Annotated in this window: 53 protein-coding genes (1 of these 53 only partly in view); 23 read left to right on the top strand and 30 right to left on the bottom strand. The window is 61.3% G+C overall.

Annotated elements, in window-relative coordinates; genetic code table 11:
- The 3 genes from PH551_RS07545 to lysS all read left to right on the top strand — a co-directional run.
- Nucleotides 1-547, top strand: the 3' portion of a protein-coding gene (locus PH551_RS07545; RefSeq protein WP_085779527.1) for a TerC family protein. The gene continues 203 nt to the left of window position 1, outside the view; 547 of the gene's 750 nt are visible here — the last part of the coding sequence; the start codon falls outside the window, past its left edge; its stop codon occupies nucleotides 545-547.
- A gap of 243 nt (nucleotides 548-790) precedes the next feature.
- A complete protein-coding gene (gene gltX / locus PH551_RS07540) occupies nucleotides 791-2257 on the top strand; it encodes a glutamate--tRNA ligase (RefSeq protein WP_285192502.1) in 1467 nt (488 codons plus the stop codon).
- A gap of 22 nt (nucleotides 2258-2279) precedes the next feature.
- Nucleotides 2280-3776, top strand: a complete 1497-nt coding sequence (gene lysS, locus PH551_RS07535) for a lysine--tRNA ligase (RefSeq protein ID WP_285192501.1) — start codon at nucleotides 2280-2282, stop codon at nucleotides 3774-3776.
- 64 nt (nucleotides 3777-3840) lie between these two features.
- Here lysS and PH551_RS07530 read toward each other — a convergent pair whose 3' ends face one another.
- The gene (locus PH551_RS07530) at nucleotides 3841-4599 is read right to left on the bottom strand and encodes a hypothetical protein (RefSeq protein ID WP_285192500.1); all 759 of its coding nucleotides are present in this window, start codon (nucleotides 4597-4599) and stop codon (nucleotides 3841-3843) included.
- 179 nt (nucleotides 4600-4778) lie between these two features.
- Between PH551_RS07530 and PH551_RS07525 the strand changes: the two genes are divergently transcribed.
- The 7 genes from PH551_RS07525 (at nucleotide 4779) to PH551_RS07495 (ending at nucleotide 11658) form a co-directional block, all read left to right on the top strand.
- Entirely contained in the window at nucleotides 4779-5687 is a 909-nt protein-coding gene (locus PH551_RS07525) for a LysR family transcriptional regulator (RefSeq protein ID WP_097597185.1), read from the top strand.
- Nucleotides 5688-5805: 118 nt separating this feature from the next.
- Nucleotides 5806-6966 (top strand): ABC transporter substrate-binding protein, encoded by a 1161-nt coding sequence (locus tag PH551_RS07520; protein ID WP_183698620.1) that lies wholly within the window; start codon nucleotides 5806-5808, stop codon nucleotides 6964-6966.
- 208 nt (nucleotides 6967-7174) lie between these two features.
- Nucleotides 7175-8161, top strand: a complete 987-nt coding sequence (locus PH551_RS07515; RefSeq protein WP_285192499.1) for an ABC transporter ATP-binding protein — start codon at nucleotides 7175-7177, stop codon at nucleotides 8159-8161.
- Complete coding sequence (locus PH551_RS07510) at nucleotides 8158-9120, top strand: ABC transporter permease (RefSeq protein ID WP_285192498.1); 963 nt, start codon at nucleotides 8158-8160, stop codon at nucleotides 9118-9120. The genes PH551_RS07515 and PH551_RS07510 overlap by 4 nt, the downstream gene beginning before the upstream one ends.
- Nucleotides 9110-9922: an ABC transporter permease gene (locus PH551_RS07505; protein WP_285192497.1), complete on the top strand. Its 813-nt coding sequence runs from the start codon at nucleotides 9110-9112 to the stop codon at nucleotides 9920-9922. Before PH551_RS07510 ends, PH551_RS07505 begins: the two co-directional genes overlap by 11 nt.
- 13 nt (nucleotides 9923-9935) lie before the next feature.
- Nucleotides 9936-11363: a gamma-aminobutyraldehyde dehydrogenase gene (locus PH551_RS07500; protein ID WP_183698612.1), complete on the top strand. Its 1428-nt coding sequence runs from the start codon at nucleotides 9936-9938 to the stop codon at nucleotides 11361-11363.
- Nucleotides 11364-11484: 121 nt separating this feature from the next.
- Complete coding sequence (locus PH551_RS07495; RefSeq protein ID WP_004678026.1) at nucleotides 11485-11658, top strand: DUF1328 domain-containing protein; 174 nt, start codon at nucleotides 11485-11487, stop codon at nucleotides 11656-11658.
- Between the two features lie 84 nt (nucleotides 11659-11742).
- Here PH551_RS07495 and PH551_RS07490 read toward each other — a convergent pair whose 3' ends face one another.
- The 3 genes from PH551_RS07490 to tal all read right to left on the bottom strand — a co-directional run bounded on the left by PH551_RS07490 (nucleotide 11743) and on the right by tal (nucleotide 14023).
- On the bottom strand, nucleotides 11743-12189 hold the full coding sequence (locus tag PH551_RS07490) for a DoxX family protein (RefSeq protein ID WP_285192496.1): 447 nt from the start codon (nucleotides 12187-12189) through the stop codon (nucleotides 11743-11745).
- Nucleotides 12190-12298: 109 nt separating this feature from the next.
- Nucleotides 12299-12967: a DUF1345 domain-containing protein gene (locus PH551_RS07485; RefSeq protein ID WP_285192495.1), complete on the bottom strand. Its 669-nt coding sequence runs from the start codon at nucleotides 12965-12967 to the stop codon at nucleotides 12299-12301.
- Between the two features lie 90 nt (nucleotides 12968-13057).
- Nucleotides 13058-14023, bottom strand: coding sequence for a transaldolase (gene tal / locus PH551_RS07480; RefSeq protein WP_285192494.1), 966 nt, complete (start codon nucleotides 14021-14023; stop codon nucleotides 13058-13060).
- 426 nt (nucleotides 14024-14449) lie between these two features.
- On the opposite strand from tal, the gene PH551_RS07475 reads away from it, so the two are divergent.
- Nucleotides 14450-15433 carry a sugar-binding transcriptional regulator gene (locus PH551_RS07475; RefSeq protein ID WP_085779540.1) on the top strand — a complete coding sequence of 328 codons (984 nt, stop codon included), beginning with the start codon at nucleotides 14450-14452 and terminating at the stop codon, nucleotides 15431-15433.
- Between the two features lie 63 nt (nucleotides 15434-15496).
- On the opposite strand, the gene PH551_RS07470 is transcribed toward PH551_RS07475, so the two are convergent.
- Nucleotides 15497-16369 (bottom strand): methylated-DNA--[protein]-cysteine S-methyltransferase, encoded by an 873-nt coding sequence (locus PH551_RS07470; protein WP_285192493.1) that lies wholly within the window; start codon nucleotides 16367-16369, stop codon nucleotides 15497-15499.
- A gap of 79 nt (nucleotides 16370-16448) precedes the next feature.
- Nucleotides 16449-16946: a DUF2244 domain-containing protein gene (locus PH551_RS07465; RefSeq protein ID WP_097597175.1), complete on the bottom strand. Its 498-nt coding sequence runs from the start codon at nucleotides 16944-16946 to the stop codon at nucleotides 16449-16451.
- A 22-nt stretch (nucleotides 16947-16968) separates the two neighbouring features.
- On the opposite strand from PH551_RS07465, the gene nth reads away from it, so the two are divergent.
- A complete protein-coding gene (gene nth, locus PH551_RS07460) occupies nucleotides 16969-17742 on the top strand; it encodes an endonuclease III (protein WP_184454905.1) in 774 nt (257 codons plus the stop codon).
- Here nth and PH551_RS07455 read toward each other — a convergent pair.
- Nucleotides 17707-18285, bottom strand: a complete 579-nt coding sequence (locus PH551_RS07455; protein ID WP_285192492.1) for a TetR/AcrR family transcriptional regulator — start codon at nucleotides 18283-18285, stop codon at nucleotides 17707-17709. The genes nth and PH551_RS07455 overlap by 36 nt on opposite strands.
- 76 nt (nucleotides 18286-18361) lie before the next feature.
- On the opposite strand from PH551_RS07455, the gene PH551_RS07450 reads away from it, so the two are divergent.
- On the top strand, nucleotides 18362-18787 hold the full coding sequence (locus tag PH551_RS07450; protein ID WP_285192491.1) for a VOC family protein: 426 nt from the start codon (nucleotides 18362-18364) through the stop codon (nucleotides 18785-18787).
- Nucleotides 18788-18790: 3 nt separating this feature from the next.
- Here PH551_RS07450 and PH551_RS07445 read toward each other — a convergent pair whose 3' ends face one another.
- Nucleotides 18791-19504 (bottom strand): sulfate transporter family protein, encoded by a 714-nt coding sequence (locus tag PH551_RS07445; protein ID WP_285192490.1) that lies wholly within the window; start codon nucleotides 19502-19504, stop codon nucleotides 18791-18793.
- Nucleotides 19505-19738: 234 nt separating this feature from the next.
- Here PH551_RS07445 and PH551_RS07440 point away from each other — a divergent pair, with 234 nt between their 5' ends.
- Nucleotides 19739-20593, top strand: a complete 855-nt coding sequence (locus PH551_RS07440; protein WP_085779547.1) for a MurR/RpiR family transcriptional regulator — start codon at nucleotides 19739-19741, stop codon at nucleotides 20591-20593.
- A gap of 10 nt (nucleotides 20594-20603) precedes the next feature.
- On the opposite strand, the gene PH551_RS07435 is transcribed toward PH551_RS07440, so the two are convergent.
- The 9 genes from PH551_RS07435 to PH551_RS07395 all read right to left on the bottom strand — a co-directional run bounded on the left by PH551_RS07435 (nucleotide 20604) and on the right by PH551_RS07395 (nucleotide 30497).
- On the bottom strand, nucleotides 20604-22187 hold the full coding sequence (locus tag PH551_RS07435) for an FGGY-family carbohydrate kinase (RefSeq protein WP_285192489.1): 1584 nt from the start codon (nucleotides 22185-22187) through the stop codon (nucleotides 20604-20606).
- The gene (locus PH551_RS07430) at nucleotides 22187-22876 is read right to left on the bottom strand and encodes an HAD family hydrolase (protein WP_097597432.1); all 690 of its coding nucleotides are present in this window, start codon (nucleotides 22874-22876) and stop codon (nucleotides 22187-22189) included. The genes PH551_RS07435 and PH551_RS07430 overlap by 1 nt, the downstream gene beginning before the upstream one ends.
- 99 nt (nucleotides 22877-22975) lie before the next feature.
- Nucleotides 22976-24457, bottom strand: a complete 1482-nt coding sequence (locus PH551_RS07425; protein ID WP_285192488.1) for a mannitol dehydrogenase family protein — start codon at nucleotides 24455-24457, stop codon at nucleotides 22976-22978.
- 82 nt (nucleotides 24458-24539) lie between these two features.
- The gene (locus PH551_RS07420; protein ID WP_285192487.1) at nucleotides 24540-25538 is read right to left on the bottom strand and encodes an ABC transporter ATP-binding protein; all 999 of its coding nucleotides are present in this window, start codon (nucleotides 25536-25538) and stop codon (nucleotides 24540-24542) included.
- Nucleotides 25539-25554: 16 nt separating this feature from the next.
- The gene (locus PH551_RS07415) at nucleotides 25555-26385 is read right to left on the bottom strand and encodes a carbohydrate ABC transporter permease (RefSeq protein ID WP_285192486.1); all 831 of its coding nucleotides are present in this window, start codon (nucleotides 26383-26385) and stop codon (nucleotides 25555-25557) included.
- Between the two features lies 1 nt (nucleotide 26386).
- Nucleotides 26387-27259 (bottom strand): carbohydrate ABC transporter permease, encoded by an 873-nt coding sequence (locus tag PH551_RS07410; protein ID WP_285192485.1) that lies wholly within the window; start codon nucleotides 27257-27259, stop codon nucleotides 26387-26389.
- Nucleotides 27260-27393: 134 nt separating this feature from the next.
- A complete protein-coding gene (locus PH551_RS07405; RefSeq protein ID WP_085779553.1) occupies nucleotides 27394-28704 on the bottom strand; it encodes an ABC transporter substrate-binding protein in 1311 nt (436 codons plus the stop codon).
- A gap of 145 nt (nucleotides 28705-28849) precedes the next feature.
- Nucleotides 28850-29803, bottom strand: a complete 954-nt coding sequence (locus tag PH551_RS07400) for a sugar-binding transcriptional regulator (RefSeq protein WP_085779554.1) — start codon at nucleotides 29801-29803, stop codon at nucleotides 28850-28852.
- A 115-nt stretch (nucleotides 29804-29918) separates the two neighbouring features.
- The gene (locus PH551_RS07395; RefSeq protein WP_285192700.1) at nucleotides 29919-30497 is read right to left on the bottom strand and encodes an exopolysaccharide biosynthesis protein; all 579 of its coding nucleotides are present in this window, start codon (nucleotides 30495-30497) and stop codon (nucleotides 29919-29921) included.
- Between the two features lie 307 nt (nucleotides 30498-30804).
- On the opposite strand from PH551_RS07395, the gene PH551_RS07390 reads away from it, so the two are divergent.
- A complete protein-coding gene (locus PH551_RS07390; protein ID WP_285192484.1) occupies nucleotides 30805-31722 on the top strand; it encodes an ROK family protein in 918 nt (305 codons plus the stop codon).
- On the opposite strand, the gene PH551_RS07385 is transcribed toward PH551_RS07390, so the two are convergent.
- From PH551_RS07385 to PH551_RS07340, 10 genes are all read right to left on the bottom strand, one after another.
- Entirely contained in the window at nucleotides 31719-33629 is a 1911-nt protein-coding gene (locus tag PH551_RS07385) for a beta-N-acetylhexosaminidase (RefSeq protein WP_285192483.1), read from the bottom strand. The genes PH551_RS07390 and PH551_RS07385 overlap by 4 nt on opposite strands.
- 180 nt (nucleotides 33630-33809) lie before the next feature.
- A complete protein-coding gene (locus tag PH551_RS07380; RefSeq protein ID WP_285192482.1) occupies nucleotides 33810-36953 on the bottom strand; it encodes an efflux RND transporter permease subunit in 3144 nt (1047 codons plus the stop codon).
- 26 nt (nucleotides 36954-36979) lie between these two features.
- Nucleotides 36980-38119 (bottom strand): efflux RND transporter periplasmic adaptor subunit, encoded by a 1140-nt coding sequence (locus PH551_RS07375; protein ID WP_285192481.1) that lies wholly within the window; start codon nucleotides 38117-38119, stop codon nucleotides 36980-36982.
- Nucleotides 38120-38168: 49 nt separating this feature from the next.
- A complete protein-coding gene (locus tag PH551_RS07370; protein ID WP_085779560.1) occupies nucleotides 38169-38777 on the bottom strand; it encodes a TetR/AcrR family transcriptional regulator in 609 nt (202 codons plus the stop codon).
- 199 nt (nucleotides 38778-38976) lie between these two features.
- Nucleotides 38977-39408: an OsmC family protein gene (locus tag PH551_RS07365; protein ID WP_085779561.1), complete on the bottom strand. Its 432-nt coding sequence runs from the start codon at nucleotides 39406-39408 to the stop codon at nucleotides 38977-38979.
- A 147-nt stretch (nucleotides 39409-39555) separates the two neighbouring features.
- Nucleotides 39556-40335, bottom strand: a complete 780-nt coding sequence (locus tag PH551_RS07360; RefSeq protein WP_285192480.1) for an SDR family oxidoreductase — start codon at nucleotides 40333-40335, stop codon at nucleotides 39556-39558.
- Nucleotides 40336-41226 carry an aldose 1-epimerase gene (locus tag PH551_RS07355; RefSeq protein WP_285192479.1) on the bottom strand — a complete coding sequence of 297 codons (891 nt, stop codon included), beginning with the start codon at nucleotides 41224-41226 and terminating at the stop codon, nucleotides 40336-40338.
- Nucleotides 41223-42173 carry an L-arabinose ABC transporter permease AraH gene (gene araH, locus PH551_RS07350; RefSeq protein ID WP_097597158.1) on the bottom strand — a complete coding sequence of 317 codons (951 nt, stop codon included), beginning with the start codon at nucleotides 42171-42173 and terminating at the stop codon, nucleotides 41223-41225. Before araH ends, PH551_RS07355 begins: the two co-directional genes overlap by 4 nt.
- 17 nt (nucleotides 42174-42190) lie before the next feature.
- The gene (araG, locus tag PH551_RS07345; RefSeq protein WP_285192478.1) at nucleotides 42191-43696 is read right to left on the bottom strand and encodes an L-arabinose ABC transporter ATP-binding protein AraG; all 1506 of its coding nucleotides are present in this window, start codon (nucleotides 43694-43696) and stop codon (nucleotides 42191-42193) included.
- Nucleotides 43697-43765: 69 nt separating this feature from the next.
- Entirely contained in the window at nucleotides 43766-44749 is a 984-nt protein-coding gene (locus tag PH551_RS07340; protein WP_097597157.1) for an arabinose ABC transporter substrate-binding protein, read from the bottom strand.
- Nucleotides 44750-44957: 208 nt separating this feature from the next.
- Between PH551_RS07340 and PH551_RS07335 the strand changes: the two genes are divergently transcribed.
- From PH551_RS07335 to PH551_RS07320, 4 genes are all read left to right on the top strand, one after another.
- Entirely contained in the window at nucleotides 44958-45713 is a 756-nt protein-coding gene (locus tag PH551_RS07335; RefSeq protein ID WP_483315409.1) for a FadR/GntR family transcriptional regulator, read from the top strand.
- 64 nt (nucleotides 45714-45777) lie between these two features.
- Nucleotides 45778-46926 (top strand): galactonate dehydratase, encoded by a 1149-nt coding sequence (gene dgoD / locus PH551_RS07330; RefSeq protein WP_285192476.1) that lies wholly within the window; start codon nucleotides 45778-45780, stop codon nucleotides 46924-46926.
- A 95-nt stretch (nucleotides 46927-47021) separates the two neighbouring features.
- Entirely contained in the window at nucleotides 47022-47417 is a 396-nt protein-coding gene (locus PH551_RS07325; RefSeq protein WP_285192475.1) for a DoxX family protein, read from the top strand.
- Between the two features lie 75 nt (nucleotides 47418-47492).
- A complete protein-coding gene (locus PH551_RS07320; RefSeq protein WP_285192474.1) occupies nucleotides 47493-48272 on the top strand; it encodes an SDR family oxidoreductase in 780 nt (259 codons plus the stop codon).
- A 23-nt stretch (nucleotides 48273-48295) separates the two neighbouring features.
- Here PH551_RS07320 and PH551_RS07315 read toward each other — a convergent pair whose 3' ends face one another.
- Both PH551_RS07315 and PH551_RS07310 read right to left on the bottom strand, forming a co-directional pair.
- On the bottom strand, nucleotides 48296-49513 hold the full coding sequence (locus tag PH551_RS07315) for an adenylate/guanylate cyclase domain-containing protein (protein WP_285192473.1): 1218 nt from the start codon (nucleotides 49511-49513) through the stop codon (nucleotides 48296-48298).
- A 64-nt stretch (nucleotides 49514-49577) separates the two neighbouring features.
- Nucleotides 49578-50603 carry a LacI family DNA-binding transcriptional regulator gene (locus PH551_RS07310; RefSeq protein WP_285192472.1) on the bottom strand — a complete coding sequence of 342 codons (1026 nt, stop codon included), beginning with the start codon at nucleotides 50601-50603 and terminating at the stop codon, nucleotides 49578-49580.
- 92 nt (nucleotides 50604-50695) lie between these two features.
- Here PH551_RS07310 and PH551_RS07305 point away from each other — a divergent pair, with 92 nt between their 5' ends.
- From PH551_RS07305 to PH551_RS07290, 4 genes are all read left to right on the top strand, one after another.
- A complete protein-coding gene (locus tag PH551_RS07305) occupies nucleotides 50696-51880 on the top strand; it encodes a phytanoyl-CoA dioxygenase family protein (RefSeq protein ID WP_285192471.1) in 1185 nt (394 codons plus the stop codon).
- Between the two features lie 153 nt (nucleotides 51881-52033).
- Complete coding sequence (locus tag PH551_RS07300) at nucleotides 52034-52855, top strand: SDR family oxidoreductase (protein WP_285192470.1); 822 nt, start codon at nucleotides 52034-52036, stop codon at nucleotides 52853-52855.
- A gap of 96 nt (nucleotides 52856-52951) precedes the next feature.
- Nucleotides 52952-53863 (top strand): SMP-30/gluconolactonase/LRE family protein, encoded by a 912-nt coding sequence (locus PH551_RS07295; protein WP_285192469.1) that lies wholly within the window; start codon nucleotides 52952-52954, stop codon nucleotides 53861-53863.
- A 280-nt stretch (nucleotides 53864-54143) separates the two neighbouring features.
- Complete coding sequence (locus tag PH551_RS07290) at nucleotides 54144-56390, top strand: glycoside hydrolase family 2 protein (RefSeq protein WP_285192468.1); 2247 nt, start codon at nucleotides 54144-54146, stop codon at nucleotides 56388-56390.
- Nucleotides 56391-56455: 65 nt separating this feature from the next.
- Here PH551_RS07290 and PH551_RS07285 read toward each other — a convergent pair.
- Nucleotides 56456-57075, bottom strand: a 620-nt coding sequence (locus PH551_RS07285) for an ABC transporter ATP-binding protein (RefSeq protein WP_285192467.1), incomplete at its 5' end; no start/stop codon positions are given.

Genomic DNA, 57075 nt, shown 5'->3' with positions numbered 1-57075 from the left:
CGTTGCCTGGATCGTGCAACTGACCGAACCGCTATTTGAAGCCTTCGGCCACGGCTTCTCATGGAAGGACCTGATCCTGATCGCCGGCGGCCTGTTCCTCGTCTGGAAAGCCACCAAGGAAATTCACCACAGCGTCGACCCCGTAGACCATCAGGAAGATTTCATCGCCACGTCGGCAACGACAGGCTTTGCATCGGCGATCGGTCAGATCCTGCTGCTCGACCTGGTCTTCTCCGTCGACAGCATCATCACCGCCGTCGGCATGACGCCGCATCTGCCGATTATGGTGATCGCCGTCATCGCCGCTGTGACCGTCATGCTGGTTGCCGCGACCCCGCTCGCCAACTTCATCGAAAGAAATCCGACGATCGTCATGCTGGCGCTCGCCTTCTTGCTGATGATCGGCACGACGCTGATCGCCGAAGGCATGGGCTTCCACGTGCCGAAGGGCTACGTCTACGCCGCCATGGCCTTCTCGGCGCTGGTCGAGGTGCTGAACATGTTCGCACGCAATGCCCGGAAGCGGAAACGCGAAGGCGCGCACTGAGGCAGATACGGGAGCGTGCGCCGCAACCGGCGCACCTTCTCAGCGTCCGCAAGCCGTTGCGGACGCGGTTTTTCTTGACGCGCCCGGTTGAATATGGCCTAAGGCCAGCCGAACGGACGATCGGCGAATGGTGCGGGCGAATGCCCTTTTTCGGCCGGTTTGCCGATGAAGATATCTGCATCCTTCCGGCCGAACATCGCTTTCCCGTGAAAGCAGTCCGGCATTCATTGACGGGCACATACAATGACAAATTCCGGGACAGCTTCCGGCGTCCGCGTCCGCATCGCTCCCTCGCCGACCGGCGAGCCGCATGTCGGCACCGCTTATATCGCTCTCTTCAACTACCTCTTTGCCAAGAAGCACGGTGGCGAGTTCATCCTGCGCATCGAAGATACCGATGCGACGCGCTCGACCCCGGAATTCGAGACCAAGGTGCTGGACGCGCTGAAATGGTGCGGGCTGGAATGGAAGGAAGGCCCCGATATCGGCGGCCCCTACGGCCCTTATCGCCAGTCCGACCGCAAGCCGATGTACCAGCCCTATGCACAGGCGCTGCTGGACAATGGCCATGCCTTCCGCTGTTTCTGCACGCCTGCGCGGCTGGAGCAGATGCGCGAGGCGCAGCGCGCCGACGGCAAGCCGCCGAAATACGACGGTCTATGCCTGAACCTCACGGCCGAAGAAGTCACCTCGCGCATGGCGGCCGGCGAAAGCACCGTCATCCGCATGAAGATCCCGGCCGAAGGCTCGTGCGACTTTACCGACGGCGTCTACGGCGCCGTCTCCATTCCGTGGGATTCCGTCGACATGCAGGTCCTCATCAAGGCCGACGGCATGCCGACCTATCACATGGCCAATGTTATCGACGATCATCTGATGAAGATCACCCATGTGGCGCGCGGCGAGGAATGGCTGGCGTCGGTGCCTAAGCACATCCTGCTCTATCGCTATTTCGGCTGGGAGCAGCCGGTCTTCATGCATCTGTCGTTGATGCGCAACGCCGACAAGTCGAAGCTGTCGAAGCGCAAGAACCCAACCTCGATCTCCTATTATTCCGCGCTCGGTTATATCCCCGAGGCGCTGATGAACTTCCTCGGCTTGTTCTTCATCCAGATCGCCGAAGGCGAAGAGCTTCTGACGATGGAAGAACTGTCCGAAAAGTTCGATCCGGACAATCTCTCCAAAGCAGGCGCGATCTTCGACATTCAGAAGCTCGACTGGCTGAACGGCCGCTGGATCCGCGAGAAGCTCTCCGAGGAGGAATTCCAGGCGCGTGTACTGACCTGGGCGATGGAGAACGATCGCCTGAAGGCCGGCCTGCGCCTGTCGCAGACGCGCATTTCCAAGCTCGGCGAACTGCCCGATCTAGCAGGCTTCCTGCTGAAATCCGATCTTAGCCTGCAGCCGTCCGATTTCGCCAAGATCAAATCGCCGCCGGAAGAGATCCTAGAGATCCTCAACACCGTCCAGCCCGATCTCGAAAAGATCCTGGAATGGAATGTCGAGACGATCGAGGCGGAGCTGCGCGCCGTCGCCGACCGCATGGGCAAAAAGCTGAAGGTCGTGGTGGCACCGCTCTTCGTCGCCGTCTCCGGCTCGTCGCGTTCGCTGCCGCTCTTCGATTCCATGGCGCTGCTCGGCCGCTCCGTCGTGCGCCAGCGCCTGAAGCTCGCAGCACAGGCGGTCGCCGCCCTCGTCGGCTCGAAATAAGAAAAGTCAGAGGATTTCGACAGTGGCTGACAACAAGACCGAAAACACCCTTTCCTCCGACGCGACCGAGGTGCGCGCCCAGAAGCTCAAGCTGCTGCGCGAGCAGATCGGCGATGTCTATCCGGCGCATTTTCACCGGACGCTGACCAATGCCGAGCTTGGCGCCAAGTATGAATCTCTGGAACCCGACGTCGAGACGCAGGATGTCGTCACCGTCGCCGGCCGCGTCTATTCCTCGCGCAATTCCGGCATGTTCATGGATATCCATGACGCCTCCGGCAAGATCCAGATCTTCAGCCACAAGGACACGACGCCGGCAGAGGCCCGCGCCCTGCTGCCGATGATCGATATCGGCGACATCATCGGTGTCACCGGCATCGTGCGCCGCACCAAGCGCGGCGAGCTGACGATCAACGCGCAGAAAATCGAAATGCTGACGAAGTCCCTGCTGCCGATGCCCGAGAAGTGGCACGGTCTCGCCGATATCGAGCTGCGTTACCGCAAGCGCCATCTCGACATCATGACCAACGAGGATTCGAAGCTGCGCTTCCAGCAGCGCTCGAAGATCGTCTCCGGGATCCGCCGTTTCATGGAGAATGACGGCTTCATGGAAGTCGAGACGCCGATGCTGCATTCCGTCTATGGCGGCGCCACCGCCGAGCCGTTCAAGACGCATCACAACACGCTGAAGCTCGACATGTATCTGCGCATCGCGCCGGAACTGTTCCTGAAGCGTACGCTGGTCTCTGGCCTCACCGACAAGGTCTTCGAAATCAACCGGAACTTCCGCAACGAAGGCGTCTCCACCCGCCACAATCCCGAATTCACCATGATGGAGTGCTACTGGGCCTATGCCGATTACGAGGACATGATGGACCTCGTCGAGCGGCTGTTCGAGACCCTGGCGCTCTCCATTCACGGCACGACGGAATTCGACTTCGTCGACAAGCGCCTCTCCTTCAAGGGCCCGTTCAAGCGTGTGCCGATGCCGGATGCCGTCAAGGAAGCGACCGGCATCGATTTCCTCGCCATCAAGACCGACGAGGAAGCCCGCGCCGCCGCCAAGGCTGCCGGCTTTGCGGTAGAGAAGGACTGGACCTGGGGCGAATGCCTCGCCTTCATCTTCGAGGAAAAGGTGGAAGCGACGCTGATCCAGCCGGCCCACGTCACGCATTTCCCGAAGGACATCTCGCCCTTCGCCAAGGAAGTGCCGGGCGAGCCGCGGCTTGTCGAACGCTTCGAGACCTATTGCAACGCCTGGGAACTCGGCAATGCCTTCTCGGAACTCAACGATCCCGAGGAGCAGCGCCGCCGCATGGTCGAGCAGCTCGAGCAGGCGCATGCCCGCGGCGAAAAGGAAAAGCAGCTGGACGACGAATTCCTGGACGCGATCGATCAGGGCATGCCGCCGGCTGGTGGCCTCGGCATCGGCGTCGACCGTCTGATCATGCTTCTGACCAACGCGCCGTCGATCCGCGACGTCATCCTCTTCCCGGCGCGCCGCAGCAAGGCCGACTGACAGGAAAGATGCAGGTTGAACAAAGCGAAGTGCCGGCCGGCGCTCCGCTTTTTCATATGCCTGTTCAGTGGGTCTTGGCGGCTTCCGCCGGCGGCTCTTCGGCCGGCGCCTCGGCCACTACATCGGCGCCGTCGCTCTCGGCAGCTGGCGCCGGTTCGCTTTCGGCAGCCGGTGCCGCGCCATGTCCCCCGCCCTCGGCCTTCTTGTCCTTCCCCTCAATCTTCTTGCCCGTCGCCTCGCCCTTGGTCGAGGCGACGGCGACCGGATCGACGCAATCCTCCGGATCCTTGAAGCCAGCGCTGATCATGGCGATCTCATCGGCGGGGAGTTCGATACGCTCGCCGAAGAACAATCCGTTTTCGCTGGCCTTGCCGTCGTAGTAGCGCGCCGTATAGCGCTTGTCGTCGAGGCCGGGAACGGTCTTGTCGGGATGCGGGATGAAGACGACATCGGCGCCTATCGCCCGGCCGCGAATATCGGCACGCAGCGTTGGGCCGTTCTCATCAAGCACCACCACCTGTACCAGATCCGGTTTCTGCGCGGCATAGACGGCCTGGGCGACACGGAGCGCGGTCCTGACCCGCGTCATCCCGTCGGTCGGTTCGGTCTTTATGTATTTCCGCACCCAGACATGATCCTGCTTTCTGATCGTCACAAGGTTGACGTCGCTGCATTCGAGCGCGCCGCCACTGGAGACGCCGATCAGCCTGTCCTTGCCGACATACAGCGCCGCGCCGCCGGAAACGCCCGCCAGAAGCGCGACTCCGCCGATGATGATTGCCAATTTCCGGGAAGGCCGGAATATGCGCAGTAAGGCCTTCACGCCAACTGCTCCGCCATCTCAAACTCCAACGCAGGACAGGTGCTGAGAATGCTAGGGAAATGACGTTTCGGAAAGTTTAAGTGGGCGCGCCGTGCTCGCTCCATTTCAGGAAAATCCCAAAAAAGGTCCGAATTTTTCGGCTGCTTGCCACGGCACATTTCGCCATGCTCTAAACACCCATGGCCTTCACGCTTCGCCAGATCCAATATTTCGTGGCCGTCGCCGAACAGGGTTCGGTGACACGAGCCGCGCAGAACCTTTCGATCTCGCAATCCTCGGTGACGGAAGCGCTGAAGGAGCTCGAAACCGATCTCGGCGTCGAACTCTTCGAGCGCCATCCGCGCGGCCTGACGATTACCCACAACGGACATCAGTTCCTCCGTCACGCGACCAAGATTCTCGCCTCCGTCTCCGATGCGCGGACCAGCTTCTCCGGCCAGCAGAGTACCCTCTCCGGCACGTTGAATATCGGCGTCACCTCGCTTGTCGCCGGCTACGTTCTCTCCGATCTGCTGGCGCGATACCGGCGCGCCTGCCCGGGCATCGAAGTCAGCGCCATCGAGGACAATGGCGGCTATCTCGAACATCTGCTGGTCGGCGGCGAACTCGACGTGGCGGTGATGGTGATATCCAATCTGCGCGACCGCATGGCGCTCCAGGCGGAAATCCTCGAAACCTCGCCCTATCGCCTCTGGCTGCCGATGGGCCATCCGCTGGTGTCGGCCGATATCATCTCTGTCGCCGATATCGCCCGCGAACCGCTGATCATGCTGACGGTCGACGAGATCGAGGAGAATACCGGTAAGCTGCTCTCCGCACTCGGCGCCCGCCCGCATGTCGCCTTCCGCACCCGCTCGGTGGAAGCGGTGCGCAGTCTGGTCGCCACAGGCGCCGGCGTGGCGCTGCTTCCCGATCTTGTCTACCGACCCTGGTCGCTCGAAGGCGACCGCATCGAGAGCCGCGACGTCTCCGGCTCGCTGCCGGTCGTCCAGGTGGGGATGGTCTGGCGCAAGGGCTCCAGCCTGCCGCAGGCGGCGCGCGATTTCGTCGGCATCGCCGAAACCATGCGGTCCGGCCGGCTCCGCTGATATCGGAATTTCCGATATCGCCTTTCTGATAAATGAATTTGCGAAACCGGGCTTTTGGCGTCACCTTCTCAACCGGGAACAAATCGCCACAGAAGTGGCACCAAACCGGGAGACGCAGATGACGAATCTCTTGAAATCCTGCACGGCAGCGCTCGCCTGCCTGAGCTTCGCGACACAGGTGGTCGCCGCCGAACCGCTGAAGGCCTTGGGTAAGGGCGAAGGCGCGGTCAGCATCGTCGCCTGGGCCGGCTACATCGAACGGGGCGAAACCGACAAGAATTACGACTGGGTCACCGGCTTCGAAAAGGAAACCGGCTGCAAGGTCTCAGTCAAGACTGCCGCCACATCCGATGAGATGGTGTCGCTGATGAACGAAGGTGGCTTCGATCTCGTCACCGCATCCGGCGACGCGTCGCTTCGCCTCATCGCCGGCAAGCGTGTCCAGCCGATCAATACCGATCTGATCCCGAGCTTCAAGAATGTCGACAAGCGCCTGCAGGACGGCCCATGGTACACGGTCGGCGGCGTGCATTACGGCGTGCCCTATCTCTGGGGGCCGAACGTACTGATGTACAATACCGACGCCTTCAAGGACAAGGCGCCGACCAGCTGGGGTGTCGTCTTCGAGGAGCAGACCCTGCCGGACGGCAAGTCAAACAAGGGCCGCGTCCAGGCCTATGACGGCGCGATCTATATCGCCGATGCGGCCATGTATCTGATGGCCCATAAGCCCGATCTCGGCATCAAGGACCCGTACGAACTGACCGAGGACCAGTACAAGGCCGCCCTCGACCTGTTGCGCGGCCAGCGCAAGCTCGTCTCACGCTACTGGCACGACGCGATGATCCAGATCGACGACTTCAAGAACGAAGGCGTCGTCGCCTCCGGCTCCTGGCCCTTCCAGGTCAACCTGCTCCAGGCCGACAAGCAGAAGATCGCCTCCACCTTTCCGGATGAAGGCGTCACCGGCTGGGCCGACACGACCATGCTGCACGCCGACAGCGAACATCCGAACTGCGCCTATATGTGGATGGAACATTCGCTGCAGGCCAAGGTCCAGGGCGACGCCGCCGCCTGGTTCGGCGCCGTGCCCTCCGTTCCCGCTGCCTGCAAGGGCAACGAGCTGATGGGAGAAACCGGCTGCGCCACCAACGGCTTCGATCACTTCGACAAGATCAAATTCTGGAAAACACCGGTCGCCAAATGTGCAACGCAGAGCGAATGCGTGCCCTATCACCGCTGGGTGTCGGATTACATCGGCGTGATTGGCGGGCGGTAATAGCCAAGTCGGCTTGTGTGGTTGAAGAACCCTCCCCAACCCCTCCCCACAAGGGGAGGGGCTACAAGTGGCACCGCCTCGCTCCTCTTGAACACGGAGTTCTTTGCGAGGGTGCGGCAGATTAAGCCCCTCCCCTGGTGGGGAGGGTTTGGGGCGGGGTCTTTCAAGCCGCGACCGACGCCCTCTATTGAAAGACCCGGAGCCTTCCATGACGTCAGCCGTCCGCTTCCAACAGGTATCGCGCCATTTCGGCCAGGTTCGCGCCGTCGACGGCGTCGATCTCGAAATAGCGCCGGGCGAGTTCTTCGCCATGCTCGGCCCGTCGGGTTCCGGCAAGACGACATGCCTTAGATTGATCGCCGGCTTCGAACAGCCGACAGCAGGCCACATTCAGATCTTCGGCGAGACGGCCGACGGCGTTCCGCCCTATCGGCGCAACGTCAACACCGTATTCCAGGATTACGCGCTCTTCCCGCATCTCAACATCCTCGACAACGTCTCCTACGGGCTGATGGTCAAGGGCGTCGGCAAGGCGGAGCGGATGAAGGCGGCGGGAGAAGCCCTCGAGCTCGTCAAACTGCCGGGTTATGGCGGCCGCCGCCCCGGCCAACTCTCCGGCGGCCAGCGGCAGCGCGTGGCGCTCGCCCGCGCCCTCGTCAACAAGCCGAAGGTGCTGCTGCTCGATGAGCCGCTCGGTGCGCTGGACCTGAAGCTGCGGGAGCAGATGCAGGAGGAATTGAAGAGCCTGCAGCGCGCGCTCGGCATCACCTTTGTCTTCGTCACCCATGATCAGGGCGAGGCGCTGTCCATGGCCGATCGCGTCGCGGTCTTCAACAATGGCAATATCGTCCAGCACGGCACGCCGCAGGATATCTATCGCTGCCCGAAGACCCGTTTCGTCGCCGATTTCGTCGGCTCGTCCAATGTGATCGCGCCTGATCTGATGGCCGCGATCGGCGGCGAGAAACGCTGGGCGAGCCTGCGCCCCGAGGCGATCCGGCTGGCAAGTGACGGCATCGAGGCGAAGGTCGAGCATGCGAGCTTCCTCGGCGCCGCCACCCGTCTCAGCGTCGACCTGCAGGGCAGCCGGCTGCATGTCACGCTGCCGGCAGGCATGCCTGTGCCGGATATCGGCGCCGGCATCCGGCTTGCCTGGCAGCCCGCCGATATCCACTACATGGACGATGCGGCATGACGGCACTCATCATCTCCGACGGCAAGACATCGATCCTTCCGGGACGCAGTGGCGTCTTCGGCCGGCTGTCGGATGCCTTCTGGCGGCACCCGAAGCTTTTGCTGTTCCTGATGCTGACACCGCCCCTGCTCTGGCTCGGCATCATCTATATCGGCTCGCTCATCGCCCTGCTTCTGCAGAGTTTCTTCTCGATCGACGATTTTTCCGGACTGGTGAACTACGAATTCACGCTGTCGACCTACGCCCAGCTTCTGAGCCCGACGAATTTCGACATCATTATCCGCACCGTCTTAATGGCGGCGCTGGTCACCGTCGCTTCCGTACTCATCGCCTTCCCGATCGCCTACTACGCCGCCCGTTATGCGCGGGGCAAATGGAAGGTGCTGTTTTATCTCGGCGTCATGCTGCCGCTCTGGTCGAGTTATCTCGTCAAGATCTACGCCTGGAAGCTGATCCTCGCTAAAGAAGGCATCCTGACGTGGATCTTCGAACAGCTCCATCTCTCCTGGCTTCTCGACGGCGTCCTGAACCTGCCCGTCGTCGGCGGCAATTCGCTTTCGGTCAGCTACCTCGGCACCTTCATCGTCTTCGTCTATATCTGGCTGCCCTACATGATCCTGCCGACTCAGGCGGCCCTCGAGCGTGTGCCCGGCAACCTGATCGAGGCCTCGGCGGATCTCGGCGCCACCCCGCGCCAGACATTCCGCACCGTGCTGCTGCCCCTGGCACTCCCCGGCATCGTCGCCGGTTCGATTTTCACCTTTTCGCTGACCCTCGGCGATTACATCATCCCGCAGATCATCGGCTCTTCCAGGCTGTTCATCGGCCAGGCCGTCTATGCGCAGCAGGGGACGGCTGGCAACGTGCCGCTGGCGGCTGCCTTCTCGGTCGTGCCGATCGTCATCATGGCGCTTTATCTGTCGCTCGCCAAAAGACTGGGGGCCTTCGATGCGCTCTGATCTGAAGACATCGCCGCTGCCCTTGAAGATCGCCGCCGCCGGCGGGCTGCTTTTCCTGCACCTGCCGATCCTGCTGATCTTCGTCTATGCCTTCACGACGGAGGAGAAGAGCTATCAGTGGCCGCCACCCGGCCTGACGCTGCAATGGTTCGCCGTTGCCTGGAACCGGCCCGACGTCTGGTCGGCGCTCGGCCTTTCCGTGCAGGTCGCCGTGATCGCCACCGCGATCGCGCTCGTCCTCGGCACGCTCTGCGCGGCTGCCGTCAGCCAGACGAAGTTCTTCGGCCGCGAGGCGATCTCGCTGCTGGTCATCCTGCCGATTGCGCTTCCCGGCATCATCACCGGCATTGCGCTGCGCTCCGCCTTCAGCCTCTTCGACATCCCGTTCTCGGTCTGGACCATCGTGCTCGGCCACGCCACTTTCTGCGTGGTGGTCGTCTACAACAACGCCGTCGCCCGCTTCCGCCGCACCTCCGGCTCGCTGATCGAAGCTTCGATGGATCTCGGCGCCGACGGCTTCCAGACCTTCCGCCATGTCATCCTGCCGAATATCGGCACCGCCCTGCTTGCCGGCGGCATGCTCGCTTTTGCCCTGTCCTTCGATGAGGTCATCGTCACCACCTTCACCGGCGGCCAGCAATCGACGCTGCCGATCTGGATGCTCGAAGAACTCATCCGCCCGCGCCAGCGCCCCGTCACCAATGTGGTCGCCATGGTCGTGGTGCTCGTCACCTTCCTGCCGATCCTGGCAGCCTATTACCTCACCCGCGACGGCGACCAGATCGCCGGTTCCGGCAAATAACAGGGAGAACATCATGGATACGCAAATGCTGATCGGTTCCCGCTTCGAAAAAGGCACGGAGACGGAAGAGCACATCCTGAACCCGAGGACCGGAGAGACGGTGATCGACCTTCCCGAGGCCTCGCTTTCCCAGGTCGATGCCGCCGTCGATGCCGCCGAAAAAGCCTTCAAGAGCTGGTCGCAGACGACGCCTTCCGAACGCTCGAGTTACCTGCTGAAGATCGCCGACGCTATCGAGAAGGACGCCGCCGGTTTCGCCGCGCTGGAAGCGCTGAACTGCGGCAAGCCGATCAATTCAGTGCTGAACGATGAAATCCCGGCAATCGTCGATTGTTACCGCTTCTTCGCGGGGGCAGTGCGCAACCTGCACGGACCGGCCGCCGGCGAATACTTGCCCGGCCACACCTCGATGATCCGCCGTGATCCGATCGGCATCGTCGGCTCGATCGCGCCGTGGAACTATCCGTTGATGATGATGGCCTGGAAGCTGGCGCCGGCAATCGCGGGCGGCAACACCGTCGTCTTCAAACCCTCGGAACAGACGCCGCTGACAGCGCTGAAGATGGCGAAGCTGCTTTCCGACATCCTTCCCGAAGGCGTCGTCAACGTCATCCTCGGCCGCGGCGAAAGCGTCGGCAATGCGCTGATCAACCACGCCAAAGTCAACATGATCTCGATCACGGGCGATGTCGCCACCGGCAAGAAGGTGCTGCAGGCCGCCGCCAAGACCGTCAAGCGCACTCATCTGGAACTTGGCGGCAAGGCCCCGGTCATCGTCTTCGACGACGCCGATATCGATGCCGTCGTGTCAGGCATCCGCACCTTCGGTTATTACAATGCCGGTCAGGACTGCACCGCGGCCTGCCGCATCTATGCCGACGCCAAGGTCTACGACAATTTCGTTGCCGATCTCTCTTCGGCCGTCTCAAGCATCCGTTTCAATCAGGCCGACGACACCGAAAACGAGATCGGTCCGCTGATCTCCAGGCGCCAGCGTGACCGCGTCGAAAGCTTCGTCGCCCGCGCTTCCGAGCACAAGCACATGGAAATCACCACCGGCGGCAAGGTCTCCGGCGACAAAGGCTTCTTCTTCACGCCGACCGTCATTGCGGGCGCCTTGCAGGACGACGAGATCGTCCGCCGCGAGGTCTTCGGCCCGGTCGTCTCCGTCACCCGCTTCTCCGACGCTGACGATGCCATCGCTTGGGCGAACGACAGCGATTACGGCCTCGCCTCCTCGGTCTGGACCAGGGATATCGGCCGCGGCATGAAGACCGCCGGCCGCCTGCAATATGGCTGCACCTGGATCAACACGCATTTCATGCTGGTCAACGAGATGCCGCATGGAGGCCTCAAGCAGTCGGGTTACGGCAAGGACATGTCCGTCTATGCGCTGGAGGATTATACTGCCGTTCGCCATGTGATGATCAATCACGGCTGACCGGCGAAAACGTCAAGGATATGGAAGCCACGCCGACAGCAGGAACATCGTCCAATTTCGCGCGACGTGGAACAATTTCCCGGTTGCCGCGTCTTTTCAGACAAACGCAAAGGATGATGTCATGCTGAAATGGGCTCTGATATTCTTCGTTATTTCGATCATCGCCGGCTTCTTTGGCTTCTCCGGCGTCTCCGCCGCCACCGCGACCATCGCCCGCGTGCTCTTCGGTATTGCGCTGGTGATCTTCCTGATCTTCCTGGTTCTGGCGCTGATGGCCGGCCAAGCGGTCTTGTAAGCGGTCGCCGCCCAATCCGGAGCAATTCCGCGGCTCGGAAGAGCCGCGGCATGTTCATGGCGCGCAAAAGCCTGCAGCAATTGCCTACAGCATCGCCTTCAGCCAGGGATTAAGGCTGCTAGCCCGCCTTTTCAGCAGATTGTCGACCGATATCGAACCCGCTCCGGAAGCGGCGAGGACGAACATGCCCCCGGCAATCGCCAGGTCCTTCTCGAAATGCAAGAATTCGTTTTGGCTGGCAAAGTTCGTATGAAAGAGAAAGGCGGTCGCCAGGCAGAAGAGCGCCAGCGCCGTGGCACCCAGCCGACCGAGGAAACCCGCCGCAACGGAAATGGCGGCGCCGATTTGAAGAGCGATGGTGGCCAAAGCTATCGGCGCCGACAGCCCTAAGTTCGCGAAGGTGTCGATGGTCGACGCGAGATCTGCCGCAAGAGACGAGCCTTCGTGCAGAAAAATCAGCGCCAGCAGAAGCCTGCCCAGAAGCAGAACGAGGTCGGCTGATCGGAACCTGCTTGCGACGCTTTTCATCATACCCTCCGCTTTGCAGAGCAGGTGGACCGGTTGTGTGGCCCCTGCGTTAATTCCGTCCCGTCTCCCGGGTGTTATGGGCTGGATCGTCCCGGTCGCCGGCTACGGCGCATTATAACAGGCTTGCACCGACATTGATCGCCAGCGCCAGGATCGTCGTGTTGAACAGGAACGACAGCACGGCATGCAGCAGTGTTAGCTTGCGCATGCTGGTCGAACTGACCGCGACATCCGCGGTCTGCGCGGCAACGCCGACGGTGAAGGAGAAATAGAGGAAGTCCCAATAGCCGGGCTCTTCGATGCCGTCGGGGAATTTGAGGCCGCTCTCTTCGTCCGCCCCGCCATAGAAATAATGGGCATAGTGGATGGTGAAAAGCGTATGCAGAAAGATCCACGAGATCAGAATCGTCAGCACCGCGGCACCCGCTCGCGTCAGCGCAACGTCAGGTGGCGCCTCCTTGATCGAATGAAGCTCGGTGCCGATGCCGACGATGCTCGCAAGCGCAGCACCGATTGAAAGGGCCAGCAAAACGGTATCCGAAAAATCGAGATCGGCGGCGCGTTTCCGGATCGATTCGACCGTCGCCCGCAGCATCTTGCGCCAGCTGAGCGCGACAAAAACAATGGCGCTGATATTCCAGCCGAACAGGATATTGCCGGCGCTGACCTCCCGCGAGGTCAGAGCCAAGAAGACCACCAGTCCGGCAACAGCGGCAATGATGAAGCTTGCGTGCTTGCGGGCAAGTGCCAAAGGCGACCTTGCCGCTTCCTCGTCCGCCATATCGGTCTCCGACAGCATATGTCATTGATAAGAGCATGAAAAAGGCGCGGTTGCCAGCCGGCATCCGCGCCTTCGATCTGGCGTGCTCTATCAGGCGGCAGCGAGCTGCAGTTCCTTCTGCACCATGGTGCGCAGCGTCGACAGGTCCTTGGCGAAGGCGCGGATGCCTTCCGCGAGCTTTTCCGTCGCCATCGCGTCTTCGTTCATCATCCAGCGGAAGGTCTTTTCGTCGACGGCGATTTTGGCAGCCGGCCTGACCGTTTCAGGCGACAGCTTGCGCTCGAGCTTGCCTTGGTCGTTCGAAAGCTCGTCGAGCAGGTTCGGAGCGATGGTCAGGCGATCGCAACCGGCCAGCGCTTCGATCTCGCCGGTATTGCGGAAGGACGCGCCCATGACGACCGTCTTGATGTCGTTGGCCTTGTAGTAGTTGTAGATGTCACGGACGGAGATGACGCCCGGATCCTCCTCGGCAGTGAAATCCTTGCCCGTCGACTTCTTGTACCAGTCGAGGATACGGCCGACGAAGGGCGAAATCAGGAAAACCTTGGCATCAGCGCAGGCGATCGCCTGCGCCTTGGAGAAGAGCAACGTCAGATTGCAGTCGATGCCCTCCTTCTGCAGGATTTCCGCTGCGCGAATGCCTTCCCAGGTAGACGCGAGCTTGATGAGGATACGGTCTTTCTCGATGCCGCGTTCCTTGTAGGCGGCAATGATGCTGCGTGCCTTGTTCAGCGATGCTTCGGTATCGAAGGACAGGTCGGCATCGACTTCCGTCGAAACGCGGCCGGGAACGAGCTTCACCAGGGCGGCGCCGACCGAGATGGCAAGGCGGTCGGCAACGGCTGCAGCGGCAATATTTGCATCGCCGCCGAGCTTCTTGCCCCAGGCGATCGCTTCCTTCATGTCGTCTGCGAACATTTCGGTACCGAGCGCCTTTAGGACGATGGATGGATTGGTCGTGCAGTCGACCGGCTTCAGGCGGGCGACTGCCTGAATATCGCCTGTATCGGCGACGACGGTGGTAATCTCGCGGAGTTGGTCAAGCTTGGATGTCATGGTTGGTGATCCTTATTGAATTCAAAGCGGACCGGCGCGACTTCCGCCCGGCAAAGAGATGATCTAGGGACAGATGTTTTGCATGCTGCGGGCGAATATACGCGCTTCCGTCACGGATGATTCATAAACGTGAGGGACAGTCGACGTGTTCCGGCCGCATGCAAACGGCTGCTCGAACGCAGGCGATACCGCCTGCGGCGCAAAGGCCGGTCGTGACTTTCGGCTTGCCCGCACTATGTCCTCCTCGGACTGACAGGGACGACTTTATGTCGCGAGGACTATCGCCGTTCGCGCAAGGAAAAGTCAAGGACATTTGTGCATTCTGATTGACATAAGTGTCACACCCGTCATTATCCCGGCAGCAGACGCATAGGCGCAGCCTTTCGTCCCATCAGGGATTTAGGCGAAAATCCTGCGGGAGGAGACGTGGTCAAGCTCAAACGCGGCACCCATACCGCCTATTCCGAGGCGTCCTCGCTGAGGCTGAGGGCTGCATGGCTCTATTACAATGAGGGCCTGACCCAGAAAGACGTCGCCGAACAGCTCGGCATCAGCCGGACGACGGTGATCCGCCTGCTCGACGAGTCGATGAAACGCAGCGAAGTCCAGATCTGGATCAACGATTCGATCGGCGATTGCGTCGAGCTTTCGGTCAAGCTGGAGCGTGCCTATGGCCTCGACGAAGCGATCGTCGTGCCTGCGCCGGTTCATGGCGATGTCGATTCACTGGCAAAGAACGTCGGCTTGGCGCTTGGCCAGTTCCTCTCCGAAGCCATTCCCGACGACTATACGATCGGTGTCGGCTGGGGCCGCACCATGACCGCCTCGCTGGCGAGCTTCCGGCCGCCGCGCCGCGCCAATTGCAAGGTGGTTTCGCTGCTCGGCGGCATCGTTGCCGTGCATCAGACGAATCCGATCGATTACACCTGGCGGCTGGCCAACCAGCTCGGCGCCGAATGTTACATGTTCCTGGCGCCGCTTCTCGTCGATTCCATCGAAACCAAACGCAATCTGATCGACAAATGCGGGTTGGACACGATCTACCGCCTCGCCGAGAACCTCGATCTCGCGATCGTCAGCTGCGGTGATATCGGGCCGCACTCGACCTCGCTATCGGAAGGCTGGATATCGAAGGCCGAGTTGCAAGAACTGATCAATGCCGGCTGCGTCTGCGACACCATGTTCAACTTCCTCGACAGGAACGGAAATTCGGTCGATCACTCGATCAACCAGCGGGTGATGTCCGTCGATCTCGACATGCTGAAAGAGGCCAAGCACATCGTGCTCTCCTCCGGCGGCGCCCACCGGGCCACCGCCATCCGCGCCACGATCAAGCGCATTGGCTGCAACACGCTGATCACCGATGAAGGTGCGGCGCAAGCATTGCTTGATCTCGCCGAACAGGCCTGAAGCGCGCCGTGCTCTTTCAGATTGGCTGCCGCGCTTCATGCCGTCCTTTTTGCTGGGCGTGCTTTACGCATGCGCCGATTCCCAACCGAGCATCGCGCGTTTGCGGGTGAGGCCCCAGTGATAACCCGTCAGCGCACCGTTCTTGCCGAGCGCGCGGTGGCAGGGCACCACGAAGGAGATCGGGTTCGCCCCCACCGCCGCGCCGACAGCGCGCTGGGCCGTCGGCCGGCCGATATCGTTGGCGATGTCGGAATAGGTGACCGCCTTGCCGAACGGTATCTTCATGAGGCTCTGCCAGACACGCACCTGGAAATCCGTGCCGATCAGCACGACACGGAGCGGCTGCTCGGGAGACCACTTTCCGGGTTGGAAGATGCGGGCGGCATAGGGCATCGTCGCCTGCAGGTCTTCGATGTATTCGGCATTCGGCCAGCGGCAGGTCATGTCCTCGAGGCAAGCCCTTTCACTGCCGGAATCGCTGAAGGCAAGGCCGGCAAGACCGCGATCGGTCACCATGATCAACGCCACGCCGAAGGGGCAGATGTGGAAGCCGTAGCGGATGGTGAGGCCGCCCCCTTTTGCCTTCCATTCGCCCGGCGACATCGCCTCATGGGTCACAAAAAGATCGTGCAGACGGCTTGGCCCGGAGAGGCCGACTTCGATCGATGTCTCGAGCAACGGCATGTCTTCCTTACGCAGCAGCCGCTTGGCGTGGTCAAGCGTCACCGCCTGCAGGAAACCTTTCGGCGAGAGGCCAGCCCAGCGGGTGAAGGTCTTCTGCAGTTGTGTCGGCGACTGGTTGAGCCTAGCGGCGATCGCCTCCAGTGACGGCTGGTCGCGGTAATCCTCGGTAATGAGTTCGATGACCCGACGAACGATATCGTAATCAGGGCCGTCAGGCGTGATGTCGGTCTGCGGGTTCACGATCATATCCATGGTCTTTCTCCTTGTCACAAGGAGATAATCAATAGGCCGGGGCTAAACCACCCGATTCTTGCGCGCTCGCCTGATACGCTCAGATACGCTGTTTGACTGTGGCGAGCGCGCCCTTGAAGGCCTTTGCAAAGCTTTCACGATCGTCAGGATTGAGGAAGGAGCCGATATCGGTGCGCCGGCCTTCGCCGAAGATATGCATGGAGAGGATGCCGATCTCCTGATGCCTTCGAACGAGGAACCGCGCCCAGAACGGGTTGAAATGATGCTCCACCATCCGCCCCGATGGGGCAAACTTGCGCACCGATACGTCCGTGCGCGACACGGTGACCTGTTCGCGCACCCGCCCCGACCGGTAATTCAGCCAGAAAGCGCCGTAGAGAAGCGCGAAATCCAAGCCGAAGAACAAGCCGATCGGCCAGGCGCCGGTGGCGATGAAGAACATCCCATAGAGAAAGCAGACGGCGCCGGACAGAATGAGCAGCACCTTGAAGCCCCGGCGGCCGAGCGACCGGTGTGGGAAGAGCTCCGCGGCGAAAACAGGCTGCTCGCTAGAGCTGTTGGCGTTGCTTTCCATCATAAGCGCTGAGTATAGAGTTTCCATGGCGAATCCGAAACTCAAATCCCCGCCGCAAGGCACGAATGTGATCACCCGCCGCAAACCGGCGGCGGCGGTCAAAACCGCCTATTCGCAGGCCGAGCGCGAGGAAATCTTCCGTCGCTTTTCGGTGCAGCGACCCGAGCCGCGGGGCGAGCTGGAGCATACCAACCCTTTCACCCTCGTCGTGGCGGTCGCTCTCTCCGCCCAGGCCACCGATGCCGGTGTCAACAAGGCGACGCGAGCGCTTTTCAAGGTGGCCGATACGCCGCAGAAAATGCTCGATCTCGGCGAGGACAAGCTTCGCGATTACATCAAGACAATCGGCCTTTACCGCAACAAGGCGAAAAACGTCATCGCGCTCTCGCAAATGCTGGTCGACGACTTCGCCGGCAAGGTGCCGGAAACGCGCGAGGAACTGGTGCGCCTGCCGGGTGTCGGCCGCAAGACTGCCAATGTCGTGCTGTCGATGGCCTTTGGCCAGGCCACCATGGCCGTCGATACGCACATCTTCCGGATCGCAAATCGTATCAGGCTTGCTCCCGGCAAGACGCCTGATGAAGTCGAAGCGCGATTGATGAAAGTGGTGCCGAAACACTACCTCTATCACGCCCATCACTGGCTGATCCTGCACGGGCGCTACACCTGCAAGGCACGCCGCCCCGAATGCGAGCGCTGCGTCATCGCCGATATTTGCAAATCGCCGGAGAAGAGTTCGGATGTGCCGGCCCCGCTGGTCGAGCTACCGCCGCAGGTGATCGGCGAGGCTGTCGAGTAGAACAGTGATCGCTTGTTCGTAGCTCCGCCGTTCGGCGCCCGCCTCGATCGCAATTGCCGCGCGGTCGAAGCCCGCCGATAGCAGCAATGTCAGAGGCTCAAGCGTAGCGCCAGCTCTCGGAAGCATGGCTGCAAGTCCTGTCCGCAATGTCCTTTCCGCGTTGTCGGCATCGATCGCCTGGCTCGCCGGCAGACCGAGAACGGCAGGAGCGTCGATCAATAGCAGCCGCGTGCGGCCCTCCGCCATCATTGCGTCGAAATAAGCCGAAACGCCGGCAATCAGCGCGTCGCGCGGCGTATCATCGGACGCCGAAGATGCCGCGATTGCTTCGGCGACTGCGCGCGCCTCGACTTCGACAACCGCGCGAAAGAGCGCCTTCTTGTCTTCGAAATGATGATAGAGCGCTCCGCGTGTCACACCCGCCGCCGCCGCGATCTCCGGCGTCGCCGTTTCGGCATACCCTTTATCGACGAAGAGGCGTCGTCCGGCATCGATCAGCGCCCCTCTTGTCTGTTGCGTTCTTTCGCGATTGCTGCGGCTCATTTCCCCCATTTACATACAATCAGACTGTATGTTAAGAGTAAAAACATACAGTCTGTCTGTATCTATGGAGGAAAGGATGAAATCGACGAGCTATTATCCTGTCATCATGACCGACGACGTTGCCGGTTCCGCCCGCTTCTATTGCGCGCATTTCGGCTTCGCGGCGTTGTTCGAGAGCGAGTGGTACGTTCATCTGCAATCGACCGAGGCGGAGCATGTCGCGCTCGCCATCCTCGACGGCAGCCATGAAACCATCCCGGCTGCGGCTCGCGGCAAAGTGTCCGGACTGCTCCTCAATTTCGAGGTTGCCGATGTCGATGCGGTCTACGCGGCCTGCAACAGCGCAAACCTCCCGATCCTGCAGGAGATCCGCGACGAGGATTTCGGCCAGCGGCATTTCATCACCGCCGATCCGAACGGCGTGCTGATCGACATCATCACGCCGATCCCGCCGAGCGCCGAATTTGCGCCAATGTACGAGACATCAGCCTTACCGGGTTGATCCTCAGCCGCGAAAACCGGCGTCCTTTGCGGATATCAGCTTGTGCAGATGCACCATCATGCCCGCCGCAAACAGAGGCGTCAGCAGGTTGACCACGGGGATCGCCAGAAAGAGCGCGATCACCAGCCCGCCGAGAAAGACCGTCGGCGCATGTTTGGCACGGAAGAGCCGCGCTTCATGCGGCGAACGGAAGCGCATGGCGGCGAATTCAAAGAATTCCCGTCCGAGCAAATAGCCGTTCACCAGAAAGAAAGCGACCAGATTGACGCCGGGAATGAACAGCAACAACAACGCCACGATATTGCCGAGGATCACCACCCCCAGGAATTTGATCGAGCTCGCCATCGCCGGGCCGAGCGGCATGGCGGCGCCCGGCGCGTCGCCGGGATAGTCACGTTTTTCGATAACGTCGGCGACATCGTCGAGGAAAAGGCCCGCAATCAGCGCCGTGACGGGCGAAAGCAGCAACGCCAGCACGAGCGCAAGGCCGACCCCGGCAAGGATTGCGAAGACCAGAGCAAACCATCCCGCCCAATCCGGCATATCGGGAAAGAAACTGGTGAGCCAGGGAAAGAGGAAGGCCATGAAGGCCCCGCGTAGCGCGAACCAGAGGCCGACGAGCACGAGAAGCGTCAGGCCGAGCACCTTCCAGAAGACCAAGCGTGTCTCCGGCGCGAACAGATTGGCGAGCGAAAGGCGTGCGGCATCAAGAATCATTTCTTCAGCGTCTCCGGTTGCGCAAAAGATGTAGGAAAGGCGAATGCTACCGACAAGAGAGAATAAAATTGCAGGCTTTAATAGAAACTTGTCGCAATATTAGAACGAATATAATATTATGAGACGCAGAAATACGCATGGGCCTGAGAAGCAGCTTCCGACAATAGTTGCCAAGACAAGGGATTGCGATAGCGCATCCACGGAACGCCTCTGAGGAAATACGGGGAGGCTGATGTGGAAGACTTTGTACACAAACTCAGGCAATACGTAAAAAGCGGCACACCGGCCGAGCGTCGTATCGCGAAATATTTCTCCGAGCACCTGAACGACCTGCCGTTTGAGACGGCAGCATCTGTCGCCGACAGGCTGGACCTCTCGCCGATGACCGTCGGGCGCTTCCTGCGCGCGCTCGGCTATCAGGGTTTGGACAGCGTCAAGGTGGAAATTCGCGAGACCGTGACGACATCGCCGGCGCAGTTGCAGAGCGCCATGAGCGAACTGCATGCGGACGCCGCGGAGGGCAAGCCGCTTGCCGTGCTGGTTGCCGAGCAGATCCAGGCCCTGCATCACATCTATCATCTGACGGCGCAGCCGCTTTGGGCCGAAGCCGTCCGCCTGATCAGCACGGCCCGCGAAGTATCGATCGCCACGCATGCGCGGCTCGCAAGCCTTGCCAATCATTTCTCCCAGCGGCTGACGCAGGCCCGCGATGGCGTCCGCACGCTCGATGCCACCGACAACCGTTTTGCCGAACTCTTCGCCCGGCAGGCCGTCGACGACGCTTTGCTCGTCATCATCGACTGCCGCCGTTTCGCCAAGGCACGGCTGCTTGCCAGAACCGCGCGCCGCTACGGCTACAAGGTCGTGCTGATTTCGCCTCAGCAAGCAGACTGGATGGCAGATCAGTCAAACGTCATGCTGTCCTTGCCGCCGGCACGCGCTCCCGATCTCGACAACCTTCCGCCGCTGATCGCACTGCTCGATTGCCTTTCGGAATCCGTCATTCTCGAAGTCGGAGAGGAGGCAGCGCTGCGCCGCCGCCGCATGCTGGAATTTGCGACCGTCCTCGGTGAAACCGCGAACCACTAGATGTGAGCTTTCAGAACATCGCTTCCAGTTCGGCACGGTGCCGATGCATGGCCAGAAGACGGCGATAATCGCGGTCGTAAAGCGCCTGTTTCGCTTTGTCGGGAAGCCGTTCGACGCCGCCCCGATACATCGCCTCGCCGGCTGCCGCCAAATCCTCGTGCAGGCCGCAGGCGACGGATGCCGCAATCGCCGTACCGAGCAGCACCGCCTCGTTCATCTTCGGCACCACGACCTTGCAGCCGGTGGCGTCGCTATAGAGTTCCATCAGCACCGGGTTCTTCACGTGTCCGCCGGCGATATGCAGCGTATCGGGCACGTAGCCGTAGTCCTTCATCGTCTCCAGGATATGGCGGATGCCGAGAGCGATCGCGACGGCAGACCGCCAATAGAGCGCGCAAAGCCCGTCGAAGGAAGTGTCGAGCGTCAGCCCGCTGATCACGCCGACGGCATGCGGATCGGCAAGCGGCGAGCGATTGCCGTGAAAGTCCGGCAGCACAAAAATACGCTCGCCGAAAGCGTCGCCCTCCTCTGCCCGCAATTCGGCGATGCGCGCGACGATCTTCTGGTGCAATGCCGCGGTCGGCTCACCGCCGGCCGCATGCATGCGCACGATATGGTCGAGCAGCGCACCGGTCGCCGATTGCCCCGCTTCCACCAGCCAGGACTGTGGGAAGACAACCTCATAATAAGGCCCCCACATGCCGTGGCTTGGCTTGCACTCCCGCGAGAAGGCGACGACGCAGCTCGACGTGCCGGCGATCAGTGCCAGCTGGCGCTCACGTGTTACGGGATCGGCGGCATAACCGCCGAGCGCCCCAAGCGCGCCGGCATAAGCGTCGATCATTCCCGCGGAGACATGGCACTCCGTAGTCAGCCCGAGCGCCTCGGCCGCATCAGCCGTCAGCCGGCCTATACTGCCGCCGACCGGCACAGTTTCATCCGGCAGCCGGCCGCGAGTCTGAAGATCATCGAGCCCGATCCGCTGCAGGAAATCCTGCTGCCATCCCTTTTCGAGATGGGCGAGATAATTCCATTTTGCCGTCAGCGTGCAACGAGAACGGGCGGTCGACCCAGTTGATTTCCAGGTCATGAAATCAGCAAGGTCGAAGAAATAGCCCGCCCTTTCCCACGTCGCCGGCAGCTTCTTCTTCAGCCACATCAGCTTCGGCATTTCCATTTCCGGCGACATGACGTGGCCGGAATGTTCAAGCACACTGTGCTCCGTCGCCGTGCAGAAGTCGGCTTCCTTCAGCGCGCGATGATCGAGCCAAACGATGGTGTCGAAACGCCGCTCGCCGGTTGTGGACACGCTGATCGGCCGGCCGTCGACGTCGCGGACCACGAGGGAACAGGTAGCGTCGAAGCCGATTGCTCCGACCGAGGCGGCGGCAATACCGGATTGCTCCATCGCCCTGCGCACCGCGGTGCAGGCGGCCGACCAGATGTCTTCGGAATCGTGCTCGGCGTGGTTTTCACGCGGCCGGTTCATGACAATCGGATGTTCAGCCTTGGCCAGCAGATGGCCGCCGGCATCGAAGACGCCAGCGCGCGCGCTGCCGGTGCCGACATCCACCGCAACCACATGATCACGCATCAAATTGCAGTCCCGTCCAGCTTATGGTTGCGGACAAGGTGTATCAATTCCGGCATGGCGTCAAACACGACATCAGGCGAAAGCCGGTCGAGTTCGGCGCGGTATCCGGCGAAATTCGCATGCGATCCGCCGGTGAAGGCAAAGACCGTCATGCCCGCCGCCTTGGCGGCGGCAATGCCGGCCGGACTGTCCTCGATGACGAGGCAGGATCCCGGCTCGACATGCATTTGCCGTGCCGCGTGGAGGAAGAGATCGGGCGCCGGTTTCCCGCGCTTGACCATCGTAGCGCTGAAGATGTCGGGCAGCCTGTCGAGAAGTCCGGTGACGGACAGCGACAACCGGATTCGCTCCATCTGGCTTGATGAAGCGACACAACAGGGGATGCCAAGTCCGTCGATCGTCGCCGCGATGCCGTCTATCGGCTTCAGCTCGGTGCGAAACCGCGCGTAGAGATCAGTCCGAATGCGCTCCAGGAATTCTTCGCCGGCGTGAATATTGAACTCGGTTTCCAGCGTATCGATGAGGGTTGCCAGGCTGCGTCCGAGGAAGCGCTCATAGGCCTGGTCTTCGGTAATCGAAACGCCGAGATCACTCATCGCCCTGACGAGCACGCTGATCGAGATGGGTTCGCTGTCGACGAGCACGCCGTCGCAATCGAAAATGACCAGCCGTGGTTCAGCATCAGCCATGAAAAACCCAACCTGACTTCAATTCGGACGCATGATTGTCCCGCGCCGCCCGCAAGGCGGGATGGATGGCGCCAGCCGATGCCGCCATCCGCATTCCCCTTACACTGCGAGCTTGCCGTCGAGATAGAGCTGCAGCGTTTCCCGCGTGCCCTTTTCCCACAAGGTTTTAACAGCATGAGCAAAACGTTTGCGGAAAAGATCCGATTTCGCCACCTCGCCGAAAATATCATCGAAGCCGAGGAAGGCTGACGGATCGGCCTTTGCCTTCAGCGCCGCTGCGTGCAGGCGCTCGGCGCTGGCGTCGTTGAAGATGATATCCTTGCCGCTGTCGGTCTTGCCGGCGAAATAACGGCACCAAAGCGCCGAGACCAGCGCCAGGCCGATGACATCTCTGCCCTGGCGCAGATTGTCGAGGGTCGACGGCAGGATGAATTTCGGTTGGCGATTCGAGCCATCCTGCGCCAGACGGGGGATGGTATCGGCGATCTTCGGATTGAGAAGCCGATGTTCGATGAGGGCAAAATAATCCGTCAGCGAGGTGTTTGGCACCGGCGGCACGATCGGAATGATTTCGTCTGTCTCCAGCTTGGCCAGGAACGCCCGGATCAGCGGATCTTCCATGGCATCATGCACGAAATGAATGTCCATCAGCGCCGCCGGATAGGCGATCGCGGCATGCCCGCCGTTCAGGATGCGGATCTTCATATGCTCGTAAGGCGTAACATCAGGAACGAAGGTGACGCCGACCTTTTCCAAGGCCGGGCGGCCGGCCGTGAACTTGTCTTCGAGCACCCACTGCTTGAATTCTTCGCAATAAACCGGCCAATTATCCTCAATGCCGAAATTGTCCCTGAGGAAATCGATCTCCCGCTGGCCGGTCGCCGGCGTAATGCGGTCGACCATCGCGTTTGGAAAGGCAACATTAGCCCTGATCCAGTCGGCAAGGGCGGCATCCGAAAGGGCTGCAGTGCCGATCACGGCATTGGCGGTGACGACGCCATTATGGGGAATGTTGTCGCAGGACATCACGGTGAAAGGTCCGATGCCCTTGTCCTTGCGCGCCTTGAGGCCAGCGACGATCAGACCGAAGACCGTCTTCGGCGCACCGGGATTTTGTCCATCGGCGGCGATAGCAGGATGGGCCGGATTGAACGCGCCTGAAGCATCGATGAAATAACCGCCCTCGGTGATCGTCAGCGAGACGATGCGGATCTCCGGATCCGCGAGCCTGGCGATGATCGCGGAGGGATCGCCGACCGGCAGAATGTCGATCATCGGGGCGGTGACACGCGCCGCCGTCTTGTTGTTGTCCTGCTCCACCACCGTCGTCAAGAAATCCTGCGCCGCAAGCTTCTCGCGCATGGCGGCATCCGATGGCAGAACGCCGGCACCGATAATTGCCCAGTCGTGATCGGCGCCCTGGTTGAAGAGATCGTCGAGATAGATCGCCTGATGCGCGCGGTGGAAATTGCCGACGCCGAAGTGCACGATGCCGGCTTTCAGCGACGCCCTGTCGTAGGAAGGGATGGCGGCAGTGCGCGCCGCGTCCGAAAGCGTTGCCAGCGATAATTTGCACGTCATGTTTCAGTCCTCTTGAAGGTCTTGCCGAGACGGCCGGGCGCCATCGCCCGGCTCGCATGCTTGCCCCCAGCCGGCCGCCTGCTCAGATGGCAAGGCCGCCCTCGTTGAATTTATGAATGCGTGACCGGTCCGGCGTCAGATAGACCGTATCGCCCGCTTGCGCGGCAAAATCGCCACTGCCGCGCGCCGTCACCATCCCGATGCCCTCGACATCTATGTGCAGGAAGGTGTCGGAACCGAGATGCTCGGCAACGACGACCCTGCCCTTCCAATCGCCGCTCTCCATCGACAGCAGCATGTGTTCGGGACGGATGCCGAGCGTGTGCGCGCCGAGCTCGGCGGCGTTCTGGCCCTTGATGAAATTCATCTTCGGCGAGCCGATGAAGCCGGCGACGAAAAGATTGCGCGGGCGGCTGTAGAGTTCGAGCGGCGAGCCGACCTGCTCGATATTGCCGCGGTTCAGCACGACGATCTTATCGGCCATGGTCATGGCCTCGACCTGGTCATGGGTGACATAGATCATCGTCGTCTTCAGCTGCTGATGCAACTCGCTGATTTCGAGGCGCATATTGACGCGCAGAGCCGCGTCGAGATTCGACAGCGGTTCATCGAAGAGAAAGGCTGAAGGCTGGCGCACGATGGCGCGACCGATCGCGACGCGCTGGCGCTGACCGCCGGAAAGCTGGCGCGGCTTGCGCTCGAGATAGTCGGTGAGGTTCAGCACTCGTGCCGCATCCGTCACCTTACGGTCGATTTCCGCCTTGTCGACGCCCGCCATCTTCAGCGGGAAGGCGATGTTGTTGCGCACGCTCATATGCGGATAGAGGGCGTAGGACTGGAACACCATGGCGAGGCCGCGCTCCGACGGCGCCTTCTCGGTGGCGTCCTTGCCGTCGATGACGATCTTGCCGCCGGAGACATCCTCAAGACCGGCGATCAGCCTAAGCAGCGTGGACTTGCCGCAGCCGGATGGACCGACGAAGACGACGAACTCGCCGTCGCTGATATCTAGATCGATCGAAGGGATGACCTTGGCTTCGCCGAAGACCTTGGAAACCTTCTGAAGGGTAATGCTGCCCATGTTTGTCTCCCTTTTCTTATTTCACTGCGCCGAAGGTCAGGCCGCGGACGAGTTGCTTCTGGCTGAACCAGCCGAGGATCAGGATCGGCGCGATCGCCATGGTCGAGGCCGCCGAGAGCTTGGCATAGAACAAGCCTTCGGGGCTGGAATAGGAGGCGATGAAGGCCGTCAGCGGTGCCGCCTTCGAGGCGGTGAGGTTGAGCGTCCAGAAGGCCTCGTTCCAGGCAAGGATGATGTTCAGAAGCAGCGTCGAGGCAATGCCCGGCACCGCCATCGGCGTCAGCACGTAGACGATCTCCTTCATCAGCGAGGCGCCGTCCATGCGGGCCGCTTCGAGGATCTCACCGGGAATTTCCTTGAAGTAGGTGTAGAGCATCCAGACGATGATCGGCAGATTGATCAGCGTCAGCACGATCACCAGCCCGATGCGCGTGTCGAGCAGACCGGAATTGCGGAACATCAGATAGATGGGGATCAGCGCGCCCACAGGCGGCATCATCTTGGTCGAGAGCATCCACATCAGCACGTCCTTCGTCCGCTTGGTGGGCGCGAACGCCATCGCCCAGGCGGCCGGAATGGCGATGATCAGGCCGATCAGCGTCGAGCCGAAGGAAATGACCACCGAGTTCATGAAGTGGCTGAGATAGTTCGACCGGCTCTGCACTTCCGCATAGTTCTCCGCGGTCCAGTGGAAGAACAGGAACTGCGGCGGCGAGGCGATGGCGTCGGCTTCCGACTTGAAGCTGGTCAGGAACGTCCAGAGGATCGGGAAGAAGATCAGGATGCCGAGCGTCCAGGCGACCACCGTCACGATGAGCTTGCGCTGAGTTGTGACTTTTCTGGCCATCTCAAGCCTCCAGATTCTTGCCGACGAGGCGGACGAGGAAGATCGCGACAATATTGGCAAGCACGACCGCGACGATGCCGCCTGCAGAAGCGCCGCCGATATCGAACTGCAGCAGAGCCTGCGCATAGACGAGATAGGTGAGGTTGGTGCTGTCGGTGCCCGGCCCGCCATTGGTGGTGACGAGGATTTCGGCGAAGACCGAGAGCAGGAAGATCGTCTGGATCAGGATCACCACGGTGATGGCACGCGCCATGTGCGGCAGGATGATGTAGATGAATTTCGAGATCGCCCCGGCGCCGTCCATTTCGGCCGCCTCCTTCTGCTCCTCGTCGAGCGACTGCAGCGCTGTCAACAGGATGAGGGTGGCAAAGGGCAGCCACTGCCAGGCGACGATGAGGATGACGGACAGGAGCGGCGCATTCGCCAGCCAGTCGATCGGCTGCAGGCCGAGCGCCTTCGCAAGATGCGCAAACAGGCCGTTGACCGGGTTCATGAACATGTTCTTCCAAACGAGTGCTGCCACTGTCGGCATGACGAAGAACGGCGCGATGACAAGGATGCGCACGATGCCCTGGCCGTACATCGGCTGGTCGAGCAGCAGCGCGAAGGCGATGCCGCCGACGACGGTGACGACGAGAACGCCGGCGACAAGCAGCAGCGTATTGATCAGCGCGGTGATGAAGGCCGGATCTGACAGGAAATATTCGTAGTTCAGCAGGCCGACGAAGCTCTCCATGCCAGGGCTGAGCAGATTGTAGTTCAGCAGAGAGAAATAGATCGTCATCGCAAGCGGGACGATCATCCACGCAAAGAGGAACAGCACGGAGGGCGCAATCATCAGGCGCGCCGCGGAGCGAGTATGTGTTGTTGCCATGGCAATCACCGATCTGAAGTGAAGCGGCGAGCGGCCGCAATGCAGCTTGATCTGGAAAAGAGGCCGCCGATGCGGTTTGGGCAATCGGCGGCTCAGAGGGGCGGATTGTCAAGGATCCGCCACTTCTCAGGAGGTTATTTGATGTAGCCGGCTTTGGTCATTTCGCGGGTCGCCAGCTGCTGTGCGCTCTTCAAAGCCTGATCGACCGAAATCTGGCCTGCAAGGGCTGCCGAGAACTGCTGGCCCACCGCCGTGCCGATGCCCTGGAATTCCGGGATCGCTACGAACTGGACGCCGACATAAGGGACCGGCTTGACGGTCGGCTTGGTCGGGTCGGCCGAGTTGATCGAATCGAGGGTCATCTTGGCGAAGGGAGCAGCCTTCTGATACTCCGCATTCGCATAAAGCGAGGTGCGGGTGCCGGGAGGTGCGTTCAACCAGCCTTCTTTCTCGGCAACCAGGTTGGTGTACTCCTTGCTCGTTGCCCAGGCGACAAACTTCTCGGCGGCCTCGACCTTCTGCGAGCCTGCCGGAATGGCGAGGTTCCAGGCCCAAAGCCAGTTGCCGCGCTTGCCGAGGCCCTTGTCCGGAGCGAGCGCGAAGCCGACCTTGTCGGCGACCTGCGACTGCTTCGGATCGGAGACGAACGAAGCGGCAACCGTCGCGTCGATCCACATGCCGCACTTGCCGGTCTGGAAGAGCGCCAGGTTTTCATTGAAGCCGTTGGAGGAGGCGCCCGGAGGGCCGGCTTCCTTCATCAGGTTGACGTAGAAGGTCAGCGTGTCCTTCCACTCGGGCTGGTCGAACTGCGGCTTCCACTTCTCATCGAACCAGCGCGCACCGAAGGAGTTCGACATAGCCGTCAGGAAGGCCATGTTTTCGCCCCAGCCGGCTTTGCCGCGCAGGCAGATGCCGTAGATTTCCTTGTCCTTGTTGGTGACCTTCTTCGCAGCGTCCGCGATGAAGTCCCAGGTCGGCGCGTCGGGCATCTTTAGGCCAGCGGCGTCGAAAAGGTCTTTGCGGTACATGACCATGGAGCTTTCGCCATAGAACGGCGCGGCATAGAGTTTGCCGTCCATGCTGATGCCGCTGCGGATGGCCGGCAGCAGGTCGTTGACGTCATAGGCGTCGCCGAGATTGTCGAGCGGCAGCAGCCAGCCCTGCTTCGCCCAGATCGGAACTTCATAGGTACCGATCGTCAGAACGTCGTACTGTCCGCCCTTGGTCGCGATGTCGGTCGTGACCTTCTGGCGCAGCACGTTTTCTTCGAGGGTGACCCATTCAAGGTCTATGCCGGGATTCTTTGCCTTAAAGTCGTCCGTCAGCTTCTGCATCCGGATCATGTCGCCGTTGTTGACGGTCGCGATTGTCAGCGTCTCGGCCGAAGCCATGCCGGCAAACGCCAATGCTGAGCAGGCGCCCAGCAGGAAAGTTCTCAATGTCATATCTTCCTCCCAGAAGACGAGATGTGAGCATTCGCTTTGCTCATGAGCAATTACTCATCATCGCATGAAAAAAGTCAATCGACAATCGTTGCTGCGATGCCGAAGGCAGCGGTCTTGTCTTTGATTTAATTGCTATATTTTTTGCTCAGCTTTTGAGCAAAAACTCAGCGGTCTCTTCGTCGGTGATCAGAGCATTGATTTGATGGCCGACGACGGCGGCTCTGATAGCCTTATATTTTCGCTTGCCTTTGGCGAGCCCGATGACCATCGAAGCCTCGCGGGACGGGATCGGCGCCGAGGCGACACGCTCGTTGATCGGGTTGTCGAGCAGTTTGCCGTCGACATCGAAGATCCAGCCGCAGATTTCACCGACGGCGCCTCCACGCATCAGTTCCATCATCTCGTCCTTTTCAAGAAAGCCATCGACGCAGAGCGGCCCGTCGATGCCGAGCTCGCCGATGCCAACGAAGGTGACGTCTGCCTGCGCGCTCATGTCGAGCGTCGAGCGCACCAGTTGCTGCCCATGTAGCAGCTCCCGTTCTTCGGCCGAGGTGACGAGCACCGGCAGCGGCATCGGATAGTGCCGCGCCTTGACTGCATCCGCCATGCTGAAGATGACGTTGTAATAGGCGGCCGAACCGTCCGGCGCGATATTGCCGGTCAGCGAGACGATCCGGTGATTGGGACATTCGATCGCCGGAAGCTGGTCGACCGCCGCCTTCAGCGTGCGGCCGGTGCCAACCGCCAGTACGATCGGTTCCGGCCGCTTCAGCCAGCGCTCGATCTCGGCCGCACCCGCCTCGGCGATGCCGATGGTGGTCGACGAGGAACCCGCATCGCTCGGCACCACTTCCACATGTTTCAGCCCGAATTTTCGCCGCAGCTGGTTGGCAAGCTCGAGGCAGGCGGCGATCGGATGGTCGAGCCGCACTTTGATCAGACGCTCGGCGACAGCAAGCGACACCAGCCGCTGCGCCGATTGCCGTGAAATGCCCATCGTGGCGGCGATTTCATCCTGCGTGCGTCCGGCGACATAATAAAGCCAACCGGCACGGGCTGCATCGTCGAGCCGTGCAGGGGTCTCGGATCTTTTTGCCATCTACTGCCTACCGCGCAAAATGAGCCGGCTTGCCGCCGCCGGCATGATGTGAGTCTCTATCCACGCCAGTTCAAAACAAAATTCCCGAAAATGTCGAGCCTGTTGACGCAACCGCTCAGGCGAACCATTGCATGACGAAATAAATCGACGCCTTCGCGAGACCGTAAATCACGCTGCCGGCAATGACGAGCGACACGGTCGTCATAATAAAGCCAATGAGCGCGAAAAGCCCGTCACGGCCCATAATGCCGAACGCGAACACCGAAATGGTGATTGCCGGCAGGATATTGCCGAGCGGCACCGGCAGAACCAGCACGATCGAAAGCAGCAGACAGGCGAGGCCGGCGAAATATTCCGCCGGCGGTTCGGCGAAGATGGCAAGTCGCGGCTTCAGCATGCGCTCCGCCCAGGCGAGCCAGCGATGGATGCGGCCGACGATAGTCTCAAAATCCACCCGCCGCATCGAGCGGTTTGCGATCGCCTTCGGCAGCCAGGGTTTTAGCCCGAAGGTCAATTGCGCCGCCAGAAAAACCAGCGGCGCGCCAAGCACGGCCGATGTGCCGGGCGGGGTGGGAAAAGCGTTCGGCAGCGCGAAGATCAACATCAGAGCACTGATCGCCCTGTCACCCATCGTCTCGAACAGATCGCCGATCGAAATCCACTCCCGGCTTTGATCGCCTGCCAACTGCCGCAGGACAGCTGAGAGGCGGCGGCCTTTTGGACGGGGCGGACGTGGTCTTCGGCGTCTGTGGGGATCGGCGTTTTCGAAGGTCATGATACCGTTAGATGATGGAATGCCAAGCCCGATCTTGGCCGCGCAATATGCCAATTGAATGACTTAAGGGACAGGAAATCAATGAGAAGACCTGTCAGCGGCCATTTACATTCGACCGCCGCTTTTCTTGCGCCGCAAGCGCGTGGCAGGCAGATGCATCAAGGCTTGTAATTCCCTGCCAACAGTGCGAGCAGACGCTGAAGGCTAGAGAAACGGCAGGCAGGCAATGATCATTTCATTCGACATCGGCGGTTCCGCCATCAAGGGCGGCATCGCCCGCTCCGAGACAGACATCGTTTCCCTTGGCCGCCGTCCGACGCCGAAGGATGATTTTGGCGCTTTCGTCGAGACCCTGTGCGATATCATCGCCGAAACCGGCGAACGCCCGAGCCGTATTGCCCTCTCGATTGCTGGCGTCGTCGATCCCGATACCCAGCGGCTGACCTGCGCCAACATTCCCTGCATACACGGCCGCACGCTCGCGGCCGATCTCGAAGCCGAACTCGGCTTGCCGGTGCTGATCGCCAATGACGCCGACTGTTTCGCCATGGCTGAAGCCGGTCTCGGCGCCGGCCGCGGCCACCGCATCGTCTTCGGTGCAATCCTCGGCACCGGCGTCGGCGGCGGTCTGGTCGCCGACGGGCGCCTCGTCAATGAGGCCGGAGGCTTTGCCGGCGAATGGGGTCATGGGCCGATCATCGCCTCGGCGGCCGGTAATCCTCCCGTCGCCATTCCTGCTTACGCCTGCGGCTGCGGCCAGAAGGGCTGTGTCGACACTGTCGGCGGCGCCCGCGGACTAGAGCGCCTGCATAAGACGCTGCATGATCTCAAGCTCTCAAGCGAAGAGATCATCGGTCAGTGGCGACAAGGGGAGGAGAAGGCGACACGCACCATCGACGTCTATGTCGATCTGGTTGCATCACCGCTCGCCCTGACGATCAACATCACCGGCGCCACCATCGTTCCGGTCGGCGGCGGACTTTCCAATGTCGAGCCCTTGCTTGCCGAGCTAGACAAGGCCGTGCGTACCCGCATCCTGCGCAAAGTCGACCGTCCGCTGGTGGTGCCGAGTGAATGCCGCATCGAACCCGGCCTGATCGGCGCAGCGCTGTTGGGGCTCAAGGCGGAAGCAATCACGTCTTAAAGCACCGGCCACATCCGCACGATCGCTGCGAACCGGTCCCAGTCTTTGCGTTCCAATGGCGTCCACCCGGCTTCGGCGACGGCCGGAAGGCGCGGGAAGACCAGCCGGTTGAAATAGGCGCGAGAGAGGAAGTTTTCAGTCCAGATGCAAGCCTGGACGCCGCGCAGCTTCTCCCGCAGCGCATCCGGCAACTCGCCCTCGGCCTCGTAAGCATAGGTGTGCTCCGGCGGCGCATGGCCAGCCCAGCTCGCGCCGGGCTCAGACCAGGCTTCCGCTTGCGCCATGTCGAGATAATAGGCTTGGCCCGGCGTCATCACCACATCGTAACCTTGCTGTGCCAGCTCGATGCCGACAGCGGGCTTTTCCCAGGCCATCAGCAAAGTGCCGTCGCGATCGACGCCGCCGCCATGCGAGACTTCGTTCCAGCCGGCGAGCTTCCTGCCGCGCTCCGACAACATGGCCTTGATCCGTTTCAGGAAATAGGATTGCAGCTCCGCTGTGCCGGCAATTTTCTCCCGTTCCATCAGCGCCTTGCAAAGCGGCGAGGAAAGCCAGGCGCCGCTTGCGACCTCGTCGCCGCCGATATGGATATATTCACCGGGGAACAGCGTGACCATCTCGTCGAACACCTTCCCGAGAAACTCATAGGTGAATTCGACCGCCGGGTTGAGGGCATTATTGGGATAACCCTGCACGGCGCGATAGCTGTCCGGCGCCTCCTGCCCGTCGACGAGTTCGGGCAGTGACAACAGCGTCGCGGTGCTATGGCCGGGAACATCGATTTCCGGCACTACTTCTATATGAAGTGACGCAGCATGCGCGACGATCCGCCTGACATCCTCCTGCGTGTAATGGCCAGAGCGCGGTTCCGCCCCGTCACCAAGCTGCGGCACAAGCACCTCGTCCGGCCCGCGCAGCGCGCCGATCTTCGTAAGCTGGGGATAGGCCTTGATCTCCAGCCGCCAGGTTTCGTCGTCTGTCAGGTGCCAATGGAAGATGTTGAGCTTGTTCCAGGCCAGGATATCGATCAGCCGCATGACGTCAGCCACCGGAAAGAACTGTCTGGCCACATCGAGATGGCAGCCGCGCCAGTCATAACGAGGCTGGTCGGCGATCGTGCCGAAATTCGGAAATCTGAAGCTCTCCCGATTGGCACGCGCGCCGTGCATGATTTGCGCCAGACTGATCAGGCCATAGTGCCGACCCGCCGCATCCGCGCTAGAGAGCACGACCTCATGCGCGGTAAATCGTATTTCATAGGCGAACGCAGCGATCGATGATTCGGTAACGAAACGAATAGCCCGTCCGCCCTTTACGGCGCAGAGCGAGATCGGCACGTTTTCAGCCGGATAGAGCCGTTGGTAAAGCGAAAGAACCAGGGACAGCGCCTTGACCGCTTCGGGTCGTGTGCCCTTGGCCGGATAAAGGACGACCGGCAGTTCTCCCGCCTTCAACGCGAGCGCCAGCGGCCAGGGCAGCAGCGAATAAGGCTCCTCTACCCGGCCCGACGGGAGAAGCGGCGGCGCAATTCCGCCATCGCGGTCTTCGAGAATCAGATCGCCGAAGGCGACAGCAATATGGCGCCCGTCGCCAAGTGTCAGATAGGCCGATTTGACCCCCGATGTCACATGTTTCGGCTCTCGGGTCAGTCCATCGACGGTGAACCGCCAGTGGCCGCCCGGCGGCACACTCAGCCCGTCGGGCGGCCGGAATTCATGGAAATGCGCGACTTGTCGCTTCAGGCTGCCGCCATCGCAGACGTATTTTTCGGCAACCCGTGTCTCCGACGTATAGGCGAGCGAGAAACCGGAAAGCGGCTCGGCTGAAAGATTGAAGAGCGTGAAAGTCAAGCGCCCGAAACTGCTTTCGACCGGGCGCCAGCTTGTTTCCAGACGATAATCGGCCATGGTCGCGCTTCCCCTGTCAATAGACCGCCGGGATGACGGCTTGTGCCCCGGCAGCTTTCAAAAGCTTAGCTTTTTCGAGGCGGCAATGGAATCGGCGCGAGTCGAGACGAAGCGAGCAGTGATGAGAACCGTGAGATTGCGACCTGCAAGGAAAACGGCGCGGCTTTCGCCGCGCCGTCCTCACTCGGCTGCCAACGCCGGCGGATGTCTGTCATCCGCCTCTTCCTGGATGGCGTCGGCATCCCGGCCTGGCTCGTCCTTCGCCTTCGGCTCGCGGCCGAAGAAAAGGGCGTAACCGGCGGGCAGAACCAGAATGGTGAGCACCGTCGCAACCAGGATGCCGCCCATCATTGCGTAGGCGAGCGGACCCCAGAAGACGCCGCGCGAGATCGGGATCAACGCCAGCACGGCGGTCAGCGCCGTCAGCATGATCGGCCGGAAACGCCGCACGGCCGCACCGACGATCGCCTCCTGCCGGTGCATACCAGCCTTGATGTCCTGATCGATCTGATCGACCAGAATGATCGAATTGCGCATGATAATGCCGAGCAGCGCGATGACACCGAGGATCGCCACAAAGCCGAAGGGCGCGCCGCTGATCAGCAAGGCGGCCGCGGCCCCGATGATGCCGAGCGGGCCGGTGGCAAGCACCAGCATCGCCTTGCCGAAATGCTGCAGCTGCACCATCAGCAGCACGATGATGACGGCGAGCATGATTGGCGCCTTGGCGGCAATCGACATCTGGCTTTCCGCCGCATCCTCGGCACCGCCCTGGATCTCGACGTTGTAGCCGGCCGGCAGGCTGTCGCGCAGGTCCTTCATGTCGGCATACATCTTCATGACGACGTCATTTGGCTGCACGCCGTCCGGCAGCGTCGCGCGCACCGTGATCGTCGGCAGCCGGTCGCGCCGCCATTCGATGCCCTGCTCCATGACGGGCACGACCTTGGCGACCTGCGAGACCGGAACGAAGCCGCCGAAATCCGTCGGCACGTAGACGGAATTAACCGCCGACAGCAGCGAGCGGCTGGAATCCGGCTCGCGGGCAACGATCGAGACCGTCTCCTCACCGTCGCGGAAATCGTCGAGCGGCGCCCCGGACATGGCGGTCTGCAGCATCTGGCGCACGCGCTGCGAGGTCACGCCAAGCGCCCGGGCACGGTCCTGGTCGATCACCAGCTTCATCGCCGGCACCGGCTCCAGCCAGTCGTCATGGATGGCGCCGAGCATCGGGTTGGCCGTAAAGCGCGCCTTCACCTGATCGGCGATCGCTCGCACCTCCTGGCGGTCAGGCCCCATGATGCGCATCTGCACCGGCCAGCCTGTGGGCGGGCCGAGGAAGAGGCGGTCGACCTTGCCGCGGATCGATGGGAAGTCTTCGGCAAGAATGGTGCGCAGCTTGACGATGAGCCGTTCGCGCGCCGGTTCGTCCTTCGCCATAACCAGCAGCTGGGCGAAGTTCGGGTTGCGCAGCTGCTGGTCGAGCGGCAGGAAGAAACGCGGTGCGCCTTCGCCGATATAGGTGGCGATGAACCGCTTGTCGGGATCATCCATCATCTTCGCTTCGAGCGCCTTCGCCTGCACTTCGACTTCCCGAATGCTGGTGCCTTCGGGCAGCCAGAGATCGACCAGGATTTCCGGCCGCGAGGATTGCGGGAAGAAATTCTGCGGAATGAACTGGAAGGCCCAGAGGCTGGTGACGAAGGTTCCGAGCGTCAACAGCAGCACGATCACCCGATGGCGAACCGCCCAGCCGACGGTGCCGCGCAGCCGGCGATAAAAGCGGGTGTCGAAGGCATCATGATGCTCGCCGGCGTGATGGCGCTGCTTGAGGATCATGTAACCGAGCCACGGCGTAAAATAGACCGCGACGAACCACGAGGTAACAAGCGCGATGCCGACGACGTAGAACAGCGAGCGGACATATTCGCCGGCCGTCGATGCGGCGAAACCAACGGGAATGAAGCCGGCCGTGGTGATCAGCGTCCCCGTCAGCATCGGGAAGGCGGTTGAGGAATAGGCAAAGCTTGCCGCCTCGATCTTGACCAGTCCCTCCTCCAGCTTCCGCTCCATCATCTCGACGACGATCATCGCATCGTCGACCAGCAGGCCGAGCGCGATGATCAGGGCGCCGAGCGAGATGCGCTGCAGGTCGATGCCGAGTTCGTACATCAGCGCGAAAGTGGCGGCGAGCACCAGCGGAATGGCGATGGCGATGACGAGGCCCGAGCGCCAGCCAATCGACAGGAACGAGACGACGAGCACGATGATGAGGGCTTCGCCGAGCGCATGCATGAATTCGCCGATCGCATCCGTTACCACGTCGGGCTGGTTGGCGATCTGATCGATTGCGACTCCGTAAGGCAGCGATTCCTCGAAGCGCTGATAGGTCGCCTCCACATCCTTGCCGACATCGGTGACATTAAAGCCCTTGGCCATGACGACGCCGACCTGGACACTGTCATGGCCGTTGAACCGGTACTTGCGCTGGTAGGGATCTTCGAGCCCGGAACTGACGGTGGCGATATCGCCGAGGCGCGTCACCTGGGCGCCTGCGCGAAGGCTGAGCTCACGGATATCGGCCGCCTTCTTCACGTCGCCTTCGACAGAGATGCGTACCGAACGCAGGCCGGTATCGACGGAGCCCGCCGGATCGACATTGTTCTGACCCTTGATGGCGTTCTGCAGGTCGAGGATCGTCAGGCCGCGCTCGGCGAGTGCCTTGGACGAGACGTCGATATAAATCTTCTCAGGCTGGTCGCCGATGATGACCGCCTTCTCGACGCCCGGTGTTGTCAGCAGCATGTCGCGCGCCTGGATCGCGAACTTCTTCAGTTCCGGATAGGTATAACCCTCGCCGCTGATCGAATGCAGGGTGATGAAGGTATCGCCGAACTCATCGTTGAAATAGGGGCCGAGCAGACCTTGCGGCAGCTCGCTGGAGATATCACCGACCTTCTTGCGCACCTGGTAGAAGGCATCGGCCACGTCCTTCGAATTCGTATCACCCTTGACCTGAAGCGTGATGATGGCGCTGCCCGCCCGCGTATAGGACTTGACCCAGTCAAGATGCGGGGTTTCCTGCAGCTTGCGCTCGATCTTGTTGACGACCTGATCTTCCATTTCCTGAATGGAAGCGCCTGGCCAGATCGCCTGGACGACCATGACGCGGAAAGTAAATTCGGGATCCTCGCGCTGGCCCATGCGCATCAGGCCGAGAATGCCGGTGATGATGATCAGGCCGAAGAGGAAGCGGGCGATGCTCGGATGTCCGATCGCCCAGCGCGACAGATTGAAGGGCCGTTTTTCCGCGGTGGCGTCCATGGTCCTGGTTCCCTCTTGAAGCGCGATTAGCGAACGGCCTGGTCGGTATCGGCCTGGGCCGACTGCTGCTCCGGCACCTTCACCTTCAGGTTCTCGCTCATGAATTGGGTGCCGGCGGCAACGACGAGATCGCCGCTATCGAGGCCTTGGGTCACATGCACGCCGTCGCCGGTGAAATCGGCGACCTCGATGATGCGGCCATGCACCGTCGCGGTGTCACGGTCGACCGTCCAGACCATCTGCTGGCCGTCCTTTTCGGCCAGCGCAGTGAGCGGGATCGAGACATAGCTGTTGCCGTTGTTGACATCGGCTTCGATGGTCGCGGTCATGCCTAGCAACACCCGCGGATCGTTCGGCAGGCTCACGCGAACCGCAAAGGTGCGCGACTGCTGGTCGGCGCTGCCGGAAACCTCGCGCACCTTGCCGTCGAGCACCAGCCTGGCATCAGCCCAGAAACTGGCCTTGACCGTTTTGCCGGGCTTGAATTCGGCAATGTCGTTTTCCGGAACCGCGATCTGCACTTCCTTTTCACCATCGACGGCAACGGTCAAAACGGGGCTGCCGGAGCCAACGACCTGGCCGATATCGGCATTGATCGATGTCACTATCCCATTCTGGCCGGCCTTGAGCTCGGTATAGCTCACCTGGTTCTTCGCCTGATCCAGCGCCGAGAGCGCTGCGTCGCGCTGCGAGATCGCCTGGTCATGGCTGAGTGCTGCCTGTTCGAGCTGCGACTTCGGGGCGACGCTCTTGTCGAACAACTGCTCGGCGCGCTTGTTGGCGAGATCGGCGGTTTCGACGCCCCTTTCGGCCGCGGCGAGATTGGCCTCGGCCGTCTTGACCGCGAGCTGATAGTCTGTGGCATCGATGCGGGCGAGAACGTCGCCCGGCGTCACCCGGTCGCCGATATCGACGAGACGCTCGGTGATCTTGCCGGCCACCCGAAACCCGAGGTTCATCTCCGTGCGCGCCTTGACCGACCCCGAATAATCGAGCTTGCGGGTATCGTCGGCTTTGGCGATCTCCACGACCTTCACCGGCCGAATAACTTCCTTGACCTCAGCTTTTTCTTCCGAGCAGGCGGACAGGCCGATCCCGATGACGCCGATGAGCGCGAGGTTCGCGACGGACGGCATGCGGTTGCTGAGGGTGTTGAGCGAAAACATCTTCCGCACTCCTGGAATGTTTCGGGGGACCGACGACGGCTGCCGTCGATTATTTCTTGAGCGCCCTGATGGCGTAATCGATCAGTTCGTCGACGGCAGCGCGGTTGGTCTTCGCGAGACATTGCGCCACCATCTGGGGATGACAGAGATTGACCGTCGCCGCGCCGAAGCAGCGCGAGGCGACCACCGGATCGTGCTCGGCGAACTCGCCGGAGGCGATGCCTTCGGCGATGATTTCAGCAATCAGATCATGGACGCGATCGATATGTTTCTCGATGACATGCCAGTCGCGCTCGATCGCGACCACGATCATCTCGTGCACCTTCATCTCGTCGAGCATCGTATCCATCGTCCATTGATACTGGGTCTCGACATAAAGGCGCAGCCGTTCGCTGGCGCTGAGCGGCTGGTGGCGGATGTCGTAAGCGAGCTGATAGCAAGTGGCGAGCATGCGTCCGCAGAGCGCCTGATGGATCTCCACCTTCGAAGCGAAGAATCGATAAATATTGGCCGGCGACATGCCGAGATCGCGGGCGATGTCTGCCACCGTCGTTTTGCTGTAGCCGTAGTGCCGGAACAGCCGCTCGGCCGCGTCGAGTATCCGCGTGATATTCTCCTGTCGCGTGACGTCGAGCGTATTTTCCGCAATGTCGTTCATGGACTTCGAGACCTCGAGTAACGACTGACGATTTTCGAATTTCGTCAGTCGTAAAATATCAAACGTCACTTGTCAATGCCGCCTGCGTAACGCGAGCGGTACGATAAATTTCGAAACGAGGTGATGATGAGCGCGAGCCACGATTGAAAAGTGCCGCGACATCAGACGCGCGGCACTTCGCGGCAATAGCAGAAAAAAATCAGGCGAGCTTGACGTCGAGCGTGATCGGAACGGCGGCGAGCGCCTTGGAAATCGGGCAGCCGGCTTTCGCCTTGTTGGCCAGTTCGGTGAAGGTCGCCTCATCTGCACCGGGGACGCGGCCGGAAAGTGAGAGATGGATTGCAGTGACGGCGAAGCCACCCTCGACGCTTTCGAGCGTCACCTTGGCCGAGGTTTCCATATGCTCGGCGGTGAAGCCGGCTTCGCCGAGGATGAGCGACAGCGCCATGGTGAAGCAGCCGGCATGGGCAGCGCCGATCAGCTCTTCCGGGTTGGTGCCGGGAATGCCTTCGAAGCGGCTGGCAAAGCCGTAGGGATAGTCTGTCAGGGCGCCGCTCTGGGTCGAGATCAAGCCCTTGCCGTCCTTGAGGCCGCCGCTCCAATGAGCCGAAGCCGTGCGATTGATCTGCATGCCGTCCTCCTGTTTCGATGGTTTTGAGGAAGCGGCAGGGCGCCGCTCCATGCCTGAGGGAGATTGGATAGCCTCCCGGTGGGACAATATAACGCTCTATCCTGAGAAGACGACAGGCTCGTAAAAATCGGCGAAATAGAAAGCCTTTCAGGCGGGATGCTGCTGCACGCTGAGACCGCCGTCGATCGTCAGGCAGGTGGCGTTCATGAACGGGCATTCGTCGGAGATCATGAACACCGCCGCCATGGCGATCTCCTCAGGCGTTGCGATCCGCCCGCCGGGATGCAGCTTCATCGTCTCGGCTTTCGCTGCCTCCGGATCGGGGAAGCTGTTCCAGTAGTCGATCACCTTCTGCGTCGAGACATAGCCCGGCGCCAGCGCGTTCACCCGGATATTGCGGGACGCATACTCCAGGGCGAGGGATTTCGTCATGCCGAGCAGCGCATGTTTCGCCAGCGGATAGGGAAACGTATGCGGAATGATCGTGAAAGCGTGCGTGGAGGCAATGTTGAGGATGACGCCGTCGCCGCGCTCGATGAAGCCGGGCAGCACCGCCTTGCAGCAATTCCATGCTCCCTTGAGATTGATATCGAAGCAGCGGCTCCACTCCTCGTCGGTCGTGTGGAGCGGTTCGGCAAAGACATTGACCCCGGCATTGTTGACGAGCGCATTCAATGGCCCGATCTCGGCATTCGCCTGAGCAACCGCCTTGGCGATTGTTCCGGCATCGGTAATGTCGGCCGGCAGATAACCAACCCGGCCGCCCGTGCTGGCGAGTTCTCCCGCTGCATGCGCCAGCAGCGCTCCATCGCGATCGACGAGATAGACCGCGGCATTCTCCCTGATGAAAGCCTTGGCGATCGCAAGGCCGATACCCTGCGCAGCGCCGGTGATCAGAATATTTTTGCCCTGCAGGCGATCACCCATCTATCTTCCCTCCGGCTGAACCGGCAGCGCCGACAGATCGATCGTGACCTTGCCTGAAAGAGCCTCGCCCGGCTCAAGAGGTTTGAGCCCTCCGAAATCCGGCAGATGATGCCCATTCGGCAGGTGGCTCATCGGTTCCAGGCAGAAGAAATCTGTCCGGTCGAGCCGCATGTACAGCATGAAGCGATTGAGCGCATCATCGGCTTCCAGCGTCGCCTGGATTCCAAGTTCCGGCCAAGCGATGGCTGCCCGTCCGTTCCATCCTTCGAAGGCGTTGTTCATCCACTGCCACGGCAACAGCGCACCGGAAGTGAAATCGAATTTAGCGGGTACCGGACCAGGTGCATCAGGGAGATGGTCCGGCCGTTCGCTCCAGAAGCGGTCGGCTGCGATCGTCAATCGTGTTTCCGGCGTCCGTGTGAAGAAGGGATGCTGCCCCAGCCCGAAGGGCAGGACCGCCTCTCCCCTGTTCTCCACCGAGAGCGTCAGCGCTAGCCGATTGCCGCTGAGGCGGATCTCTTGCCGGGTGAGATAGGCATAGGGCGAGATCCTGTCGGCATCGCGCCAAAAGCGGAGCTGCGCGTGCTCGGAACTCGATTCTTCCAGCTCCCATAGGCTGATCCAGCCATCGCCATGCAGGTAGAGCGGATCGTGGCAATTTCGCTGGAAGGCATAGTTGCGTCCGCCAAAGGTCATGGCATTGCCTTCCACGCGGTTGCCGAACGGAACCATGGGAAAACTCGCGAAGGTCCCATCCTGGCCACCTGTCGAAACGAGGAAAGGCTTGCCCCGGAATGTTGCGGCGGTGATGGCCGCGCCCCGGCGGCTGATCCTGACGGAGAGATCACCGCGGCCCAGATCGATGTCGTCCCCGACATGCCCTTTGCTCATCCGCGTCGTCCCGCAGCCGAAGATCTCAAATTGTCGAGCAGCACTGCGATCAGCAGGATCAGCCCGCGCACGACATACTGATAGAATGCCTGGATATTCAGCAGATTCATAACGTTTTCGGCAATGCCCATGATTAGCACGCCGACGATGACGCCGCTCATTGCCGCCCGGCCGCCGGCAAGCGAAACGCCGCCGAGGACGCAGGCCGAGATCACCGAGAGCTCGAGCCCCGTCGCCGCATTCGGCTGGCCGGAAGTGATGCGCGAGGCGAGCAGGATGCCGGCAATGCCGCAGACAAGACCCTGCAGCGCAAAGATCCAGATGCGCATATTGACGACATTGACGCCGGCAAGCCGCGAAGCTTCGGGATTGCCGCCGATCGCCAGCGTGTTCTTACCGAAAACGGTGCGGTTGAGCACGAAGCCGAAGAAGAAGAAAAGGATGAGCATGATCCAGATCGGAGTCGGCACGGTGAGGAAACGCGACAGGGCAAGCTGATAGAAGGCGGGATCGTTGATGCCGACGGCGCGGCCATCCGACGCGATCAGCGCCAGCCCGCGCACGATCTGCATAGTCGCAAGCGTCGTGATCAGCGCATTGATGCGGAACCGGGCGATGACGATACCGTTGACCAGGCCAACGACGGCGCCGCAGAGCAGGGCTGCCAGCAACCCGACGGGAATGGAGCCTGTCGCGTTCGAGACCATCACCGCAGCCATGCCGGAGAAAGCGACGATCGATCCGACGGAAAGGTCGAAGTCCCGGGAAGCCAGGCAGAACATCATCGTGCATGCGACGATGCCGATCGTGACGACCGATTGCAGCAGCCCAAGCATGTTTCGCTCGGTCAGGAAGTTCGGAACGAAGAGCGAGACGATCACGAAGGCGGCGGCGAAAATCACCACCAGCCCCTGCTCCCCCAGAAGGATTTTTTTCAACGAAGTCATCGTCCGTGTTCCCAGTCTTACATGATGCCTGCGGCATTCTTGTCGGGGAGTGCCGCCGTCAGGATGCCGCGCTCGTCGAAATCCGGGCGGGCGACATTGGCCGCCACCCTGCCCTGACACATCACCATGATGCGATCGGAGATTCCCATGACCTCGGGCAGCTCGCTTGAGATCACCACGATCGCCATGCCGTCGGCCGCCAGCTCATAAAGGATTTCATAGATTTCCGACTTCGCCCCGACATCGATGCCGCGCGTTGGCTCATCGATCACCAGAACCTTGATGCCCTGTTCGGAAAGCCACCTGCCCAGAATGACCTTCTGCTGGTTGCCGCCCGAAAGATTGATGATGTCCTGCTTGCGCGATGGCGTGCGCACCCGCAGCCGGGCGATGAACTGATCGGCCAGCGCCGCCTCCTTCTTCGGGTTCAGAACCCCGAAGGGAGAGAAATGCCGGCGCGACGAGATCGCAATATTCTCCTCGATCGATCGCCCCTGAACGATGCCGTCGGATTTACGATCCTCCGGGCAAAGCACCATGCCGGCGTCGATCGCCGCTTTCGGATCGTTCGGCGAAACGGCGACGCTATCGATCGTCACCTGGCCCTGATGCCTTGCGTCGGCGCCGTAGAGCAGCCGCGCCATCTCGCTGCGGCCGGCGCCGATCAGGCCGAAAAAGCCGAGGATCTCCCCTCGGCGAACTGAAAAGCTGATGGGATGGCGAAGCTTGGCCCCCGAGAGGCCCGTGACCTCCAGTCGGATGTCGCCGAGCGGACGCTCGCGCCAACCCCAGATATCACTGATCTCGCGGCCGACCATCTCCGAGATGATCTGTTCACGTGTCGTGGCGGCGATCTCAGGATGATGGGCAGCAAGCTTGCCGTCGCGCAGCACCGTCAGGCTGTCGCAAAGCCGGAAGATTTCGTCGAGACGGTGCGAAACATAGAGGATGACCGCTCCCTTCGCTTTCAATCTTTCGATCAGTGAAAACAGGATTTCGCTTTCGCGCGAGGAGAGCGAGGAGGTCGGCTCATCGAGCGCGATCACCCGCGCCTCGAGCATGACGGCCTTTGCGATCTCGACCATCTGCCGCGCGCCGATCGAAAGTGAAGCGACCTTGGCCGCCGGATCGACATCGATGCCGATTTCATCGAGCTTCGACCGCACCGTCTCGATCAGGGTTTTGGCCTGGATCACCCCGCCCTTGGCGGGAAAACGCCCGAGCCAGAGATTTTCAGCCACCGTCAGCTCCGGAACGAGCTGCAGTTCCTGATGGATGACGATGACGCCGGCGTGGAAGGCGTCGCGAACCGAGGCATATTTCTGTTCCTCGCCGTCGATGAGAATATTGCCGGCGTCGGCGGCCTGATCGCCCGACAGCACGCGGATCAGCGTCGATTTGCCCGCGCCGTTCTCGCCCATCAGGCCGTGGACGGCGCCCTTCGCGACGGCAAACGAGACGTCCGACAGTGCCTGCACGCCGGGATAGCCCTTGGAGATATGTTTGAATTCGAGAAAAGCCATCATCACCCCACCGAAGGTTCCGGCGGCACGCTTACGCCGCCGCCGGAGACGTCTCATCTTGAGCGATGATCAATCGATGCCGAGTTCCTTGCGGACCTTCTCGTAATCGCCGCGTAGCGCCAGCGAACCTGACGTCAGCGTCAGCTTTTCCGGCTCTTTACCGTTGGCGATCCAGTCGTACATGTTCAGCGCCGTCTCATAGCCGTGCCGTTTCGGCGAGATGATGACTGTTCCGAAGAAGCCCGTCGCTGCCGGCTTCTTGAACTCGTTGATCGCCGATTCTGCACCGCCGATGCCGACGCCAATAACGTTTGTCGCCGGAATGCCAACCGATTCCGAAGCGCGAACGGCGCCGAGAACGGCTTCGTCGTTGAGGCCGAAAGCGACCCAATATTTGACGTCGGCATGCTTGTTGAGAACGGTGGTCGCGGCGTTGAGCGCTGCCTCGGTATCCGTCTTCGCCTGCGGCGCATCATAGATGTTCTCAGCCGGGAAACCGGCGGATTTCAGTACCGAGATCGCACCCTCGACGCGGTCGACGGCGGTCGGAAGTTGATCGTAGGAGACCCGGATCGCGCCGACATTCTTCATGTCCCAGCCGCGCTTCTTGATTTCATCGACGATCGCCTGGCCAACGGTTTCGCCGATCTTGGTGGCCGAGATACCCATATGCGGCACCTCTTCCAGCGGCTTGCCGTCGGCGCTGACGAGACGGTCATCGACCGTCATCAGTTTCAGCTGGTTGGCTTCGGCCTTGGCGACGATGCCGGGACCGAGCTTCACGTCAGGCGTGCAGATGATGAAGCCCTGAGCGCCCTGCGCGCCGAGGTTATCGATCGCCGATTGAACCTTCTCGCCGTCTTCGGCGCCGATCTTGACGACGGTGAAGCCTTTTTCCTTGGCCGCCTGGTCGGCGAATTTCCATTCGTCCTGAAACCACGGCTCTTCCGGCTGCTTGACGATGAAACCGATCTTGACGTCTGCGGAAAATGCCGAGCCGGCCGCCAGAATGGCGAAAGTGCCAGCCAAGATGGCTGCTTTGAACAAGCGCATGTCTCTCTCCCTAAACTCTGAAATCGAGCAGCTGCCTCCCAGGCAGCATCCAACGAATTATGTTAAATCATCATACCAGTCAATTGCCAATGTATGATGATTGGAATAATAGGACACTCATGGGAGCCCGATGGACCCGTCGCAAAGCGGACCGAATTCGGATAATCAGGTTCGGTTGCTGCCTGGGAGAGATTGCGGAGAGGTGAAGTTGGAATCGACCGAGGAACAGGGCCGAACGGAAAGCTCCGGTAGCGAACGCCGGCCCCGCGTACGCCGCAACGTCACGGCAGCGATCGCTCAGGACATCTGCGCAGATCGCTATCCCTCGGGCTCGCCGTTGCCCCGCGAGAACGACCTCTGCGAACTCTACGGAGTCAGCCGCACCGTGATCCGCGAATCGTTGAAAGTCCTTGAATCCAAGGGGCTCGTCCGCGGCAAGCCGCGGGTCGGGACGACCGTTTGCGACCGGGATGAATGGAACATCCTGGACGCCGAAGTGCTCGACTGGATGGGACCTTACATCAGGGACTTCGACCTGCTCGGCTGCATTCTCGAAGCGCGCCGCACTATCGAACCGGCTGCCGCCGAATATGCCGCCGAACGCGCCAGCGCCCAGGAGATCGCCGATCTTGACAGGGCCTGGCGTCAGATGCGCGACAGCGCAGGCGATCCGGAAAGCTTCACCGAAGCCGACGTGATGTTTCATACGGTGCTGCTCACCGCCAGCCACAACCAGGTGTTCCGCCGTCTGTCGAGCGCCATTCACGCAGCGCTGAAATATGCGCTGCATGCCTCCAACATCGCCGTCGAAAACCGGGAGGATGCGGTGCTCGTTCACGGCGAGCTGGTCGAGGCCTTGCGCATGCGCGACAAAACAGGCGCCAGGGAATGCGCCAATCGCATGCTCGACCTTGCGGTTCGCGACCTTGCCGCCGCCGAGAAGGCGATCGGCAGGACGAAATGATCGATCACGAGAGGCCGTGGACACGCTGTCCCATCGCAAATCCGAGAAGAGATTGAGACCTAAGATGAAGATCACCAAATTCACTACCTATATCGTTCCGCCGCGCTGGCTGTTTCTGAAGATCGAGACCGATGAGGGCATCGTCGGCTGGGGCGAACCGGTTGTCGAGGGCCGTGCGCTGACCGTCCAAGCCGCCGTCCATGAGCTGGAAGATTACCTGATCGGCAAGGATCCCTTCCTGATCGAGGACCACTGGACGGTGATGTATCGCGGCGGCTTCTATCGCGGCGGCGCGGCCCATATGAGCGCGATCTCGGGCATCGACCAGGCGCTCTGGGACATCAAGGGTAAGGCGCTCAGCCAGCCGATCCATTCCCTGCTCGGCGGTCAGCTGCGCGACCGCATCAAGGTTTACTCCTGGATCGGCGGCGACCGTCCGTCTGACGTCGCCAACAATGCCAGAGACGTGGTTTCCCGCGGCTTCAAGGCGATCAAGCTCAACGGCTGCGAGGAAATGCAGATCGTCGACACCAACGAGAAGCTGGAAAGGGCGGTCGAGACCATCGCCGCCATCCGCGAGGCGATCGGCCCGCATATCGGCATCGGCGTCGATTTCCACGGCCGCGTCCACAAACCGATGGCAAAGATTCTCGCCAAGGAGCTCGAGCCCTACAAGTTGATGTTCATCGAGGAACCGGTGCTGTCCGAAAACAAGGAAGCGCTGCGCGATATCGTCAATCATACCTCGACACCGATCGCGCTTGGTGAGCGGCTCTATTCGCGCTGGGATTTCAAGCAAGTCCTTTCCGACGGCTATGTCGACATTATCCAGCCGGATCTTTCCCACGCCGGCGGCATCACCGAATGCCGCAAGATCGCGGCGATGGCCGAAGCGTATGACGTCGCGCTGGCGCCGCATTGCCCGCTTGGCCCGATCGCGCTCGCTGCCTGTCTTCAAGTCGATGCGGTCAGCTACAATGCCTTCATCCAGGAACAGAGCCTCGGCATTCATTACAATACCGGCAACGATATCCTCGACTACATCTCCAACAAGGAGGTGTTCCAATATGCCGATGGGTTCGTTTCCATCCCTCAGGGGCCGGGCCTCGGCATCGAAGTCGACGAGGCCTATGTCATCGAGCGCGCCAAGGAGGGCCATCGCTGGCGCAACCCGATCTGGCGGCACGCCGACGGGAGCTTTGCCGAGTGGTGAGAGCATGAAGGGTCGCGCAAGCGGCCCTTTTTCATTCGCAGTGTAGGATATCAGCTATCTCCTGCGTCATAATGAAAGCTCAAGAGGAGGTTTCCATGGCCAGAGCAATCGCAATCATCGTCGCCCGCTTCATCTTCAGTTTCATCTTCTTCATGGCTGCCGGCTTCAAATTCGCCGATATCGGCGCCACGGCAAGCTACATTGCCGCCGCCGGTTTCCCGATGGCGACTTTCCTCGCCTGGGTCGCAGCCTTTTTCGAAGTCGCCTTGGCCCTTGCCTTCATATCAGGCGCTTTCTTCACCGAGGCGAGCCTGGTGGCTGGTATCTACGTGATCTTCCTTGCCTTCGCCTTCCACGGACCGTCCCATTGGCAGCAGAACCAGGCCGAATTCGGCTTCTTCGTCGATCACTTCACCTTCCTGGCCGGCCTGCTTTTCGCCGCCGTCCACGGGCCGGAAAAATGGGCGCTGCGGCAAGCGCTCCTCAGATAGCCCAGCCACCGCTGCTTCCGGAACCAACTGTCGCGCTGAACATTGCCTTTCGACAGAAGGTCAAGGAGGCAGCCCATGGAGCTTGAGGGAAAGATCGCGCTGGTGACGGGTGCCGGTTCCGGTATCGGCAAGGCGGCCGCGTTAAGGCTCGCCGCCGAGGGAGCAAGGGTCGCAGTCCTGAGCCGCACCGCCGACGAAGTCGAAAAAACCTGCGCCGAGATCACCGCCGCCGGCGGTCAGTCGATCGCCTTGACGGCCGACACCAGTGACGAAGCGCAAATGAGAGCCGCGGTGAAGAAGCTCACCGACACCTTCGGCGGCCTCGACATCGTCATTGCCAATGCGGGCATCAATGGGGTTTGGGCGCCCATCGACGACCTGAAGCCGGATGAATGGGACAAGACCATCGCCGTCAATCTGCGCGGCACCTACCTGACCCTGCACCTGACGGTTCCGCACCTGAAGCGCCGTGGCGGTTCGATCGTCGTCGTCTCCTCGATCAACGGCACCCGCACCTTTACGACGCCGGGTGCCACCGCCTACACGGCAACCAAGGCCGGCCAGGTCGCCATGGTGCAGCAGCTCGCCCTGGAACTCGGCCGGCACGGCATCCGCGTCAATGCCGTCTGCCCTGGCGAGATCGAGACGAACATCAGCTCCAATACCGACAGCCGCCGTCGCGAGGAGACGGAGGTGCCGGTCATCTGGCCGCAGGGCGATATCCCGATTGCCGGCGGAAAGGCAGGCAAAAGCGAGGATGTTGCCGAAACCATCCTCTTCCTTGCCTCCGATCGCGCCCGGCACATCACCGGCACGCCGATCTGGATCGACGGCGGCCAGGGCCTGTTGCGTTAAGCCTCGAAGGTTTCGTGAAAATGTCAGTCGTTCAGCCGGGCGCTGTCGAGCGTGTAGAGTTCCTGCGCACGCTGCACGCCGCGCAGCGCATAACGTCCGACGCAGGCAAGCGCGGCACGCTCTTCCACCGGTATGGCCGCGGCGAAATCGGAGGAGATCAGCAGGTTAAGGTCGACCGAGCGGCACATGGAGGCAATCCGGCTGACCTCGTTGACGGCGGGACCGATGACGGTGAAGTCCAGCCGGTCCTGACTGCCGATATTGCCGTAGAAGACATCGCCGATATGCAGACCGATATAGACGTCGGTCGTCGGCCGGCCGTCGGTGGCGCGTGCGGCATTCAGCTTAGTGAGTTTTTCCCGCAGTAGCGATTCCGCCCTCAGCGCCGCCCGGCAGGTCTCGGCCGGCACTTCGCCTTTGAAGATGGCGAGAACACCATCGCCGATCAGCTTCAGCACATTGCCGCCCGCCTCATGGATCGCCGAGATCGCTACCTCGCTGTAATCGTTGAGCAGCGGTATGATTTCCTCCGGCGGCACGCGATCCGAAATCTTGGTGTAGTTCAACAGATCGGAAAACCACAGCGCAGCCGAAATCCGCTCCGATTTACCGCGGCTGATCTTGCCTTCCATCACCTGCCGCGCCGCATCCTCGCCGAGATAGACTTCCGCGATGGTGCGGGCGATGCGCCCGAGCGCAATGCACTTGATCGCCAGTCCGAGAACCGGCACGAGCTTGCGCAGAATGGCGATATCGTGCTCCGAGAAACCCTCGGGATGCTTGGTTGCGAAATGCGAAAAGAAGCAATCCATCTCACCGATCGTGCCGGCTTCGCTGAAACGATGCATCATTGCTACAAAATCGGTGTTACCAGCTTCGGCGATCTTGTCGAGCATGGTGAAATCGATCGGATCGCCGAAGCCGATGCGTCGGCGGACCTCTCGCTCGTTGCCCGACCAAAGATAATAGAAGGCCGAGCGCTGCCAGGTCGCAGCCGCTTCGCGCGAGCCCGTCGGGCCATACTCGAATTCGGTTTCGATCTCTTCCACGCTGTCCCAGCGGAAGGCCCTGCCCTCATGCACGGGGTGCAGCGTGTCCATTAGCGCCATGCCGCGGTCGAGCGGCAGGCCGGCATCGCGGCAGGCCGCGCAGAAGCCGGTCATGAGCTCCGCTTCCGAAGCGCCCTTCAGTCCCTGCTCCGTAACCCAGGCCGCAATCGTGCTGACGTCGCTGTAATCCATGCCGCTCACTTTTGTCCGTTCCGAAGCTGTAGCCCGAACTCAGCGTGGAAGGAAGTCAATTGGCTCAACCGGGCGTGGGCATATTATAGGGCGTGACGATTTCGACGGAAGAAAGTGAAGCTGGAACGGCCCGCCCCGGTGCTTGTGCCCGCCTCATGATTGCCCTGAAGGCCGAGCGGGCATCGGTTCTGAGATCGTGATGCAGCACGAAGCCGATACGGCCTGCGGCAAGCAGGGCGCGGTTATCGGCATCGAGATCGTGGGCGACGAAGACGCGGACGGGACGCTCTGCCGCATCGAAGGCCGCCAGCACCGCGCGATTGCCGCCGCCGATCGAATAGACGGCATTGATGGCTGGATCAGCCGCAAGTGCTGCCGCCGCAAGCGCTCCCGTGGCGGTATCGGTGCCGTGCCCTTCGCTGATTTCGGCAATGCCGATTGCGGGATAATGGGCGCGGATGACGCGGCGAAAGCCGATTTCGCGCTCCTCCTCGCCGCGGAACCGCCCGCTCGACAGCGTCACCAGCACCTTGCCGCCGGCAGTTCCGAGGAATTCGCCGATCAGATAGGCGGCGGTCTCTCCCGCAGCCCGGTTGTCGGCGCCGGCGTAAGCGATACGGGACGAATTCGGCAGATCGGTGACCAGCGTCACCACCGGAATGCCGGCCGCATCCGCCCGCGCGACGGCCGCGGCCACCTCGGCAACGTCAGGCGCCTTGAGTACGATGCCATGCGTGCCGCGCAGCCGGATACGATCGAGAATCTGCACCAGTTCGGTCGGCTTCATCACCTCGGCAAAATGGAAACGGCAGCGGAAAACGCCGGGCAGGAAGGCCGCCATCTCGGCCTCGAAAGCGGCGCGCACTGCATCGCTGAACCGCTGCGGCGTCTCCATGACGATATCGATCGCCAGCGTTCGCCCACTGCCCATCGCGCCGGCCTGCTGTTTTTCCAGCTCGGCGATCGCCGCCCTCACCCGCATTGCCGTCTGCTGACGCACACCCGGCCGGCCGTTCAGCACCCGGTCGACGGTGGCGGTGCTCAGTCCCGCCTGGAAGGCGATGTCCTTGACGAGAAAGGGATGGGCCATGGAATCCGCTTGATGGTTTTTTGATGGATTTCTGATCTACATCACCCGGTATCGCAGCGTATAGTGCCTTCATCGAAAGAGGAGGAGCCATCATGAAGACCGACAATCAGCAGAAACTGCGCGCCGACCGAGTCTGGCTCAGCGAAGATGCCTGCGATCTCGACGATTTTCGCCGCCTTGCGGAAAAGACTACCGCGCTTGCCGATTACCCCACAGCTTCAGCCGTCGAGAAGAACGTGCTGATCTATGACAGCTGCAAGGTGACGGCGGCGGCAACCGGCGAAGGCAAACGCCTCGTGCTGGCCGAAATCTGCGAAGCCTTCGGCGAAGGCCCAGGCGTCGTCGTTTTCAAACATGCTTATCAAGACACCGGCATCATCGACCGCGCCAGCGCGATTTTCAATGCCATCATCGAGGAACAGCACCGCACCTCGACGGGCGGCGGCGATCATTTCGCCAAGCCCGGCGCCAACGATCGCATCTGGAATTCGCTGGAAAAACACTGCCTCGCCGATCCGGAAAATTTCGCCGAATATTACGGCAACGCCGTTATCGCGCTCGCAAGCGAAGCCTGGCTCGGGCCGAGCTATCAGATGACGGCGCAGGTCAACCGCGTCAATCCGGGCGGTGCGGCGCAGTCGGCCCATCGCGACTATCATCTCGGCTTCCAGTCATCGAAGGTTATCGAGCAGTTTCCGGCGCATGTTCACCGGCTCTCTCCTGTTCTGACGCTGCAGGGCGCGGTCGCGCACTGCGACATGCCGCTCGAAAGCGGTCCGACGCTCTTCCTGCCGCACAGCCAGACCTATGTACCGGGTTATCTGGCGCTGAAGCGCCAGGAGTTCCGGGATTACTTCGAGGCCAACCACGTCCAGCTGCCGCTCGAAAAAGGCGACGTCGTCTTCTTCAATCCCGCCCTCTTCCACGCCGCTGGCACCAACCGTTCGGCCGACATAAAGCGTGTCGCCAACCTCCTGCAGGTCTCCTCCGCCTTTGGACGGGCCATGGAGACCGTCAATCGCGAGAGGATGAGCGCCACGCTCTTCCCCGCCCTGAAGGCATTACAAGACCGGCTCTCGTCCGACGAAATCGCGAACGCCGTCGCCGCCTGCGCCGAAGGTTATTCCTTCCCCACCAATCTCGACCGCGACCCGCCGCTCGGCGGGCGGGCGCCGAAGACGCAGGCGCAGCTGATGCATGAGGCGCTGCGGGAAGGCTGGAGCGACGAGACCTTCAAGGTAGCGCTTGCCGAGCAGGCGCGGAAGAAGTTGAGCTGAAGTAGAAATAGAGGCCCCCTCATCCGCCTGCCGGCACCTTCTCCCCGAGGGTAGAAGGTGCCCGTAGGGCGGATGAGGGGGCCACACGGCACCAATCTAAGAGCCTCCCGCATCGCGGGAGGCATTCGCACATCATCACTAAGGAGGAATTACATGAGCACGGATCACGGCCGCCTTGACGGCAAGATCGCCATCGTCACCGGCGGCACGCAAGGCTTGGGTGCCACCATTGCCCGTCTCTTCGCCGAACGCGGCGCGGAAGGCATCATCATCTGTGGCCGCAACGAAGCCAAGGGCAAGGCGAGGGCGGCGGAGATTTCGGCTGCGACCGGCGTGAAGGTCGTTTACGTCAAGGCTGACCTCGCCAAAGTCGAGGATGCGAGCCACGTCGTCCACGCCTGCGACGAGGCCTTCGGCCGGGTCGACGCGCTGGTCAATGCCGCCGCCATTACCGATCGCGGCACCATCCTCGACACCAGCCCCGAACTCTTCGACGCCATGTTTGCCGTCAATGTGCGGGCGCCGTTTTTCCTGATGCAGGAAACAGTGAAGGTCATGCGTCGCGAAAAGATCGAAGGCACGATCGTCAATATAGGCTCGATGTCGGCTAAAGCCGGCCAGCCCTTCATCGCCGCCTACTGCGCTTCCAAGGGCGCGCTGGAAACGCTGACGAAGAACACCGCTTATGCGCTGCTGCGCAACCGCATCCGCGTCAACGGCCTCAACATCGGCTGGATGGCTTCCGAAGGCGAGGATCGCATCCAGCGCGAATATCACGATGCACCTGCCGACTGGCTGGAGAAGGCAGCGGCGAATCAGCCCTTCGGCCGGCTCGTCGATCCACACGAGGTGGCGCGCGCCTGCGCCTACCTGTCATCGGCGGAATCCGGCCTGATGACCGGCTCAGTCATCTGTTTCGATCAGTCGATCTGGGGTGCTTACGACGGCTCGCCGCATCCGGTCGCCGCTCTCTGAGAAAACCCGCGCCCTCACATTTCCCGTTGCCGCGCTCTGGTAGCTGGGAGGATTTGTCGCTAGGAGAAAGACAGCAGCATTCAGGGAGGAACTGGCGTGGCTGACAATCCGCTTTATGAGGTCCGCGATGAACGTTTCGCCGCTCTGGTTATCGGCAGCGCCGCCCTCGATGAGCTTTATTCCGGCTGCCGCTGGACGGAGGGCCCGGTCTGGTTTTCCGACCTGAACTGCCTTCTCTGGAGCGATATCCCGAACGAACGCATGATGCGCTGGACACCGGATGGGACGGTCTCCGTCTTCCGCTCGCCCTCAAACTATGTCAACGGCAATACCCGCGACAGACAGGGCCGGCTCATCTCCTGCGAACATGGCGGCCGCCGGGTCACCCGCACCGAATTCGATGGCAGCATCACCGTCCTCGCCGACAGCTACCGGGGCAGGAGATTAAATTCGCCAAATGACGTTGTCGTCCATTCGGACGGCGGGATCTGGTTCACCGATCCGACCTACGGCATTCTCTCGGACTACGAGGGCCACAAGGCCGAGCCCGAACAGCCGACCCGTAACGTCTACCGGATCGACCCGATAAGCGGCGCAATCGACGCCGTCGTCGAAGATTTCATCCAGCCGAACGGCCTTGCCTTCTCGCCCGATGAAACGAAACTCTACATCGCCGATTCCGGCTCGGGCAAACACGAAGTGCCATGCCACATCCGGGTTTTTGATGTCGTCGACGGCAGAACGCTTGCCAACAGCCGCTATTTCTGCAGCCTCGATGCCGGCCATCCCGACGGTTTTCGTTTCGATATCGGCGGAAACCTTTGGACAAGCGCGGGTGATGGTGTGCATTGCTTCTCACCCGATGGCACGCTGCTCGGCAAGATCAAGGTGCCGCAGACGGTGTCCAATCTTACCTTCGGCGGCCCTAAGAAGAACCGGCTGTTCATTACCGCGACCCGTTCGGTCTATTCGATCTATACCAAGACGAACGGCGCACAATATCCGTAGTTTATGGAGCACAACGCCGTGCGTTGGACAGGCATGCCTGACGATATCGCCGTTGTCTGATAGGACGGTGTTGGCCCGGAGCGTCATCTGCAAGGGGCGGCAGCGGTTCCGGATGACGGCCTGCACGAAAAAAGCTAAAGCGCATCGCATGAATCAGTTTTGATGCGACGCGCTGGAGCGCTCGCGCCTCATTGCATCAAGGAGGAATACCCGATGATCCGATTTTCATGCGCCAAAGGGAGCCGCACGGCTCCTGATGCTACGACCCGGAGAGCCTAAGATGCGTTCCGTCGTTTCCTTCAACGAGGGCTGGAGTTTCCACGAGGGCTTCGGCCAGCGCCTGCTCGAAAACTTCGATGCCGCCAAGCCGGTCAGCCTGCCCCACACCGCCGTCGAACTGCCCTTTAACTATTTCGATGAAAAGAGCTATCAGCGCGCCTTCACCTATCAGAAGGTGCTGCGCTGGCTGCCGGAATTTGAGGGCCGCGAGGTTTCGCTGATCTTCGACGCCGCGATGGCGGATGGCGTCGTCTATCTGAACGGCGAGGAGATCATCGCCCACAAGGACGGCTATACTCCCTTCGAGGCCCGCCTTACCGGCAGGCTGGTCAAGGGCGAAAACCTCGTGACCGTGAAAATCGACGGCAGCGAAAATCCTGCCATTCCACCCTTCGGCGGCCGCATCGATTACCTGACCTATGCCGGCATCTACCGCGACGTCTGGCTGAAGGTCACCGACCCGGTCTCGATCCGCAATCTCAAGATCGAAACATCAGACGTTCTCGCCCCTGAGAAATCCGCGACCGTCCGCGTCGATATTGCCAATCCCGAAGGCCGCAATTTCTCTGCAACGGTCACCGCCACGCTGAAGCAGGCCGACGGCGCCGTGATCGCCACCGCCGTGACCGAAACGATCGGCGAGCAAACCCGACTTTCCTTCGGCGGCCTCACCGGCATCGCGCTCTGGGACATTAGCAATCCAGCGCTCTACGAAATCTCAGTCGAAATCAGGACCGAGCACGGCTCCGACCGTCTCTCCACCCGTTTCGGCTTCCGTACCGCCGAATTCACCCCCGAAGGTTTCCGCCTCAATGGCAAGCCGCTGAAATTGCGCGGCCTCAACCGCCATCAGGCATTCCCCTATGTCGGTTACGCCGCCGGCCGTTCCGCCCAGGAACGCGACGCCGACATCATGAAGAGCGTGCTGAAGTGCAATATCGTCCGCACCTCGCATTACCCGCAGTCAAAATGGTTCCTCGACCGTTGCGATACAATTGGCCTCCTGGTCTTCGAGGAAATCCCCGGCTGGCAGCATATCGGCGATGCCGACTGGCAGAAGGAATCGATCGAGAACGTCCGCCGCATGGTTGAGCGCGACTGGAACCATCCCTCGATCATCATCTGGGGCGTGCGCATCAACGAGTCGCAGGATAGCCACGACTTCTACGTGGAGACCAACCGCTTGGCCCGTGAGCTCGACAGCACCCGCCAGACCGGCGGCGTGCGTTACATCACCGAAAGCGAGCTGCTCGAAGACGTCTACACGATGAACGACTTCATCCTCGGCAACGAGGAACTGCCGGGCTCCAACCGCCCGCGCACCGCGCTCCGCACCCAGCAGGAAAATACCGGGTTGTCACATAAGGTGCCGTACCTCATCACCGAGTTCAACGGCCATATGCACCCGACCAAGATCTACGATCAGGAACAGCGCCAGGCCGAGCATGTGCGCCGTCACCTCGAAGTGCTGAATGCCGCCTACGGCGATCCGGATATTTCCGGCGCCATCGGCTGGTGCATGTTCGATTACAATACCCACAAGGATTTCGGCTCCGGCGATCGCATTTGCTATCACGGCGTCATGGACATGTTCCGCGAACCGAAATTCGCGGCCTATGCCTATATCAGCCAATGCGATCCTTCCGAAGAGATCGTCATGAAGCCCGTTACCTTCTGGGCGCGCGGCGAGCGCAATATCGGCGGCGTGCTGCCGCTGATCATCCTGACCAATTGCGACGAGGTGGAACTGCAATATGGCGGGCTCAGCAAACGTATTGGTCCGGATCGGGAGAATTACCCGCACCTGCCGCATCCGCCTGTTGTGCTCGACCACCGGCACTTCACATCAGATGAGCTCGGCACCTGGGGGCTCGAATGGATCGACGGCACCCTCACCGGCTATATCGACGGCACGCCCGTGGCCAGCCTGAGGCTGGCGGCCGATCCCATGCCGACGACGCTGGAAATCGTGGCCGACGCCGGCACGCTGAAAGCCCGCGAACGTGACAGCACGCGTGTCATCATCCGTGCCCTCGATCAGTGCGGTAATCGCCTGCCGTTCATGAACGACAGCATTTCGCTGAAGGTCCATGGCCCGGCAAAGATCGTCGGCCCAACCAATGTGCCGCTGCAGGGCGGCACATCAGGCTTCTGGCTGGAGGCGACGGGGCTGGTGGGAGAAATCACCGTCGAAGCGGTCTCCTCACGTTTCGCGCCGGTGACCCTCAACCTAACGGCCGTCGCCTAACGCATAACCCGAGAATCGAGATGGAGCGCCCTTGGCGCGTCTTATCGGACGCACGGCGCTCCACCTTATGCGATCCGCGCCTGCGTTTCCGGATCGAAGAACACGGCCTTGTCGAGATTGAAGGCGAGGCGCGTGTGCTGGCCGGGTGCGATGCCTGCATCGGCGCGCAGGCGCGCGACGACTTCCTTGCCGCCGAGCTTGGTGACGGCGAAGGTGTCGGAACCGGCCGGTTCGACGACTTCGATCAGGCAGTCGCCTTCGGTGAGCGAGCGGGCATTGCGGTCGGCGCCGTCGGGGTCGGTCAGCGCCTCGGGGCGGATGCCGAAGATCACCTGCCGGCCGGCATAGGAGGAAAGGCCGTTGCCGGTTATCGTGACGGGAAGCCTCAGCGGGGCGGCGTTCGGCCGTTCGAGCGAGACCGCAAGGCCGCCGGCGCCGTTTTCGACCGAGGCCTTCACCAGGTTCATCGCCGGCGAGCCCATGAAGTCGGCGACGAACATGTTGGCGGGATTGTTGTAGATCTCCGCCGGCGTGCCGAACTGCTGGACGATGCCGTCCTTCATCACGGCGATGCGGGTGGCGAGCGTCATCGCCTCGATCTGGTCGTGGGTGACATAGACGATGGTCTTGCCGGTCGCCTGATGCAGCCGCTTGATCTCGATGCGCATGTCGACGCGCAGTTTCG

This window comes from Rhizobium atlanticum (assembly GCF_030182485.1).
GTDB lineage: Bacteria > Pseudomonadota > Alphaproteobacteria > Rhizobiales > Rhizobiaceae > Rhizobium.
Note: the sequence above shows the minus strand (reverse complement) of the source record. Positions and strands in the feature narration are given on the sequence as shown.

Excerpts from the sequence above, each read along its gene's own strand:
- PH551_RS07305 (WP_285192471.1), top strand. The coding sequence starts at position 50,696 with ATGAAGACCGACAATCAGCAGAAACTGCGCGCCGACCGAGTCTGGCTC.
- PH551_RS07340 (WP_097597157.1), bottom strand. The coding sequence starts at position 44,749 with ATGCGCTTGTTCAAAGCAGCCATCTTGGCTGGCACTTTCGCCATTCTG.
- PH551_RS07290 (WP_285192468.1), top strand. The coding sequence starts at position 54,144 with ATGCGTTCCGTCGTTTCCTTCAACGAGGGCTGGAGTTTCCACGAGGGC.
- PH551_RS07470 (WP_285192493.1), bottom strand. The coding sequence starts at position 16,369 with ATGGATATGATCGTGAACCCGCAGACCGACATCACGCCTGACGGCCCT.
- PH551_RS07415 (WP_285192486.1), bottom strand. The coding sequence starts at position 26,385 with ATGGCCAGAAAAGTCACAACTCAGCGCAAGCTCATCGTGACGGTGGTC.
- PH551_RS07410 (WP_285192485.1), bottom strand. The coding sequence starts at position 27,259 with ATGGCAACAACACATACTCGCTCCGCGGCGCGCCTGATGATTGCGCCC.
- PH551_RS07355 (WP_285192479.1), bottom strand. The coding sequence starts at position 41,226 with ATGAGCAAAGGGCATGTCGGGGACGACATCGATCTGGGCCGCGGTGAT.
- PH551_RS07435 (WP_285192489.1), bottom strand. The coding sequence starts at position 22,187 with ATGCGTGATCATGTGGTTGCGGTGGATGTCGGCACCGGCAGCGCGCGC.
- PH551_RS07490 (WP_285192496.1), bottom strand. The coding sequence starts at position 12,189 with ATGATGAAAAGCGTCGCAAGCAGGTTCCGATCAGCCGACCTCGTTCTG.
- PH551_RS07455 (WP_285192492.1), bottom strand. The coding sequence starts at position 18,285 with ATGAGCCGCAGCAATCGCGAAAGAACGCAACAGACAAGAGGGGCGCTG.
- PH551_RS07525 (WP_097597185.1), top strand. The coding sequence starts at position 4,779 with ATGGCCTTCACGCTTCGCCAGATCCAATATTTCGTGGCCGTCGCCGAA.
- PH551_RS07325 (WP_285192475.1), top strand. The coding sequence starts at position 47,022 with ATGGCCAGAGCAATCGCAATCATCGTCGCCCGCTTCATCTTCAGTTTC.
- PH551_RS07485 (WP_285192495.1), bottom strand. The coding sequence starts at position 12,967 with ATGGCGGACGAGGAAGCGGCAAGGTCGCCTTTGGCACTTGCCCGCAAG.
- PH551_RS07380 (WP_285192482.1), bottom strand. The coding sequence starts at position 36,953 with ATGGACGCCACCGCGGAAAAACGGCCCTTCAATCTGTCGCGCTGGGCG.
- PH551_RS07465 (WP_097597175.1), bottom strand. The coding sequence starts at position 16,946 with ATGATGGAAAGCAACGCCAACAGCTCTAGCGAGCAGCCTGTTTTCGCC.
- PH551_RS07400 (WP_085779554.1), bottom strand. The coding sequence starts at position 29,803 with ATGGCAAAAAGATCCGAGACCCCTGCACGGCTCGACGATGCAGCCCGT.
- PH551_RS07510 (WP_285192498.1), top strand. The coding sequence starts at position 8,158 with ATGACGGCACTCATCATCTCCGACGGCAAGACATCGATCCTTCCGGGA.
- gltX (WP_285192502.1), top strand. The coding sequence starts at position 791 with ATGACAAATTCCGGGACAGCTTCCGGCGTCCGCGTCCGCATCGCTCCC.
- PH551_RS07300 (WP_285192470.1), top strand. The coding sequence starts at position 52,034 with ATGAGCACGGATCACGGCCGCCTTGACGGCAAGATCGCCATCGTCACC.
- tal (WP_285192494.1), bottom strand. The coding sequence starts at position 14,023 with ATGACATCCAAGCTTGACCAACTCCGCGAGATTACCACCGTCGTCGCC.
- PH551_RS07430 (WP_097597432.1), bottom strand. The coding sequence starts at position 22,876 with ATGGCTGATGCTGAACCACGGCTGGTCATTTTCGATTGCGACGGCGTG.
- PH551_RS07445 (WP_285192490.1), bottom strand. The coding sequence starts at position 19,504 with ATGATTCTTGATGCCGCACGCCTTTCGCTCGCCAATCTGTTCGCGCCG.
- PH551_RS07390 (WP_285192484.1), top strand. The coding sequence starts at position 30,805 with ATGATCATTTCATTCGACATCGGCGGTTCCGCCATCAAGGGCGGCATC.
- PH551_RS07450 (WP_285192491.1), top strand. The coding sequence starts at position 18,362 with ATGAAATCGACGAGCTATTATCCTGTCATCATGACCGACGACGTTGCC.
- PH551_RS07520 (WP_183698620.1), top strand. The coding sequence starts at position 5,806 with ATGACGAATCTCTTGAAATCCTGCACGGCAGCGCTCGCCTGCCTGAGC.
- PH551_RS07405 (WP_085779553.1), bottom strand. The coding sequence starts at position 28,704 with ATGACATTGAGAACTTTCCTGCTGGGCGCCTGCTCAGCATTGGCGTTT.
- PH551_RS07315 (WP_285192473.1), bottom strand. The coding sequence starts at position 49,513 with ATGGATTACAGCGACGTCAGCACGATTGCGGCCTGGGTTACGGAGCAG.
- PH551_RS07515 (WP_285192499.1), top strand. The coding sequence starts at position 7,175 with ATGACGTCAGCCGTCCGCTTCCAACAGGTATCGCGCCATTTCGGCCAG.
- PH551_RS07500 (WP_183698612.1), top strand. The coding sequence starts at position 9,936 with ATGGATACGCAAATGCTGATCGGTTCCCGCTTCGAAAAAGGCACGGAG.
- PH551_RS07320 (WP_285192474.1), top strand. The coding sequence starts at position 47,493 with ATGGAGCTTGAGGGAAAGATCGCGCTGGTGACGGGTGCCGGTTCCGGT.
- PH551_RS07495 (WP_004678026.1), top strand. The coding sequence starts at position 11,485 with ATGCTGAAATGGGCTCTGATATTCTTCGTTATTTCGATCATCGCCGGC.
- PH551_RS07370 (WP_085779560.1), bottom strand. The coding sequence starts at position 38,777 with ATGAACGACATTGCGGAAAATACGCTCGACGTCACGCGACAGGAGAAT.
- PH551_RS07420 (WP_285192487.1), bottom strand. The coding sequence starts at position 25,538 with ATGGGCAGCATTACCCTTCAGAAGGTTTCCAAGGTCTTCGGCGAAGCC.
- araH (WP_097597158.1), bottom strand. The coding sequence starts at position 42,173 with ATGACTTCGTTGAAAAAAATCCTTCTGGGGGAGCAGGGGCTGGTGGTG.
- PH551_RS07425 (WP_285192488.1), bottom strand. The coding sequence starts at position 24,457 with ATGACGTGCAAATTATCGCTGGCAACGCTTTCGGACGCGGCGCGCACT.
- PH551_RS07505 (WP_285192497.1), top strand. The coding sequence starts at position 9,110 with ATGCGCTCTGATCTGAAGACATCGCCGCTGCCCTTGAAGATCGCCGCC.
- PH551_RS07385 (WP_285192483.1), bottom strand. The coding sequence starts at position 33,629 with ATGGCCGATTATCGTCTGGAAACAAGCTGGCGCCCGGTCGAAAGCAGT.
- dgoD (WP_285192476.1), top strand. The coding sequence starts at position 45,778 with ATGAAGATCACCAAATTCACTACCTATATCGTTCCGCCGCGCTGGCTG.
- PH551_RS07310 (WP_285192472.1), bottom strand. The coding sequence starts at position 50,603 with ATGGCCCATCCCTTTCTCGTCAAGGACATCGCCTTCCAGGCGGGACTG.
- araG (WP_285192478.1), bottom strand. The coding sequence starts at position 43,696 with ATGGCTTTTCTCGAATTCAAACATATCTCCAAGGGCTATCCCGGCGTG.
- nth (WP_184454905.1), top strand. The coding sequence starts at position 16,969 with ATGGCGAATCCGAAACTCAAATCCCCGCCGCAAGGCACGAATGTGATC.
- PH551_RS07375 (WP_285192481.1), bottom strand. The coding sequence starts at position 38,119 with ATGTTTTCGCTCAACACCCTCAGCAACCGCATGCCGTCCGTCGCGAAC.
- PH551_RS07360 (WP_285192480.1), bottom strand. The coding sequence starts at position 40,335 with ATGGGTGATCGCCTGCAGGGCAAAAATATTCTGATCACCGGCGCTGCG.
- PH551_RS07365 (WP_085779561.1), bottom strand. The coding sequence starts at position 39,408 with ATGCAGATCAATCGCACGGCTTCGGCTCATTGGAGCGGCGGCCTCAAG.